Annotated in this window: 54 protein-coding genes and 1 other annotated feature (1 of these 55 only partly in view); of the genes, 34 read left to right on the forward strand and 20 right to left on the reverse strand. The window is 44.1% G+C overall.

Annotation, left to right across the window (positions count from 1 at the left end; translation table 11 throughout):
* Nucleotides 1-67 precede the first annotated feature (67 nt).
* From K7399_RS03100 to K7399_RS03115, 4 genes are read left to right on the forward strand one after another with little or no spacing between them, the layout of a single operon-like run.
* Nucleotides 68-1000 (forward strand): ABC transporter permease, encoded by a 933-nt coding sequence (locus K7399_RS03100; RefSeq protein ID WP_028984009.1) that lies wholly within the window; start codon nt 68-70, stop codon nt 998-1000.
* Nucleotides 1000-2007 (forward strand): oligopeptide ABC transporter permease, encoded by a 1008-nt coding sequence (gene opp3C / locus K7399_RS03105; protein WP_028984010.1) that lies wholly within the window; start codon nt 1000-1002, stop codon nt 2005-2007. The genes K7399_RS03100 and opp3C overlap by 1 nt, the downstream gene beginning before the upstream one ends.
* A gap of 17 nt (nt 2008-2024) precedes the next feature.
* Complete coding sequence (locus K7399_RS03110) at nt 2025-3044, forward strand: ABC transporter ATP-binding protein (RefSeq protein WP_028984011.1); 1020 nt, start codon at nt 2025-2027, stop codon at nt 3042-3044.
* Complete coding sequence (locus K7399_RS03115) at nt 3044-4039, forward strand: ABC transporter ATP-binding protein (protein ID WP_028984012.1); 996 nt, start codon at nt 3044-3046, stop codon at nt 4037-4039. Before K7399_RS03110 ends, K7399_RS03115 begins: the two co-directional genes overlap by 1 nt.
* 31 nt (nt 4040-4070) lie before the next feature.
* On the opposite strand, the gene K7399_RS03120 is transcribed toward K7399_RS03115, so the two are convergent.
* Entirely contained in the window at nt 4071-4232 is a 162-nt protein-coding gene (locus K7399_RS03120; RefSeq protein WP_156031517.1) for a hypothetical protein, read from the reverse strand.
* 309 nt (nt 4233-4541) lie between these two features.
* Between K7399_RS03120 and K7399_RS16120 the strand changes: the two genes are divergently transcribed.
* Together K7399_RS16120 and spxA are read left to right on the forward strand one after the other, a co-directional pair.
* Nucleotides 4542-4667 carry a hypothetical protein gene (locus K7399_RS16120; protein WP_255304688.1) on the forward strand — a complete coding sequence of 42 codons (126 nt, stop codon included), beginning with the start codon at nt 4542-4544 and terminating at the stop codon, nt 4665-4667.
* Between the two features lie 306 nt (nt 4668-4973).
* On the forward strand, nt 4974-5369 hold the full coding sequence (spxA, locus tag K7399_RS03125) for a transcriptional regulator SpxA (RefSeq protein ID WP_010026365.1): 396 nt from the start codon (nt 4974-4976) through the stop codon (nt 5367-5369).
* A gap of 98 nt (nt 5370-5467) precedes the next feature.
* Here the strand turns inward: spxA and K7399_RS03130 are convergent, their stop codons facing one another.
* Nucleotides 5468-6151, reverse strand: a complete 684-nt coding sequence (locus tag K7399_RS03130) for a TerC family protein (protein WP_128166536.1) — start codon at nt 6149-6151, stop codon at nt 5468-5470.
* A gap of 301 nt (nt 6152-6452) precedes the next feature.
* Between K7399_RS03130 and mecA the strand changes: the two genes are divergently transcribed.
* The 3 genes from mecA (at nt 6453) to pepF (ending at nt 10589) form a co-directional block, all read left to right on the forward strand.
* A complete protein-coding gene (gene mecA / locus K7399_RS03135) occupies nt 6453-7154 on the forward strand; it encodes an adaptor protein MecA (protein ID WP_028976104.1) in 702 nt (233 codons plus the stop codon).
* Nucleotides 7155-7474: 320 nt separating this feature from the next.
* Nucleotides 7475-8701, forward strand: coding sequence for a competence protein CoiA (locus K7399_RS03140; protein ID WP_164875483.1), 1227 nt, complete (start codon nt 7475-7477; stop codon nt 8699-8701).
* 76 nt (nt 8702-8777) lie between these two features.
* Nucleotides 8778-10589, forward strand: a complete 1812-nt coding sequence (gene pepF / locus K7399_RS03145; protein ID WP_128166541.1) for an oligoendopeptidase F — start codon at nt 8778-8780, stop codon at nt 10587-10589.
* Nucleotides 10590-10653: 64 nt separating this feature from the next.
* On the opposite strand, the gene K7399_RS03150 is transcribed toward pepF, so the two are convergent.
* From K7399_RS03150 to K7399_RS03165, 4 genes are all read right to left on the reverse strand, one after another.
* Nucleotides 10654-10824, reverse strand: coding sequence for a hypothetical protein (locus K7399_RS03150; RefSeq protein WP_160168690.1), 171 nt, complete (start codon nt 10822-10824; stop codon nt 10654-10656).
* Between the two features lie 69 nt (nt 10825-10893).
* Entirely contained in the window at nt 10894-11259 is a 366-nt protein-coding gene (locus tag K7399_RS03155; RefSeq protein ID WP_028976102.1) for a YhjD family protein, read from the reverse strand.
* Nucleotides 11256-12485 (reverse strand): DNA polymerase IV, encoded by a 1230-nt coding sequence (locus tag K7399_RS03160; RefSeq protein ID WP_028976101.1) that lies wholly within the window; start codon nt 12483-12485, stop codon nt 11256-11258. The genes K7399_RS03155 and K7399_RS03160 overlap by 4 nt, the downstream gene beginning before the upstream one ends.
* 169 nt (nt 12486-12654) lie before the next feature.
* Nucleotides 12655-13560: a DsbA family protein gene (locus K7399_RS03165; protein WP_128166544.1), complete on the reverse strand. Its 906-nt coding sequence runs from the start codon at nt 13558-13560 to the stop codon at nt 12655-12657.
* Nucleotides 13561-13995: 435 nt separating this feature from the next.
* Here K7399_RS03165 and K7399_RS03170 point away from each other — a divergent pair, with 435 nt between their 5' ends.
* Entirely contained in the window at nt 13996-14910 is a 915-nt protein-coding gene (locus tag K7399_RS03170) for a YitT family protein (protein ID WP_223362473.1), read from the forward strand.
* Between the two features lie 145 nt (nt 14911-15055).
* Here the strand turns inward: K7399_RS03170 and K7399_RS03175 are convergent, their stop codons facing one another.
* Nucleotides 15056-15934, reverse strand: coding sequence for a LysR family transcriptional regulator (locus tag K7399_RS03175; RefSeq protein ID WP_028976098.1), 879 nt, complete (start codon nt 15932-15934; stop codon nt 15056-15058).
* Between the two features lie 298 nt (nt 15935-16232).
* Here K7399_RS03175 and K7399_RS03180 point away from each other — a divergent pair, with 298 nt between their 5' ends.
* Nucleotides 16233-17486: an MFS transporter gene (locus K7399_RS03180; RefSeq protein WP_028976097.1), complete on the forward strand. Its 1254-nt coding sequence runs from the start codon at nt 16233-16235 to the stop codon at nt 17484-17486.
* Between the two features lie 174 nt (nt 17487-17660).
* Complete coding sequence (locus tag K7399_RS03185; protein ID WP_128166546.1) at nt 17661-19355, forward strand: M3 family oligoendopeptidase; 1695 nt, start codon at nt 17661-17663, stop codon at nt 19353-19355.
* Nucleotides 19356-19423: 68 nt separating this feature from the next.
* Here the strand turns inward: K7399_RS03185 and K7399_RS03190 are convergent, their stop codons facing one another.
* Genes K7399_RS03190 through K7399_RS03200 form a run of 3 tightly spaced genes read right to left on the reverse strand, consistent with a single transcriptional unit; the run spans nt 19424 to nt 20895 of the window.
* Nucleotides 19424-19591 carry a hypothetical protein gene (locus K7399_RS03190; protein WP_156031521.1) on the reverse strand — a complete coding sequence of 56 codons (168 nt, stop codon included), beginning with the start codon at nt 19589-19591 and terminating at the stop codon, nt 19424-19426.
* Between the two features lie 16 nt (nt 19592-19607).
* Entirely contained in the window at nt 19608-20303 is a 696-nt protein-coding gene (locus K7399_RS16200) for a lytic transglycosylase domain-containing protein (RefSeq protein ID WP_037582028.1), read from the reverse strand.
* Between the two features lie 7 nt (nt 20304-20310).
* Entirely contained in the window at nt 20311-20895 is a 585-nt protein-coding gene (locus tag K7399_RS03200; protein WP_128166548.1) for a CYTH domain-containing protein, read from the reverse strand.
* 163 nt (nt 20896-21058) lie between these two features.
* Between K7399_RS03200 and yjbM the strand changes: the two genes are divergently transcribed.
* From yjbM to K7399_RS03215, 3 genes are read left to right on the forward strand one after another with little or no spacing between them, the layout of a single operon-like run.
* A complete protein-coding gene (yjbM, locus tag K7399_RS03205; protein ID WP_028976092.1) occupies nt 21059-21685 on the forward strand; it encodes a GTP diphosphokinase in 627 nt (208 codons plus the stop codon).
* Nucleotides 21686-21737: 52 nt separating this feature from the next.
* Nucleotides 21738-22577: an NAD kinase gene (locus tag K7399_RS03210; protein WP_051575302.1), complete on the forward strand. Its 840-nt coding sequence runs from the start codon at nt 21738-21740 to the stop codon at nt 22575-22577.
* 22 nt (nt 22578-22599) lie between these two features.
* The gene (locus K7399_RS03215; RefSeq protein ID WP_081791716.1) at nt 22600-23544 is read left to right on the forward strand and encodes an RluA family pseudouridine synthase; all 945 of its coding nucleotides are present in this window, start codon (nt 22600-22602) and stop codon (nt 23542-23544) included.
* Here the strand turns inward: K7399_RS03215 and prpE are convergent.
* Entirely contained in the window at nt 23525-24265 is a 741-nt protein-coding gene (gene prpE, locus K7399_RS03220; protein WP_028976089.1) for a bis(5'-nucleosyl)-tetraphosphatase PrpE, read from the reverse strand. The two genes, K7399_RS03215 and prpE, sit on opposite strands and share 20 nt — an antisense overlap.
* Nucleotides 24266-24421: 156 nt before the next feature.
* Nucleotides 24422-25588 carry an FtsW/RodA/SpoVE family cell cycle protein gene (locus K7399_RS03225; protein WP_028976088.1) on the reverse strand — a complete coding sequence of 389 codons (1167 nt, stop codon included), beginning with the start codon at nt 25586-25588 and terminating at the stop codon, nt 24422-24424.
* Nucleotides 25589-25916: 328 nt separating this feature from the next.
* Here K7399_RS03225 and fabI point away from each other — a divergent pair, with 328 nt between their 5' ends.
* Complete coding sequence (gene fabI, locus K7399_RS03230; protein ID WP_028976086.1) at nt 25917-26693, forward strand: enoyl-ACP reductase FabI; 777 nt, start codon at nt 25917-25919, stop codon at nt 26691-26693.
* A gap of 299 nt (nt 26694-26992) precedes the next feature.
* Here the strand turns inward: fabI and K7399_RS03235 are convergent, their stop codons facing one another.
* Entirely contained in the window at nt 26993-27676 is a 684-nt protein-coding gene (locus K7399_RS03235; protein WP_223362474.1) for a DUF421 domain-containing protein, read from the reverse strand.
* A gap of 322 nt (nt 27677-27998) precedes the next feature.
* Between K7399_RS03235 and K7399_RS03240 the strand changes: the two genes are divergently transcribed.
* Together K7399_RS03240 and K7399_RS03245 are read left to right on the forward strand one after the other, a co-directional pair.
* On the forward strand, nt 27999-28604 hold the full coding sequence (locus tag K7399_RS03240) for a phosphatidylglycerophosphatase A family protein (RefSeq protein ID WP_028976084.1): 606 nt from the start codon (nt 27999-28001) through the stop codon (nt 28602-28604).
* Nucleotides 28605-28665: 61 nt separating this feature from the next.
* Complete coding sequence (locus K7399_RS03245; RefSeq protein WP_223362475.1) at nt 28666-29256, forward strand: RBBP9/YdeN family alpha/beta hydrolase; 591 nt, start codon at nt 28666-28668, stop codon at nt 29254-29256.
* Between the two features lie 59 nt (nt 29257-29315).
* On the opposite strand, the gene K7399_RS03250 is transcribed toward K7399_RS03245, so the two are convergent.
* A complete protein-coding gene (locus K7399_RS03250) occupies nt 29316-29471 on the reverse strand; it encodes a Fur-regulated basic protein FbpA (RefSeq protein ID WP_081788046.1) in 156 nt (51 codons plus the stop codon).
* Nucleotides 29472-29657: 186 nt separating this feature from the next.
* Here K7399_RS03250 and K7399_RS03255 point away from each other — a divergent pair, with 186 nt between their 5' ends.
* The 5 genes from K7399_RS03255 (at nt 29658) to cydC (ending at nt 36715) form a co-directional block, all read left to right on the forward strand.
* Complete coding sequence (locus K7399_RS03255) at nt 29658-29990, forward strand: MerR family transcriptional regulator (protein WP_028976082.1); 333 nt, start codon at nt 29658-29660, stop codon at nt 29988-29990.
* Nucleotides 29991-30766: 776 nt separating this feature from the next.
* On the forward strand, nt 30767-32173 hold the full coding sequence (locus tag K7399_RS03260; RefSeq protein WP_028976081.1) for a cytochrome ubiquinol oxidase subunit I: 1407 nt from the start codon (nt 30767-30769) through the stop codon (nt 32171-32173).
* Nucleotides 32142-33173 (forward strand): cytochrome d ubiquinol oxidase subunit II, encoded by a 1032-nt coding sequence (gene cydB / locus K7399_RS03265; RefSeq protein WP_037562907.1) that lies wholly within the window; start codon nt 32142-32144, stop codon nt 33171-33173. The genes K7399_RS03260 and cydB overlap by 32 nt, the downstream gene beginning before the upstream one ends.
* A gap of 69 nt (nt 33174-33242) precedes the next feature.
* Entirely contained in the window at nt 33243-34967 is a 1725-nt protein-coding gene (cydD, locus tag K7399_RS03270; protein ID WP_028976079.1) for a thiol reductant ABC exporter subunit CydD, read from the forward strand.
* Entirely contained in the window at nt 34967-36715 is a 1749-nt protein-coding gene (gene cydC, locus K7399_RS03275) for a thiol reductant ABC exporter subunit CydC (RefSeq protein WP_028976078.1), read from the forward strand. Before cydD ends, cydC begins: the two co-directional genes overlap by 1 nt.
* A gap of 500 nt (nt 36716-37215) precedes the next feature.
* Here cydC and K7399_RS03280 read toward each other — a convergent pair whose 3' ends face one another.
* Nucleotides 37216-38529 (reverse strand): hemolysin family protein, encoded by a 1314-nt coding sequence (locus tag K7399_RS03280; protein ID WP_037562893.1) that lies wholly within the window; start codon nt 38527-38529, stop codon nt 37216-37218.
* Between the two features lie 301 nt (nt 38530-38830).
* Nucleotides 38831-39016, reverse strand: coding sequence for a YjcZ family sporulation protein (locus K7399_RS03285; protein ID WP_028976076.1), 186 nt, complete (start codon nt 39014-39016; stop codon nt 38831-38833).
* A 151-nt stretch (nt 39017-39167) separates the two neighbouring features.
* Here K7399_RS03285 and K7399_RS03290 point away from each other — a divergent pair, with 151 nt between their 5' ends.
* From K7399_RS03290 to K7399_RS03335, 10 genes are all read left to right on the forward strand, one after another.
* Nucleotides 39168-39800 carry a hypothetical protein gene (locus tag K7399_RS03290; protein WP_028976075.1) on the forward strand — a complete coding sequence of 211 codons (633 nt, stop codon included), beginning with the start codon at nt 39168-39170 and terminating at the stop codon, nt 39798-39800.
* A 126-nt stretch (nt 39801-39926) separates the two neighbouring features.
* Complete coding sequence (locus K7399_RS03295) at nt 39927-40898, forward strand: glycosyltransferase family 2 protein (protein WP_172968959.1); 972 nt, start codon at nt 39927-39929, stop codon at nt 40896-40898.
* A gap of 26 nt (nt 40899-40924) precedes the next feature.
* Nucleotides 40925-41350 carry a GtrA family protein gene (locus tag K7399_RS03300; RefSeq protein WP_081788047.1) on the forward strand — a complete coding sequence of 142 codons (426 nt, stop codon included), beginning with the start codon at nt 40925-40927 and terminating at the stop codon, nt 41348-41350.
* A gap of 179 nt (nt 41351-41529) precedes the next feature.
* Nucleotides 41530-41928, forward strand: coding sequence for a glycerol-3-phosphate cytidylyltransferase (gene tagD / locus K7399_RS03305; protein WP_028976072.1), 399 nt, complete (start codon nt 41530-41532; stop codon nt 41926-41928).
* Entirely contained in the window at nt 41921-43078 is a 1158-nt protein-coding gene (locus K7399_RS03310) for a CDP-glycerol glycerophosphotransferase family protein (RefSeq protein WP_028976071.1), read from the forward strand. Before tagD ends, K7399_RS03310 begins: the two co-directional genes overlap by 8 nt.
* Before the next feature lie 124 nt (nt 43079-43202).
* Nucleotides 43203-45446 carry a CDP-glycerol glycerophosphotransferase family protein gene (locus tag K7399_RS16205; protein WP_276530145.1) on the forward strand — a complete coding sequence of 748 codons (2244 nt, stop codon included), beginning with the start codon at nt 43203-43205 and terminating at the stop codon, nt 45444-45446.
* A gap of 334 nt (nt 45447-45780) precedes the next feature.
* Nucleotides 45781-46224 (forward strand): universal stress protein, encoded by a 444-nt coding sequence (locus tag K7399_RS03320; RefSeq protein WP_223362476.1) that lies wholly within the window; start codon nt 45781-45783, stop codon nt 46222-46224.
* Between the two features lie 197 nt (nt 46225-46421).
* Complete coding sequence (locus K7399_RS03325; RefSeq protein WP_028976069.1) at nt 46422-48626, forward strand: ATP-dependent Clp protease ATP-binding subunit; 2205 nt, start codon at nt 46422-46424, stop codon at nt 48624-48626.
* 131 nt (nt 48627-48757) lie between these two features.
* Nucleotides 48758-48984: a binding site (T-box leader), on the forward strand.
* Between the two features lie 77 nt (nt 48985-49061).
* Nucleotides 49062-50312 (forward strand): tyrosine--tRNA ligase, encoded by a 1251-nt coding sequence (gene tyrS / locus K7399_RS03330; RefSeq protein WP_028976068.1) that lies wholly within the window; start codon nt 49062-49064, stop codon nt 50310-50312.
* 147 nt (nt 50313-50459) lie between these two features.
* Nucleotides 50460-50690, forward strand: a complete 231-nt coding sequence (locus K7399_RS03335) for a YtxH domain-containing protein (protein ID WP_028976067.1) — start codon at nt 50460-50462, stop codon at nt 50688-50690.
* A 102-nt stretch (nt 50691-50792) separates the two neighbouring features.
* Here K7399_RS03335 and K7399_RS03340 read toward each other — a convergent pair whose 3' ends face one another.
* From K7399_RS03340 to K7399_RS03355, 4 genes are all read right to left on the reverse strand, one after another.
* The gene (locus K7399_RS03340) at nt 50793-51488 is read right to left on the reverse strand and encodes a metallophosphoesterase family protein (protein ID WP_028976066.1); all 696 of its coding nucleotides are present in this window, start codon (nt 51486-51488) and stop codon (nt 50793-50795) included.
* Between the two features lie 153 nt (nt 51489-51641).
* Nucleotides 51642-53612 carry a lipoteichoic acid synthase gene (gene ltaS / locus K7399_RS03345; RefSeq protein WP_037562903.1) on the reverse strand — a complete coding sequence of 657 codons (1971 nt, stop codon included), beginning with the start codon at nt 53610-53612 and terminating at the stop codon, nt 51642-51644.
* A 408-nt stretch (nt 53613-54020) separates the two neighbouring features.
* A complete protein-coding gene (locus K7399_RS03350; RefSeq protein ID WP_028976064.1) occupies nt 54021-54527 on the reverse strand; it encodes a hypothetical protein in 507 nt (168 codons plus the stop codon).
* A gap of 303 nt (nt 54528-54830) precedes the next feature.
* Nucleotides 54831-56288 (reverse strand): IS1182 family transposase, encoded by a 1458-nt coding sequence (locus K7399_RS03355; RefSeq protein ID WP_028977206.1) that lies wholly within the window; start codon nt 56286-56288, stop codon nt 54831-54833.
* Nucleotides 56289-57458: 1170 nt separating this feature from the next.
* Here K7399_RS03355 and K7399_RS03360 point away from each other — a divergent pair.
* A protein-coding gene (locus K7399_RS03360; protein ID WP_028977670.1) for a C40 family peptidase crosses the window boundary here: on the forward strand, nt 57459-57671 show its beginning. The gene runs 1083 nt beyond the window's last position; only the first 213 of its 1296 coding nucleotides appear in the window; it begins with the start codon at nt 57459-57461; its stop codon lies off the right edge, out of view.

Below are 57671 nucleotides of genomic sequence, written 5' to 3' on the forward strand. Positions count from 1 at the left end.
ATAAACTATTTAATGACTGACCTAAGGTCATGATCATGATTATATGAAATATAGGAGGTTAAGTTCTGTGGGTCGATATATACTGAAACGGGTTGGCTATATGATTGTCACTTTTTATGTAGTAGTAACCTTGACCTTCCTGTCGATGAAAATGTTACCGGGCACACCGTTTAAGTTTGCCAATCGTCTAACACCTGAACAATTAAACCAATTGAAACATTATTATGGCTTAGATCAGCCTGTTCCAATTCAATATTTACATTACTTGTGGAATTTTATTCACGGTGATCTGGGGGGGTCATTCCAATACGGAATGCAACCGGTCACGGAATTTTTATTTCAAAGATTTCCGGTATCTTTACAATTAGGTTTTGAATCCATGGTATTCGGAACTGTATTGGGAATACTTTTGGGGATTGTTTCAGGAATTAATCGTGGACGTGTTCTTGACTGGGGGACAGTTGTACTCACTGTAGTATTTATATCAATCCCTTCGTTTATTTTTGCTGCGATTTTACAGTACTTCTTTTCAGTTCAGATTCGCATTTTTCCTGTAATCGGATGGAGCGGACCAATGACACATGTATTGCCCGTTATTTCTATTGGTGTTGGCGTTATGGCAACCGTTGCACGATTTATGCGGACAGAGATGGTTGAGGTGTTGAATCAAGATTACATAGTAACGGCGCAAGCAAAAGGATTGAGTACATCTGCTGTTATTTATAAGCATGCAATTCGTAATGCGATGATTCCCATTGTTACCGTTATCGGTCCATTAACTTCGGCAGTCGTGACCGGTTCTTTGGTAATTGAGAACATTTTTGCAATACCTGGAATTGGTTCACAGTTTGTTGACGCAATAGTGACCAATGACTACCCGATGATTATGGGAACAACTGAATTGTATGCTGGGTTATTTATTGGAACCATTCTGATTGTGGATATATTATACGGTATCATTGATCCGAGAATCCGTGTGTCTGGAGGTAAACCATCATGATGGCCAATTCTAACACTGATATTACTAAAGAATCATTTGCTAAAGTGAACTTAGCCGATACTGAGAGTGAGAAAATTACCGGTGAAAGTGTCAGCGCTTGGAAAGATGCGCTTCGACGGTTTGTAACAAATAAGGGCGCTATGGCATCGATGATTATTATTGCCGCTATTGTTCTCTTTGCTATTATTGGACCTCATTTCTTTGGTTACGATATTGATGACCAAGATGTGTCTCGTGCCAATCTTCCACCTAAGATTGGCGCCTTGACATGGATTCCCGCATTTAACGGCTATGAGAATGGTGTAGACATCTATAAAGAAAAAAATGTAACTAAGAACTATTGGTTTGGTACCGACCAATTTGGTCGTGACTTATGGACAAGAACATGGAAAGGAACGCAAATTTCTTTAATTATTGCGCTTATTGCAACACTTGCAGATGTCTTTATTGGTGTTGTTTATGGTGGGGTTTCAGGTTATTTTGGTGGCATGATTGACACCGTGCTGCAACGCATTCTTGAAATCATTGCTGGAATTCCGAATCTCGTCTGGATTATCTTATTGATGTTAATCATGCGGCCAGGCTTGATTACAATAACCATCGCTATTCTTGCGACAAGTTGGCTTTCGATGGCGCGAATTGTTCGTGGAGAAATGCTTAAACTGAAAAATCAAGAGTTTGTTCTAGCTTCACGTACACTTGGAGCAGGGGACGGACGTATAATTTTCAAACACTTGATTCCCAATTCCATTGGGATGATTATCATTAATACCATGTTTTCCGTACCAAATGCGATCTTTTTTGAAGCGTTTCTTAGTTTTATCGGATTAGGTATTCGTCAGCCTCAAGCCTCATTAGGTTCATTGATCAATGATGGGTATCAAATGCTGCAGATTCATCCGTATCAGACACTTTATCCGGGTATTATTATTTCGCTCCTGTTAATTTGCTTTAATATTATGGGAGACGGGCTTCGCGATGCATTTGATCCGAAGCTTCGCCGATAAGTACAGGAGGTGCACTAATGGATCATTTATTGGAAATTAAAGATTTAAATGTTGTCTTTCATATATTTGGCGCGGATGTACAGGCAGTTCGCGGGATTAATTTGCAATTGGACAAAGGAGAAACGCTGGCTATTGTCGGTGAATCCGGGTCCGGTAAGTCCGTAACATCTAAATCGATTATGGGGTTGATTCCGAATCCACCTGGAGAAATTGCAACGGGTGAAATTCTCTTTGAAGGAAACGATCTTGTTCAGTACACGCAGAAACAGATGCAGAAAATTCGTGGCAAAGATATCTCAATGATTTTTCAGGATCCGATGACGGCGCTCAACCCAACGATGAAAATTGGTAAGCAAATCATGGAAGGCCTGATTAAGCATCAGGGCTTATCTAAACATGATGCACGAGAGCGTGCCGTTGAACTGCTGCAGCTGGTCGGAATCCCGAACCCAGAAAAGCGTGTCGATGAATATCCACATCAATTTTCTGGGGGGATGCGGCAGCGTGTGGTGATTGCCATTGCTCTTGCTTGCAATCCAAAAATATTGATTGCCGATGAGCCGACAACCGCGCTGGATGTAACCATCCAAGCCCAAATTCTGGACTTGATGCGCGACTTGCAAGAAAAGACCGGAACGGCAATTATTTTGATCACACACGACTTGGGTGTTGTGGCTAATCTTGCCAAACGTGTCGCTGTTATGTATGGCGGAAAAATTGTAGAAACAGGGACTTTGGATGAAATTTTCTACAATCCGAAGCATCCGTACACATGGGGACTGCTATCCTCTATGCCGAAACTGCATGCAAAAACGGATAAGCTTCTGGCAATTCCGGGGACGCCTCCTGATTTGAGCCATCCGCCGAAGGGCTGTCCTTTTGCGGCCAGATGCCCTTATGCGATGAAGGTATGCATCGATCATATGCCTGAGTACACAGAACTGTCGAAGACACAGAAGGCAGCATGCTGGCTTCTGGATGAACGAGCGCCGAAAGTAGTTCCGCCGTCAACGATTGGTGTAGGAGGGGAAGCATAATGGCTGCAAAGACTGAAAAACTGTTACAAGTAAAGAATCTAAAAAAATATTTTAATGTTTCCCGCAAGGATGTGCTTAAGGCCGTCGATGGCGTGACTTTTGACGTGTATAAAGGCGAGACCTTAGGGCTTGTTGGCGAATCAGGATGCGGAAAATCAACAACCGGCCGAACGATTATTCGGCTCTACGACCCTACGGACGGGGAAGTCATTTTTGACGGTCAGGATATTGGTGGAAAGCTGAACCGCAATGAGAAGAAAAACTTGTCAAAACGGATGCAGATGATCTTTCAGGATCCGTATGCTTCTCTAAATCCGAGAATGATGGTTAAGGATATTATTGCGGAAGGTATCGACATTCACCACTTGGCTAAATCACCGAAAGAACGTATGGATCGTGTCTATAAGATGCTTGAAACGGTTGGGCTGAATCGTGAGCATGCCAACCGTTATCCGCATGAGTTCAGTGGCGGACAGAGACAGCGCATTGGGATTGCACGGGCACTTGCAGTAGATCCGGACTTTATCATTGCCGATGAACCGATCTCAGCACTTGACGTTTCCATTCAAGCTCAAGTTGTCAATTTAATGCAGGAGCTTCAGGAGAAACAGGGTCTGACCTACCTGTTTATTGCTCATGATCTTTCGATGGTGAAGCACATCAGTGATCGCGTTGGGGTCATGTATCTGGGGAACATGGCCGAACTGGCATCCAGTGATGACGTTTATGATCATCCTCTGCATCCTTATACGCAGTCGTTGCTGTCGGCAATCCCGGTTGCTGACCCGGAGATTGAACGGACACGCGAGCGTATTATTCTTGAAGGCGATGTGCCAAGTCCAATTGATCCGCCAAGCGGCTGTCGTTTCAGAACACGTTGTCCATTTGCTATGGATATCTGTGCAAAAGTCAGACCGAAATGGCATGAAGCAGAAAAGAACCACTGGGTGGCCTGCCACCTTCATGATGAAGAAATAAAAACAGAAAAAGTATAAAAAATAATCCTTGCAGGATATTCTGCAAGGATTATTTTTTTCGATAAGTGATGAAAAGATGCACAAAATAGAAAAGAATGTTAAAGAGAAGCAGCACAATAATCATCGGCATCGTTAGCAAGTGAAAAAAATGGTACAGAATGATGGCGATGATCAGAAGCAAAGCGAGAAAGCAGGTAATCCAGCGGGTCATAAAATCAGCTCCATTAAGGTTTGTTTCTGTGAATACTTTCTGCGCGCTTCACATATAGTATAAGAGGATGTCGTGAAGACATTTACCTCAAGGTTCGGTGAAACGGCGATATGTTCCATAACGATGTCCAAGCTTAACATAATCACAGTCGAGTCTCAAGAAGGGGCACTGCTTCTTTGAAATGGGGCATGTCAAAATTTTACCTTGACAACCAAGCGTGTCGGGTTGAGAATAAAGGCAGACAAAGAATACTCTTGTGAGATCCACCGGAGAAGAGATTTGGACGAATGAGTGAGGAGGCGATCATCAGTGAAACCGAAAGACGTCAGACGGAGACGCAAACATTCTATTCGGAAATGGTTGAAAGAGACCTTAGGACAGCTTCAACCGAAGTCGCAAGATGCACCGTCAGCGAACCTGAAATTACCGGCGTAAGGTGAATATGATGCGGGTAAAACCGAATAAACATAGTGATGTGTATTGAGGAGCTTCTTTTTGAGAAGCTCTTTTTGCGTACCTTTGACCTACCGAGAGCAAGTGGGTTTCGCAGCGAAATGAGAATCCGCATTTTTATTGGAAATGATCGTAATATGTCGAATCGTGGTGCAAAATAGCTTGTTTTCTGGTGAAATATGAAATTATTTTCATACAAAAAAGGGTATAAAATTTATAAGAATTATTATATAATAAAAGAAAGCCTTAGTGAATAGAATGCTTCTATTATTCAAAGGAGGGCGAGATATGGTTACATTGTATACATCTCCAAGCTGCACGTCGTGCAGAAAAGCAAAAGCTTGGCTCAGGGAGCATGACATCCCTTTTAAAGAACGGAACATATTCTCCGAACCACTATCGATTGAAGAGATTAAAGATATTTTGCGCATGACTGAAAACGGTACGGACGAGATTATCTCGACACGGTCAAAGGCCTTTCAGGAACTGAATATTCAACTGGAGACAATGTCAATCCAGCAGTTATTTGAATTGATTAAAGAAAATCCTGGATTGTTGCGCCGTCCAATTATGCTTGATGACAAACGGCTGCAGGTTGGCTACAATGACGATGAGATTCGCCGTTTTCTTCCTAGAAGGGTACGTACCTTTCAGTTGCAAGAAGCACAGCGATTGGTTAATTAACATGTGAACGGGATTTTTTTAATTGACATCCGATTCATTGTTTAGAAATAAGAACGGCCGTCCTCGATTGGGCGGTCGTTCTTGTTTCACGACTAATGCTAAGACCTCTTCGCAAATTTCCATGAGGAAAAGAGGTTGTACAGCCATCCGGTCACAAGCAGAGCAGCAATGAGCAGGATTGGAAAGATATGGGTAAGTTGAGGATAGGTTTCAAAAATCCAACGAATTTCCTGTTCATCCATGATCATTTCGGAAGCTGTGTAGCCAAGAATACCGCCGCCGACATAGATGAGAAAAGGAACATGTTCCATAGCGATTAAAATAATTTTGCTTCCCCAGACAATGATTGGAACGGAGAAGATAAGACCGATTGCAATATAGCCGATGTGACCTTTTGATGCACCGGCAATTGCAAGCATGTTATCAAAACCCATGACCATGTCTGCAAGGACGATCGTTCGTACAGCAGCTACCAATGATATCCCTGCGCGAATATTATGTTTTTCTTGTCTATTCGTAATCAGACGGATGGCAATGATGATTAAGAAAAAGCCTCCGACGAGAAGCAGGTAAGGAATATTCAGCAGTGAAACAACGATTGCGGTCAATGCGATACGGATGATCACCGCTATTCCGGTACCTAAAAGAATCGCTTCATTGCGCTTTTTTTCTTCGAGCCTGCGGCATGCTAAAGCGATGACAACCGCATTGTCTCCGCCTAGAATAATATCGATGAAAATGATTTTTAAGATAAAAAGCAGCGTATCAAGATCAAAAGACATGCGTGATGAGCTCCTTTCCTCTGTCTCCGTTCAATTTATGCGGACTTGTCCTGAATCATTCCGTCAACGCTTGTTTTAAACAATTTTTGTCATTTGCTGCATAATTAGATTAAGCAATCAATAGAATGAAGCAATTAATCGAAACAGTGCTTGTTGATGGGGCAAGTGCGGAATCGTTTAAATACGGATTATTTTTATTTCCATGACGGCCGTTTTATCATACAATAGAGGTACAGGATACATGTTGTCCTATCGGCAGTTGTCACTCCCATACCTATTGATAAAGAAGGGAGAGATCGCAGTGAAAATCGAACGGATTAATGAAAATACGCTGAAGTTCTATATCAGTTATTTGGATATTGAGGATCTTGGCTTTGATCGCGAGGAGATATGGTATAACCGTGATCGAAGTGAAGAACTCTTTTGGCAAATGATGGATGAAGCACACACTCAAGAATCTTTTTCACTTGAAGGTCCGCTTTGGATTCAGGTTCAAGCCTTGGAAAAGGGTATGGAAATTATTGTGACTCGTGCACAGATTTCAAAAGATGGATCCAACCTTCAATTGCCGCTATCAGATGATAAACATCTGGACATACCAATTAACGACCATGACGACGATCAGGGTTCAAATCGGGCCAAGGCGTCTGAAAACAAGAATGAGGAGCTTGATCATTCAGAAGATGATTCTTTTCAGGATGATCAGCCGATTTCATTTATAATCGGATTTGCCGATTTTGAGAATTTGATCGCCTTGAGCCATGCTTTTCCGGCTCACGAGGCGATGGATACCGCACTTTATGCATACAAGAACAGCTACTATTTAAACGTTACTTTTGATGATTGTCTGTCTGATGAAGATCAGGATAATGATTTAAGCAAGATGCTGGAGTATGGGCTTGACACGAATCTTACACCGTATGTACTCGATGAGTATGGAAATGAAATCATTAAGACAGAAGCACTGCAAACCATTAAACAGCACTTTCCTCTACTTAAATAATCGTTTTCCTGTGAAAAACGAGCCTGCCGATCATCGGCAGGCTTTTTTTCACAGAATAAAAAAGTATACGGGTTCTGCCCCGTCTTCAACCTCATAGACCCGTGTCTTGACCGAGAATCAAAGCGGAGGTACTCTGGCGCCCGCGGCAGGCGAGTAACCGAAGCGATGATTCAGCACCGAAAAGACACGAACTCATCACATCCTGTGAAAGTACGTCCTGTGCCCAATGCGGAAGTGCAGCGTGAGGCAAGCAGATTCTGCAGGAAAGCAGGAGTTTAGCCTGTGCGTGCAGAATAAATAACATGAAAAGAGGTGATTTTTTGCTCATCGCGTCAACCGTCGATGCGCAGCGTATTTCGCTGGCTGAGAGGGCAGGGTCGCGCGAAGAATTAACGCAGTTGCGCAATCAGTCGTTCCGTTGCCCGATCTGTCATGCTCCCGTATTGCTCAAAGCCGGCGAGAAGCGGCGCTGGCATTTTGCACATCGTCCGCATCATACGTGTCTCGTAGAGAATGAACCTGAGACAGAGGCGCATTTAGCCGGCAAATATGATCTGTTTCATTGGAGCCGTTCCGCCGGAAGAGCGCCCCGTTTGGAATACTATTTACCCGAACTGCACCAGAGGCCGGATGTGTATCTGCCCGGGATCGAACCGACAGCGCTTGAGTATCAGTGCAGCGCGATACCGGAAAAACGATTAGCAGAACGGTCAATTGGTTATCTTCAAAGACATATAACCCCGATTTGGATTATTGGTACGCATCATTACAGCTACAAACGAAACATGATTCGCCTCTCCGGTTTCGTTTCGATGGCGATTCGCCGATCTAGAGCTGCTTCATCACAACATCCGTTTTCTTCACCCTATTTTATCTGGTTTTATAATGCTTCGACAAAATGTTTTCTTCTAGCTTCCTGCCTGACTCCATTGTCAAAAACTTATTTTATTTCCCAGCAAAGTTACTGTATACTGTCTGAATGCAAGCCCTATCAATTGCTTGCCCCTCATCTCGATTTTGCACCCGAACCATTTATACGACTTTGGCTTACCATGAAGAAAAGAAAAAGACTTGCACGTCCTTTGCGTATGACTCGTGAAGAATATCTTTTGCGCAGTCAAGTCTATCAATTTCGTCAGCAGTTTGCTTGGTTCCCGAGTTATGTCGGCTTGCCGCATCATTCATTCATGTATTTTCTAAATCCTCCCTTGCTTTGGCAGATGTGGCTGGTTCTTTTGCTCGGCCGAATCCAACCCGGCGATTGGTTCACGCCCGAAAGGATGCTTGCAGAAGCAAGCCGAAGAGGGGTTGCCGATTTATTTGCGCTTCGCCCGCTTCCACTGTGTCCCATTAAAACAGCAGGGCAGCTGATTGCTGTCTATTTGACACAATTGGTACGTTTGCATGTTGCTGAACAGAGTGGCACATCTTATCGTATGTTTCCATATCCAGTGCAAGAAACAACGTTCACTGAATGTCTTGAACAGGATCGACAAACGCTGGTACAGTTAGAAACGGCACTGCTTCATGATCCGATCAAAGAATAAGCAAATTTTTGCGCAAATGTTCAAAAAGAAGTAGGATATAATTATTGGTAAATACATGAAATATGGAGGTGCCGCAATGGCTGAAGGGAAAACGACTGCACTCCCAAAACGAGAGGATATACCGGTTGAAGAAACCTGGGATTTGGAAGCGATCTATCCAAGCGTTGCTGCTTGGGAGCATGCTTTTGAAAAAGTGAAAGACCTGATCGCAGAAGCCGAACAGTTTAAGGGGAAAATCGGCGAGTCCGCCGATTCCTTATATGCATTATTGAAAAAGCAAGATGAAGTTACCGAATTGTTGTACAAGGTTTATGTGTATGCACATATGAAAAATGATGAAAACACGGCAAATGCAACGTTCCAGGCCCTTCATGATCGGGCGAGCAGTCTTGCTGCAGTTGCTGGCAGCAAGCTGGCATTTATCGTTCCTGAAATTCTGGCAATTGATCCTGAACGGCTGAACCAATTCGTTGAAGGGAACACCTCCTTGCAGCTCTATCGCCATGCACTGGACGAAATCATCAGAACCCGTCCTCATGTGCTTGACAGTGAAAAAGAAGCACTGCTGGCTGCTGCTGAAGAGGTTACCGATGCGTCATCGACTACGTTTGGGATGCTGAATAATGCGGACTTAAAGTTTCCGACGATCAAGGGCGAGGCCGGACAGGATGTTGAAATTACACATGGCCGCTACGGCACACTGATGGAAAGCGAGAACAGACAGGTCCGCAAAGCTACGTTTGAAGGCGTCTATAAAACGTACGGTGCATTTAAAAATACACTCGCTTCCACTTTGAGCGGACAAATCAAACGCGATACGTTCTATGCTAATGCGCGCAAGTATGGATCGGCACGTGAAGCTGCTTTGTTCCGAAATGATATTCCTGAAGCAGTGTATGATAACTTGATTAAAACGATTCATGAACATTTGCCATTGATGTACCGCTATGTAGCACTGCGTAAGAAAGCATTGCAAGTGGATGAGCTGCATATGTATGATCTTTATGCGCCGCTGGTGCCGAATGCAAAAATCAAGGTCACCTATGATGAGGCAAAAGAAGTCGTGCTCAAAGCGCTTGCACCGCTTGGTGAAGACTATTTGGATAGCATTCGAGATGGATTTAAGAAACGCTGGATCGATGTCCGTGAAACGCAAAACAAGCGGAGCGGCGGCTATTCAGGCGGAAGCTACGGCACGATGCCGTACATCTTGCTGAACTGGCAGGATAACATCGACAGTATGTTCACGCTGGCTCATGAACTTGGCCACTCGATGCACAGTTACTATTCACGCACCAGCCAACCTTATCCGTACTCTGATTACTCGATCTTTGTTGCAGAAGTAGCTTCCACCTGCAATGAAGCATTGTTAAATCATTATTTGCTCAATCACACCGATGATAAGAAAAGAAAACTGTATTTGCTCAACAATCAGTTGGAAGGCTTCAAAGGCACGGTCTTCAGGCAGACCATGTTTGCCGAATTCGAACACATCATTCATGAAAAAGTTCGTGCAGGCGAAGCATTGACGGCGGATCTTTTGACTGAAACCTACTACAATTTGAATAAAACTTATTTTGGACCGGATATCGTTGTTGATCCGCAAATTGGTCTGGAATGGGCACGAATCCCGCATTTCTACTACAACTATTATGTTTACCAATATGCAACGGGGTTCAGCGCTGCCTCAGCACTGTCTGCGCAAATTCTTCAGGAAGGGACACCGGCTGTTGAACGCTACAAGAACTACCTCAAATCGGGAAGTTCGGAATCGCCGATTGAAATTCTTAAAAAAGCAGGCGTAAATATGGCTGAACCGAAACCGGTGCAGCAGGCAATGGATGTATTTGCGAATGTTCTTGATGAAACGGAACGCTTGCTTTTCTGAAACCCGAAAAATGGACTAAGAGGGCGTCTCAAAAGTCAGAACTTGACTTTTGAGACGCCCTCTTTTAGCGGCTGCGCTTCTGATTCCACGTGAGCATGCGAACAATCAAAAAAATAAGGGTAAAGAAAAGGATTCCGGACAAGAACAGGGATTCTAAATGCAGCAATCCAAGCAGAAAATAACCAAAGCAAAGGACCGCCATTACAAACAACAGACAGAGCATAACCAATTTCATCGGGTTCAACCTCCGCAGCTTGTTTAAAACAAGCCTATGACAGCTTATGCGAAAACATGCAGCGGGGGCTTAAGGACGAAGGTAACTGCGTACACGCTCATAGATCCAATCCATTGCTACACTTTTTTGATAGACCAATTCAAATAAACGCCCGCGTGCATATACCTCATAGCAGAACCAGTCGTGACGAATCATCTGCATCTGCTGGTCAAAAAGTTCTTGTTTATTTTTTATCAGATCTGCTCTGACCTGTTCCGTCATATCGTCAAGAACTTCTAAATAAAGGTGCTTAAATTTGGTATCCGAAGCTGCAAGTGCTTTGCGGTCATGGACGAAAGCTCTTTTAATCAGCGGCAGAAGCATGTATTCAGCAGCAATACGGGTTTCATCTTTGCTCATTTCCGATGCGGGAAGAGATACATCATGATCGTTCATCTGAAGTGGCCTCCAATTTTACCTGCACGTACACGAAGCTGACTGGCTGGCAGAAGGGATGCTCCTCGAAAGAGTGCTGTTCTGCCATACTTGCAGTGAATACGGTCCACTGCAGCGCTCAGCCTCGCTTTTTCTTCAATCCGTGCAAACAGATCCAATTGAAACGTTTCCGTACTTTTTTGAAGATCACTGAGCGTTACGGCCGCGGCGCGAATGGGCTGGCGGTTCCAACTTTCGTTGAAAAGACGATGAACCGCATGGTAAATGTCCAAACCAAAATTTGTTGCATAAGGCAATGTGATTTGGCGATGAAAGCCATTGTGCTGCTCAAAGGGACCGGACACACCTATAGAGACAACACTTCCCATATACCTTTCTGAGCGGGCACGAGCCGCCACTTCTTCGCTTAATTCAAGAAGAATGACACGAATCGCTTGTTGATCAGTGTAGTCGTAGGGAAGTGTTAGGTGATGTCCGATTGCTTTTTGGTCGATAAATGTATTTGGCGAGACTGGAGATGCGTCCAATCCATGAGCGGTTTGCCAGAGCAGTTCCCCGTTCACGCCCCAGCGTTTGCGCAGCAGGTCGACCGGAAAACGGGCGAGATGGCCGATTTTGCGAATGCCCATCCCGATGAAGTGCTGTTCCATTCGCTGCCCAACCCCAAAAAGTGCACCGATCGGCAGCGCCCATAATTTTTTTTCCATATTCCTTTTATTTAATAGAGAAATGCCCGTTTGATTCTTTTTGCTGAAATGGTCGCATGCCATTTTTGCCAGTGCCTTATTTGGTCCGATTCCAATTCGTACGTAGATCCCGAAACGCCGCTGCATGTCTTGTTGGATTTTTTGAGCAAGGGTCAGCGGATCACCAAAAAGGTTCAGACTTGAAGTCACATCCATAAACTGTTCATCGATCGAGTAAGGTTCAACCAAATGGGTATAGTGTTGGAGAAAGCGGGTCACCGCGGCAGACATGTTAATATAGTGCTGCATGCGCGGCAGACGGACGATGGCCTGTGGGCATTTGTTCAATGCCTGTCCAAGCGGTTCGGCGGTCAGCACACCGAATTGCTTGGCGATGGGGCAGGCAGCAAGCACAATGCCGCTGCGCTGCTTTGGATCGCCCGCAACAATTAAAGGTTTGCTCCTAAATCCCGGAAAGTCCATCTTTTCAACAGAAGCATAGAACGTCTGCATATCGATCAGAAAAATTGTATGATCCATCTGCACCACCTCCATTCATTAACTATGGATTTATTATACACGAACAAGCGTTCCTTTAATACTGGAAATAAAAACATATGTTCTGTATAATGAGATAAGTGGTTTGAAAGACAAGAAAAAACCCTGCTGTCCAAGCGGAAGCAGGGCGATCTGTTTCGATATGCAGCTTTTAGTTCGCACGAGTAAGATAGGACCAGTACTGTCCGGTTTTTAACATAATCGGCTCGATAACTTGTTGCAGCTGCAGTTTGTGCAATTCCTTTAATGCCTCGTCTTCGGATAGGTCATAGATAACGGCAACTTCCTGAGTGGTTAGGAAAAATTGCTGTTTAAAGTAATCTTTGAGCGGAATATTCGAGGCGGGAATCGGCCGCTCGTTTAATAATTCGCTAAGAATCTGTACATAGACTGAGTAAGGATAATGACCGTTCACTTTAATGGCTTCTGAATCATTACATGGTGTTGAACAGACCAGAGTCGGCAATTCGGTAATGGACAGTTCATTGGCTAATTTACGGTCGCACTGAAATGCTTTGATCGGCCGGCAGGAGTGAAAGTCATTTGAGAATTCCTGTACATTTAATCCGGCGAGACGAGCGACCTTGAGAAGCTCGTCAAATTGATTTAAGCCTTGTTTTCTCAAAAAGATTTGTTCACGCACTCGCTTTAGGAACATTTGACCTGCCGCGCGCCCTTGAAATTCGGCAGCCTTAATAGCATAGGCAATCGAATAAAGAGAGGGAGGGTTTTCAAGCCATACGTCGCTGTCGCAGCACATACCGGTCAGACGCGCATATTTGTCCCATTCCTCAGCAATTTTCTTGGCTTGGTGAAATCGGCAGCAATTTGCCGTATCATGATTAGTTGTCAGTAAGATACGAAAGTCAATATACTTATGATATTGAAGAAGAAATTTTTTGAGCAAAGGTTCAAATCCCCAGCACTCCGGACAAAGCGGATCGATAAACATCAGAATCTCGACGCGTTGAAAAGACCGCTTTTTACCCTTTTTTAGTGAACATGACTCGTTGCCCAGTGCTCCCTCACATGTCATTCCTTCATTAAAGTGTGTCATGAAATCCCCACCTCTCGAAGAAATTTTAAATAAACGGGGTCAAAAAAAGACGCTGGATTCAAATAAGCTTTGCCAATAGTCGAAGTGATCTCTCTCATTATAGCGTGATTCATTATTGCTAAATTCAGCCTTCCTTTATGATATTCTCGTCAACTTAATTCATTGACTCAGACAAAACACGTGTGAAAAAAGCACTGTTTAAGCTTTATCTATTGTAACAAGTTCCGATCGTGAAGGGCAACTCAGGGGTTTTCTCATCACTTGTGTTCACTTTGAATCCATGGCTGAATCATTCGTTTAGTGTGACAAATAAAATAATTAGGAAAATGTTTCCCAAGCTTGAATCCAATACTCATGGTGTTATAATGTGAGACCCGGGGAATTAAGGGAGATCAATAATAAGTGAATCATATCAAATGAAGAAGGAAGAACAAGATGCTACCTGGCTTTACATTTGGAGAACTAATAAAAAAATTAGTGATTGCAGTTTGTGCTGCTTTTTTGTGTGCATTGAGCATGAATTTATTTCTTGTTCCAGCCCATGTTTATGCGGCAGGTATCAATGGTGCAGCCCAGCTGATTTCCGATATTTTGCTTGACAGCGCGCATATTCATCTTTCCATTGGGCTGCTGGTCTTGATCTTGAATTTGCCGATTGCCCTTCTAGGATGGTTCAAGGTAGGGAAGAGCTTTACGTTGTTTAGTTTCATTACCGTCGTCTTAACATCGTTTTTCCTGACCGTTTTGCCGCTACACCCACTGTCTTCAGACTTGCTGCTCAATTCTATTTTTGGCGGCATGATTTCCGCGATTGGAGTGGGGGTGGCACTGAAATATGGGATTTCGACCGGTGGGCTGGATATCATCGCGATCTATTTGACGCGGCGCAATCGCAATGCCTCTTCAGGAAAATATTTTCTGATCTTAAACGGTATCATTATTGTGATTGCGGGTGCGGTCTATGAGTGGCAATATGCTCTGTATACATTAATTTCACGCTTTGTAAACAGCTATGTGATCGATATGATTCACACGAAGTATCAAAAGTTGACGGTGATGACGGTTACCAACGAGTGGAAGCGTCTGACTAAGGCGATACAAGACCAATTTGATCGCGGCATAACGGTGATTCCTTCATACGGCGGATTTACCGGATCTAAGAAGACCACTTTGATGATCGTCATCAGCCATTACGAACTCTACAAGATCGAACGCCTGATTAAAGCCATTGATCCCAATGCCTTCACAAATATTTTGGAGACAAACAAGATCATCGGTACCTTTCACACAGAAGAGCAGCAGCGAGCGGTTCAAGCGATGAAACACGGCGAGCACACGCAAAAAGCGTAAAAAACATTAGGATATCAGGATTATGAACATTTCCAGAAACTATTTCATTCATCAGCAGTAAAATAAGCAAGCTGCTGTTATTATGGATTTTTGATACGACAACCAAAAAGCGCTTCTTGGCATTTACTGGCCAAGAAGCGCTTTTTTATTTTCGATAATGCGTAAAGACAAAACGTTTAAAGTGAGCAGCGGCGGGTGACAGCGGGCGATCTTCATACCAGGAAAGCCCAATTTGACGCGAACAGCTGGGCCAGCGAACATGGATCTTGGCCACTTTGCTATGGTCGATATCCTTTAGATCCGGCATCAGAGCGGCACCGAGTCCTGCGGCGACCAGTCCCGCCAGTGTGGTCACTTCTTCACCTTCAAATGTGATGTTCGGTGTGAAGTTTGCTTTGCGACAGAGTTTGTCCGCAATTTTGCGCAGCTCAAAGCCTTCTTTTAAGGCAATCATCGGCTCCGATTGAATTTCATCTAGGGTAATCGATTCCCGGCGCGCGAGCGGATGCGATGCAGAGACCATCAGAAACAATTCTTCATCCCATAATTTTTCCCATTGAATATGCGGGTCTTCATAGGAGTGATGAACAAGACAGAGATCAATTTCTCCTGCCTGAAGCTGCTTCAGCAACGAGACGTTGTTATTTTGATAGAGTTTAATTTTGATGTTTGCATGCTCTTTTTGAAATGTGCGGAGGATATTAGGGATCATATTGACACCCAGCGTGTGAAGAAAACCAAGGGATACCTCGCCGTACTCAGGATCGAGCAGCGATTGTATTTCTTTTTTTGTATCATCGATTTCTTTGAGGATTCGGTTTACATGCTTTAAAAGCACTTTGCCGTACTGATTTAAAATAATGCTTCTTCCCTGTCTTTCGAAAAGAGGGATGCCAAGTTCTTCTTCCAGCCGGGCAATTGACCGGCTTAATGCAGGTTGTGAGATTGACAGATCTTCCGCCGCTTGCGTCATATGTTGCAGCTGAGCGACCTTTTGAAAATATTCAATCTGTTGCCACTCCATGAATGATCACTCCTAGAATATAGGAAAATAGTATCGGAACAGGATAATGTTCCTGCTTGTTTCAGGCCCTAAGTAAACCGTCACAAAATTGACGGTTTTTATATTATAAGGTGTACCCTATATAGTACCATAGTTGCAGCGGAAAATCGCATATATCTTGCCGAGAAAAACAATTTTTGGCATGTCACTCATTAACACGTTCTGTGCATCAATACGATTTACAGAATTTATTAGACAATGAATCGATATTGTCATAGTATGAATGTTACAAACAGAAACAGAAAGGATGTCGTTTTACATGGATTTTATATCGCCTGAAAGTAAAGCCTTTAAAAAGACATTAGTGGCTTTATTTTTGGGAAGCTTTATTATGTTTGCCGATCTTTATTGTACGCAACCGGTTATTGCTGTTATTGCCGCGCAATTTAACGTTCCACCGGCTGCAGCAAGTTTGTCTTTGTCTGCTGCAACCGGTGCACTGGCGATCTTCCTATTATTTGTCTCGTTTACTTCAGGGATGTATGATCGAAAGCAAGTTATGATTCTTGCTCTTGTGTCGTCTGCATTTCTTTCAATTACCGTTGGCTTTATTCAGAACTTGCCGCTTTTAATTGCGGTTCGCTTTGTTCAGGGCGCGCTGCTTGCAGGCTATCCGTCCATTGCGATGGCTTATATAAACGAAGAATTTGACAAGAAGGTACTCGGCTATGTGATTGGCATTTATGTCAGCGGCAACAGTCTGGGCGGATTAGCCGGACGTTTGATTGTCGGCTCACTCAGTGATGCTTTTTCTTGGAATACGGCCATCGCTCTATTAGGCTTACTCAACTTAGTCATGTGCGGGCTGTTCATGATCCTGCTCCCAAAATCAAAACACTTTGATTCAAGACGCGGATCGATGAAACGAACAACGGCAGGATTTCTTGAAAATATTGAGTCACCGGCTCTGGTTTTCTTATACTTAATAGGCTTTATTCTGATGGGCAGTTTCGTAACGATTTACAATTATTTCGGTATTCCGCTTTTGGAGCCGCCCTATAATTTAAGCCAGACATTGATTGGGTTTATTTTTGTTATCTTTCTTGTTGGAACATTCAGCTCCACTTGGATGGGACGATTGTCCGATCATACGAGCCGTTCCGGGGTGATTGGTCTCTGTCTGATCATGATGATCGGTGGGCTGGTGATCACAATGTCGTCGCTCTTGGCTGTTAAAATTTTCGGATTAGCGATGTTTACGTTTGGCTTCTTTGGTGGCCATTCGGTGGCTAGCAGCTGGGTCGGCATCCTGGCGAATCGACGTGAGAAGGCGCAATCTTCTTCATTGTATCTGCTGTTCTATTATGTCGGCTCCAGCGTGGTTGGATCTGTTGGCGGCTTGTTCCTTGAATGGTATGGATGGACGGGCTTGGTTATTGCAATAGCGCTGTTATGTACCATCGGGATGACGCTTTGCTATTTTGTACGGAGAATGGTATTGAATGGAGCATGTCACCGCTATCGCCGGCACCATCACAATCACCATCACAGCATTGCAAGTCAGCATATCTGACTACTCTAGTCTTGAAGACGCAAAACCGGTGCTGCACCGATCAACACGGGCAGGTACCGGTTTTTTTGCGTAAATGGTGGCGTTGCGTCTGAAACTTGGCGCTGCTCATTTTTCTTTATATAATAGTTAAGCTATGGAAAGAAGAGAAGGAATGGAAAAAGGGGTGTTTTTGCAGTGACGGTGTTTGAAGATTATAAGTATGAGCGCCCGGATGTCGCAAAATATGAAGGGGCATTCGGTAAAGCTTTTGATGCGTTTGAGCACGCTGCAAACTTAGATGATGCGATTTGTGCGGCTCAAGCGATCAATCGTATGCGCAAGCATTTGGATACCATGTTCCAGCTTGTTGGAATTCGGCATACCATCGATACGGAGGATCCTTTTTATAAAAAGGAAAATGACTTTGCTGATGAAACCATGCCGATTTTTGAAGGAAAGACGACCGCGTTCTATAGACTGCTGCTTGACTCGCCATTTCGCGCAGAGTTGGAGAAAAAATGGGGAAAACAGCTTTTTGCACTTGCCGAAGCACAGCTTAAAAGTTTTTCCCCTGAAGTAATTCCGCTTATGCAGCAGGAAAATAAGTGGACCTCCAAGTACACCAAGCTGATTGCCGCTGCGAAGATTCCATTTAAGGGCGAGGAACGGACGCTGGCTCAGCTTACGCCTTTCCAACAATCTGCCGATCGGAAAGAAAGAAAAGCGGCACTTGAAGCTTATTTCGGTTATTTTGCCGAACATGAACAAGCGTTTGATGAGATCTATGATCAGTTGGTGAAGATTCGGACGGAGATTGCCCGGAAGCTTGGCTTTTCCAACTATGCTGATCTGAGTTACTACAGAATGGCGCGGATCGGTTATGACCGCGAGATGGTCAAGAATTATCGCGAACAGATTCGCAAATACGTTGTGCCGGCGGCAAGTAAGCTTTATGAGCGGCAGCGCAAACGGATTGGTACGGATCAATTATACTATTACGATGTTCCGTATCAATTCACCACAGGAAATGCTGCTCCAAAGGGAAATTCAGAGTGGATCATTGAAAATGGAAAGAGGATGTACGCGGAACTTTCGCCGGAGACAGGAACGTTTTACCAATTCATGCTAGATCATCATCTGATGGATCTGCTGGCAACTCAAGGAAAAGCGGGCGGCGGCTATTGCGAATATATTTTTGACTATAACTCACCATTTATTTTTTCAAACTTTAACGGTACAGCCGGGGATATTGACGTGCTGACTCATGAAGCCGGGCATGCATTTCAGGTCTATACGACACGCACAGAGATTCCGGAGTATCGCTGGCCGACATTTGAAGGGGCCGAAATTCATTCGATGAGTATGGAATTCTTTACCTGGCCGTGGATGGATCTGTTCTTCAAAGAGGATGCAAATAAAAGGAGATTCTCACATTTAAGCGATGCACTTCTGTTCCTTCCTTATGGGGTGAGTGTTGATGAATTCCAGCATGTTGTTTACGAGCATCCGGAAATGACCCCGGCTGAGCGGAAACAAGCTTGGAAGGCGATTGAGAAAAAATATTTGCCGGATCGTGACTATGACGGGATTGAATTCTTGGAAAAGGGCGGTTTCTGGCAGCGCCAAGGTCATATTTATGAATCGCCATTCTATTACATTGACTACACTTTGGCCCAAGTCTGTGCGTTTGAATTTTGGAAGAAATCACAGGAAGATTATGATGCGGCATGGAAGGACTATTTAAACCTGTGCAAGCAGGGCGGAAGCAAGTCTTTCTTGGAGCTCGTGAAGACGGCCGGATTGGAGTCGCCGTTCAAAGCGGGCTGCGTTGCGTCGGTTATCGCGTCTGTGACGGATTGGCTCGATCAAGTCGACGACAGCAGCTATTAAAAGAATATCTTTAAAGAAAATCCCCTCAAATCCATTGGATTCGAGGGTGTTTTCTAGCAATAAGACAATCAGAAAAGTCCTTGAAGACCCCACATGATAATTGCAACAATAGGAATCAATGCCCAAATGGTATTCGAAGCAAAGCGCGGTCTTTGCTTCGCTTCATTTAATTCATGAAGTTCCTTTTCAACGGCAGACAGCTTGGCTTCAATTGCTTTCAGTCTTTCATCATCCATGATTGGATACCGCCCTTCATACATAGGTTTGTTGAACCTTGCTCAGTACTTTGCTGACATAAGCCTGAGTTTCAGGAAATGGAGGGATACCGCCATACTTTTGTACCGCGCCTGAACCGGCATTATAGGCAGCGAGCGCTAAGCGGTTATCTCCGTTGTAGCGCTTAATTAATTGACTCAGATAACGAGTGCCGGCTTCGATGTTTTGTGCAGGGTCATAAGGGTTTGTGACCCCTAAATCAGCTGCTGTACTAGGCATCAGCTGCATCAGGCCCATTGCCCCAGATGAACTGGTTGCACTTGGATTTCCACCGGATTCCGTATCAATGACTGAGCGGATCAGCGGTGCGGGCACGGAATATTTTGTGCTCATTTCTTGGATGATCATGTCATAACCTGAATCTGATTTTTTTGAGGAATCCGTGATGTTCAGCGCCGGTAGGGTGTCGGCTAATTGTTGCCACAGCATCTGATCCGAATTTGTACTTGAAATGGACGAAGCAGATGAAGCGCGTTCGGAGGGGATGGACCGCCCCGAACCGCTGGTTGAATAGGAATCGTTCATCATCATTGCGAGCAGCGAACCGAATAACTGCGTAGCATCATGATCCGTACTGGAAAAAGGTGATTGCTGATCGGATGATTGATTTTGAATTCCGGAACAGAGTGATAAGGACAACAGTTGTGCCATTATACTTGGATTGACGGTCATTATTCTCTCAGCTCCTTCTGGCTTTAATGGCTTGATTCAGACGCATCATTTTGCTTTGCGAGGGCCTGCGCGGAATCGCAAAGGTGTGCAGCAAAGTATTAAAAACAGCTGGTCCGGATTGTGCATCCGCAGCTTCAAATTCTAATTCATAATCACTGTGGTCAAAGTAGACGCTGTGATCGAGAAAAAGTTCTCCGGAATGATAGGGGAACTGGCAGCGTTTTGTCGTCAGTTCGCCGATAAGAACAAGCTGATCGACATCGACGCCAATTTTAGTCATGGCCTGTTCAATTTCTCCTGACGGGACAATCCCTAACTGAATCATTGAACGGCTTTCTTCGTCGCTCAGCTGCTGGTGTGTCTCAAGAATCACTCCGCTATGAGGTTGCTTTAGGGTAAAGTCATGTGTGCCGCTGCTTTCACGGATACGCAGCACCGTTTTCTTATTTTTCAAGGCGGAAGTCGGTGTATCAAAATAGTAATTTATTTGTTTAAAGAAGGATGGTTCGTCTTTTTTAAATGCTGTGCAGAGTTTGGCAAATTCCTCAGCCGTTAGCATATTTTTATATTCAATTTCTAATTCGTGACTCATCGCGTTATTTCCCGCCTTCAAATCGATCACATAAATTCGTAACTTCTTCTAAATTATGACATAATGGGGGGGAAGAAACAACTGAGAGCTGCTCATTTTCGGGCGGAGAGCGCAACATTTGAACGTACGTTGTTCTTGTTTTGGACGAGATGGAGTGATCGAAATGGAGTGGGATATTTTTCTGGCGCCTTACAAACAGGCAGTTGATGAACTCAAAGTGAAACTACGCGGTTACCGTGAATTATATGAAGTAACCTCAGAAAATACGCCGATCGAATTTGTCACCGGTCGTGTGAAACCAATACCAAGTATCATTGAAAAAGCCCGGCGTAAGGGGATTCCCTTGACGCAACTCAACACGCAGATGCAGGATTTAGCGGGCATTCGTGTGATGTGTCAATTTGTAGACGACATTCGCCGTGTGGTTGAACTGATCCGAAGCCGCACCGATCTTATCGTTGTGGAAGAACGTGATTATATTAGCGAAAAGAAAAAGAGTGGCTACCGCTCCTACCATGTAGTCGTTCAGTATCCGGTTCAGACGGTAAGCGGAGAGAAGAAAATTCTTGTTGAAATTCAGGTACGCACGCTGGCGATGAATTTCTGGGCAACAATTGAGCACTCATTGAATTATAAATATAATGGCAAGATTCCGACGGATGTGAAAAAAAGATTGCTGCGAGCGGCTGAAGCTGCTTTTCGACTTGATGAAGAAATGTCGCAGATTCGCGATGAAATTCAGGTGGCTCAGTTGCGCTTTAATCAGAAAAATAGCGAACAGGAGTCGTGAATCATGGATGAAGAGGCTTCCGAACTAAGCAATAGGAAGGAGTTCATAGAAAATGAGTGATTCAGCGCTTCATATAAGAAATATTCCCGCAGGAAGTTTAAAAAAGTTTGCGATTGAATACAAAGACGATCCATTATCATCTGAATTACATAGGCAAATACTGGATCAACTAAAAGCAAAGCAAATGATTTATGATGAGAATGAACCGGATTTAGTGATTTCAATCGGCGGCGATGGGACACTTCTGCATGCGTTTCACACCTACACGCATCGTTTGAACACGACTGCTTTTGTAGGCGTACATACCGGGCATTTAGGTTTCTATGCAGACTGGACATCGGGAGAAGTGGACGAATTGGTTGAAGCGATCATTGGAAAGCGCTTTGACTTGGTGGAATATCCGCTGCTGCATATTGGTGTGCATTATAGCAGCAACGTGAAACCGGACGATTTGCTGGCGCTCAATGAATGCACGGTACGCAGCGCTTCCGGCTTGCTCGTTGCGGACGTTTTGATCAAAGGCGAGAAGTTTGAAAGCTTCCGGGGAGACGGGTTGTGTTTTTCAACACCGACCGGATCAACCGCATATAACAAAGGATTGTCCGGAGCGCTGGTTCATCCTTCTTTGCCTTCAATTCAGCTGACCGAAATCGCATCCATTAATAATCGTGTTTTTCGTACGGTGGGTTCACCGCTAATCTTGCCGCAGCACCATCACTGTCAGGTTATGCCGGTTGCTGATCGAGCGTTTACCCTTTCCGTCGATCATTTGTCTCGTGTGCATGAGGATGTGAAAAAAATTGAATTCGGTGTAGCGGAAGAAAAGATTCGCTTTGCGCGTTTCCGTCCGTTCCCGTTCTGGCGGCGCGTTCGCGACTCGTTTATTGGTTAAACTATATAGAATAAGGACGTGAATGAGGAACCTTGTTCCGGTTGTCATGGAAAAGTGTTTTATGATTGAGAAGATCATGAGTGCTTCAGAACACGGCATGATCATGCGTGACTATTTAAAAAAAGAAATCCGTATTTCAAGGCGCGCCCTATCGGCGATTAAATACAAAGGCGGTAAACTGCTTGTGGATGGACAAGAACGTTCCGTGCGTCATGTCCTTCAGGAAGGCGAAAAATTGCAAATTATTTTTCCTCCAGAGACGCCTAGCGCGTTTCTAGCAGAAAATGAGTTACCGCTTGATCTTGTTTATGAAGACGATGTTGTGCTGATTGTCAATAAACCGGCGGGTATCCCGGTGATACCCTCACAACTGTATCCGTCGGGAACTTTAGCAAATGGGTTGCTTTATTATTTTCATGCGCAGCATTTGGCGTCAACGGTTCATATCATCAATCGGCTGGACCGCAATACGTCAGGCTTGATGCTGGTTGCGAAAAATCGTTTCAGTCATGAACGGTTTTTTAAAATGCAGAAAAAAAGAGACATTCATCGCAGATATCTTGCCTGCGTGCAAGGGACGATCGATCAAGATCAGGGCGTGATTGACGCGCCAATCGGTCGGAAAGAAGGGAGCGCGATTGAGCGATGTGTTGATTGGCGCGAAGGGCGACGAGCGATCACACATTACAAAGTGTTGCAGCGATCTGCGGATTGGACACTAGTTGCTGTCCGTCTGCAGACTGGCCGGACCCATCAGATTCGCGTGCATTTTGCTTCAATTGGCCATCCGTTGCTGGGCGACGACTTGTATGGTGGGCCGTTGACGCTGATCAACCGCCAGGCGCTGCACAGTTTTGAAGTATCGTTTATGCATCCATTTACAGGTGAGCGGATGCATGTGCACCAGCAATGCCCGGAGGATATGCTGCGTCTGATGCATGAGCCGGTCAATCTGGAAAAGATCTAAACCGCTCAGGAATGCGCGGCATCGCTGAGTCTACGGAGACTAGCTCCATTTCCGGATAGCGCAGGGCACTTAATTGGCCGCCAAAGACGCATCCGCTGTCTAGATTAACCGTCTTATTTTTCCAGCGTGGACGGACGACGGGCGTATGGCCATAAGCAATCAGCGCTTTACCGTGGTAATTGACCGCCCAGTCGCGACGTTCAGGAAGCCCATCAGCATCCGTTTTTCCGGTTACGTCGCCATAGAGCGCAAAACTTTTGATTTTCTTGTTTATCGGTTTAAAGAGATCCTGCTGCCTGATGCCGGCATGGCAGACCACCAAGCGCTGCTGATCAAGATACAAGATCAGCGGCGCTTTCTGGTACAATTTCTGAAATTGTTCTGCTATTCTTTTGTACGATTGTGTGTCCAACTGTTCCAACTCATGAACCGTTGTTTCAAGCCCATGGGCAATTTGAACGCGGCGGCCAATGAAGTAGCGATAAAGTTTATCGCAATGATTGCCGGGCACATACAAAGCAAGCTCATGATTAACCAATTCAATGACGGTCCGGATCATTTGCAGAGAATCCGGACCGCGGTCGGCAATATCACCGACAAAAACCAGCTTTCGCTGATCGGGATGAATGGGCAGATGCTGCGTCCACTGATAGCCGAGCTTCTCTGTGAGACGAACAAACTCCCGATAACAGCCATGAACATCACCAATGACGTCGTACATATCCCTCATCCTCCGTATCGAGCCTTCTCACCTATTTTCTCCAATTGCGCCCGCTTCATAAGTTTGATTTCTGTATCAGAAAAAGCGGAAGTTCCCTTCAGCAAGTTCAAAGCCATGTACTTGCTTTCTTTATAAAAAACAGCCGCGCGCGGCTGTTTAGGAGAACATAAATTTTTGCGTTTGAAGGCGGATGCTTTGCACTAAACCGATACAGATCATACTGGAGAGCAGTGAACTTCCCCCATAGCTGAGAAAAGGAAGTGTGATCCCGGTGACCGGCATCACTTGAATCGTCATTCCAATGTTTTCAAAAACTTGAAACATGATCATGCCAATGATGCCTGTACAGATATAGCTGCCAAATGGATCATGGGTTTCAGCTCCGGCTTTGATCACACGCGAAATTAATAGAAAGAACAGCAAGATAACGGTGACTGCACCGACAAACCCAAAGCCGCCGCCAATGACAGCGAAAATAAAGTCATTGTACGATTCCGGAAGCGATATCGCCGAATTAAATTGATGATTGAAAAATTCTCCTGATCCAATTGATCGGATCGACTGAAGGAGCTGATAGCCTTGTTCAGAGGAATAACGCTCTGGATCCTGCCATGCCAAAAAACGGTCTTTTTGGTGCGATTTAAGAAAAATATTAATGATCTGTGGAAAATGAAACCAGCTGATCGCGAAAAAAGCAAGACCTGCCGTCAATGTTATCAGAATTGAAACAATTAATTTCCAATTAATGCCACTGACGATTGTCATTGAAAGAATAATGCTGAACATGACTAAAGCTGTTCCAAGATCAGGCTGAATAAACACGAGAAAAAAAGGCGGTAATGAAACCAGCGCAATTTTACCGAGCAGCAGCAGGTCTTCTCGTAAACCACGGATGGAATAAACTTCATTATGCTTGTCAATGGTTGTCGCAATCGAGACAATCATAAATAGTTTCATGAACTCAGAGGGCTGAAGCTGTCCGATCCCAGGCAGCGCATACCAGCTCGTTGCTCCATGCGATTTATCGACCATAGGAACGGGCAATCCGAGTTGCGCAAAGGTGAGGCCGATGAGCAGAAACATGCCGATTCCATAAAAGATCCAGTGCATGCGTTTCAAACGTTCATAGTCAAAGAACATAATTGCTACAGCAATCATAGTACTGAAAACATACCAGATCACCTGACGATACGCCAATCCGACAGCGGGAGCACCTGATTTCAACGGCGCCATGGAGATGGAAATATAGCTGATGCAAGCAAGCAAGAATACAATAAAAAACAGTGTGTAGTCTATTTTAGCTAGAGAATCTCGATTTAACATGAACTTAATCCTTCTTCTTTATAATAGATCTCAAATATGTACTTAGCCATTGGTTGGTAATCCTTAATCATGATAGCGTAAAGCGGGTAAAAAAGAAACAAAATGGTGAATTGAAGTCATTAAGGGTTCATGATTGCTAATTAAAAACATTCGTCGTTGTTCGCGATTTTGTATCCGATAACGAAGAAAATTCCGCGGATTTTTTTATGATCGCAAATCAGCCGTTGCGCCGCTTGCCTTAACACGATGATCGACTGTGAAAGGGACGCGCGCGCCGCTTTCATGATATAATAACGTTTGGACTGAAGTGATACAGGGAGGTTTTGCAATGGAATTAACACTTAAAGGGCGTACCTATGTTGTGATGGGCGTTGCGAATAAACGAAGCATAGCATGGGGCATTGCGCAAGCGCTGGATCGTGCCGGAGCGCGTCTGATTTTTACGTACAATAATGAACGGTTCCGCGAACCCGTCGAAAAGCTGGCGGCAACACTTGATGGCAAGGACAGCCTTTTTTATCCATGCGATGTAACCATTGATGAAGAGATTCAAGCAACTTTTGCAAAGATTAAAGAGGATGTTGGCGTAATTCACGGTTTAGCGCACTGCATTGCCTTTGCCAAGAAGGAAGAACTTGACGGCGATTACATGAATACGACGCGTGACGGCTTCCTGCTCGCGCAAAATGTCAGTGCCTATTCGCTGACTGCCGTACTTAAAGAAGCAAAAGGGCTGATGACTGAAGGCGGCAGTGTCGTGACAATGACTTATCTCGGTGGGGAACGTGTCGTTAGAAATTATAACGTCATGGGCGTTGCCAAGGCGAGCCTGGATGCGAGCGTAAAATATTTGGCGAACGATCTTGGTAAGGACAACATTCGTGTGAACGGTATTTCTGCCGGACCGATCCGTACGCTTTCTGCAAAGGGTATCTCAGATTTCAATGGTGTACTTAAAGTGATTGAAGAAAAAGCACCGCTTCGCCGCTCAATTAGCCCTGAAGATGTTGGTAATACGGCATTGTTCCTATTCAGTGATTTGTCTAAGAATATTACAGGCGAAACGCTTCATGTTGATGCCGGATTCAACATTATCAGCATCTGACTTTTCAAGAGAAAAAAGAACTGTCTTCCTTCGAAAGAAGGACAGGCAGTTTTTTCACAGGTAAAGAAAGTTTAGCATTTTGCCCTGTCTTCAAACCAATAGACCCGTGTCTTGGCAAGAATCAAAGCGGAGGTACTCTGGCGCCTGCGGGAACAGCGAGCCAAGGAAGACTCCGCAGCCTGCGGAAGTAAGGACGGGGCGCTTTTTGCCCGGTTTTTCTCATCTCAGAAAAGATGTCAAGAAACATGCAAGTGCTGCATAAACTGAATGCTATCCGTAAAGTTTCGATCAGTAAAAAGCTAGTTGCTCATCTTTTGGATGAATAGCCCGTCATCATCGCGCCACTCGGCGAACATTACTTGATTTGCCTCTGAAACCGCGTAGTTTTTCAGTTCATGCATGAGCCAAGACTTTGTTTTGCCAAGCGTGTCTAAATTTTTTTCAATGATGACCCCATCGCTGATGAGCGTTACGGGAAGGCAAACGTTCTTTGCTTTCAGTGAAAAATCGCTTCGGACGGTTGGCTCGTTATCGGATTTACGAATAACGGATACCTTGCCGTTCGGCTCAAGAACCGCATACTCAATTTCACGAAGAGAAAAAATGCTGCGGTCGCGCAGCAGCATTTGCAAATGGTTCATATCGACACGATTTTTCTTCATCACTTGGCGATCAATACGGCCTTTTTTTATGATGAGAGATGGCTGACTTTCGAAGAAACGGCGTGTCTTATTGAACTTTAATGTGATCAGGTCAATGCTATAAATAACGATCCCCCAAAACAGTATGGCATAGATCACCTTGAAGACATGTGTATTCGGATCATAGATCGCATCGCTCACAAAATCACCGACGACAATCATGGAGATGAAGTCAAAGGGGGTTGATTCGGACATCGAGGCTCGGCCCATCATCTTAGTGAGCAGAAGCAGCGCGAATAGGCCGACAGTGAGTTCCACAGAGATTGAGATAAGTTCATGCATGATACGGCCACCTTTTCTAAATCATCATAAATCTAGTTTGAGAGCAAATCATCTAATTTATGCGCCTATAAGAATGTGTTCATTGGAATTTCTTGATTCGATACGAGCCATTGGACTAGAATAGCGGTACAGGTCTTTGCGTGCATCACAAAGTCAGCTGTCGATACACAGGGCAAAGAATTTGTGCTTTGCGCAACCATAGTCGTCATTTTTTAAATGAGGTTTGCATAAAATGAGGGGAGGAGAACTGCACGCTGCAACTTATTGATTGCTCGATGCAGGTTCAAATTCCTGTGACGAGCTGCTCGGAAGGAGAAAATAGATGGAAGATCAATCATTTTCAAAAAGCATGACGTATGCTCCGGGACTTCCGGAGGGTGCAACTTTTTACTCAGCGCATAAAAAAAGAGTCACCTCTGAGGCGGTCGAACGTGCAGCCGAAAAAGCTTTAGCTGAACGAGGCGTGCAAATCGACGATATCGCCGAGATTGTATTTGATCTGCAGAAACCGTTTATGTCCGGATTAACAAAGGCACTCTGCGTGGAGAATGTTAAGGCAGTGCTTGCAAAGCGCGAACTGCAGCATGCGATCTTGGTCGGCATCGAACTTGATCGTTTTGCTGAGAAGAAAATGTTATCCGAACCGCTGCAATCGCTGGTTGATCAAGATGAAGGATTGTTCGGAGTCGATGAAACGATTGCTTTGGGAGCTGTTTCAAGTTTTGGAAGTATCGCGGCGACTACCTTTGGCTATTTGGATAAAGTCAAGCCGAAGATTATCGGAAAAGTGGATTTGGCTAAAGGTGGGCGGGTCAACACATTTCTCGATGATTTAATTGCGAGTATTGCTGCGGACGCATCAAGCCGTCTCGCACATCGCGTTAGGGATGATGAAGAGAAAAGAGCTGCTCAATCTCATAGAAAATAAGCGGATCCGGATCACCCGGATCCGTTTATTGTTGTATAATGAAAAAAGGTGCATTTATGAAATGGATTTAGTAATTGAGGTGCATGTGATGAATTATCTTGTGCTGCATGGGCTTGGTGGAAGCAAGGGCGGGCATTGGCAAGAATGGCTGACGGAATCCTTAAAAAGAAAAGGGAAGAAGGTCTGGTTTCCTCAATTTTCGGATTGGGATCGACCGCTCAAAAACGTATGGCTCAATCAGCTGAACCGAACGCTTGAGCAGATACCTGACGAACCGTTAACGGTCGTCGCGCACAGCTTAGGGTGCATCCTGTGGATTCACTATGCTGCGCAGCGTCTTTCACGACGCATTGATCGTGTGATTATGGTTTGTCCGCCTTCTCCCTATCATAAAAAAGCAGAAATTCAAGATTTTTTTCCGCTGCCGGAAGCGAAACAATCGCTTGCAGCGGCTGCTAAGAAAAGCCTGTTTGTATTGTCTACCAACGATCCCTTTCTGCCACAAGCGGATATGGGTCACTTTTTGACTTACTGCTTACCCTGTTTTATTATTCCTGAACAAGGGCATATCAACCTTGATTCCGGTTATGGTCCATGGCCGTGGATGCTTAAGCTTTGCCTTGAGGATCAAATGGACTGGAAAAATAGTTGAGAAAGAAGGGTATCTCAGGTCATGATCGACTTATGAGATACCCTTCCCTTTTCAGCACGTTATGGCTGCAGGATCTTCTTATATAGCGTTTTAAGTTCATTAAAGGACAGCTGATAAAGCTGACGATTCTTTGTTTTATAAACCCCTTCGTTCAACAGCTTAATGATGAGGGCGTTCTTTTCTTTCTCGTTATTTTGTGTGAGTGTCTCCGTCATTGCACACACCTCTTCATGTCTGCATTAATCCTATAAATAGTTTAGCGCGTTTTCATTTTTTCGTCCAATAGTTCGTTATAAAATCTTACATAGTTATTGAACTGTAACGATTGTAGATGTAATATTATCTTACACACAATTGCGTGATTTTTGAAAACATTTCAACGAAAGTGGAGGGGTGAACTAGTGGCGACGCATTCTCAGAAAGATGCTTATCTCTATAAAAAGGTGATTACGATTGGAACCGTTTGCGAGCTGACAGGACTGAGTGAACGGCAGATCCGTTATTATGAAAAAAGAAAACTGATTTTTCCAGAACGAACGGAACGCGGGAATCGCAAATATTCTTTTGCAGATGTTGAAGCGCTCATGGATATCGCCAATAAGATGGAGGATGGTATGCAGACCTCCGAGCTGCGTAAAGAGATGCAGCGAAAAGAGGATAAGCGGTATGATACGAAGCTTAGGGAGCGGATGATTCGCGGCCAGCTTAATGCCTATTTTAATAAGAGAGATTAATCGAACCAAGCAGACCGGCAGAAGTGCCGGCTTTTTTTATAGGGAAAGAAAGTATAAGATTTTGCCCCATCTTCAAATCAATAGCTCCGTGTCTTGACTATGAATCAAAGCGGAGGTACTCTGGCGCCTGCGGGATCGCGCTTGGTTGATGCGGGCCAACGAGACCCCGCAGATTCCTGTCTGTTTGAGGAGGCTCGTGGTGCGCCCGCGGCAAGCGAGTAACCGAAGCGACGATTCAGCACCGAAAAGACACGAATCCATCACGCATGGCTGGAGATAAAGGACCAAGCACAACTTGGTTTTTCTCATAGGGAAAGCACTGATATGGTTTTGAACGTACTGTGCTACTTAGGATTGAAGTGTCGTTTAAGCTCAAGTTCGATGAATCAAAGCTGCATGGAAGACGAATTTGATTATGAACGAGGCATCGGGTATGTTTCACATTCAGCATAAGAAAAATTGTTTTAAAACAGTTTCACATTGATTTTAATTTTTTTCTGATTGTCAAAAAAACAAGAAATATTTTTTCTCTTGTCAAATACATATTGTTCATACGCGAACAATGTCACAATTTGGATAAAAATACGTCACGATATGTTCACAAAATTGTCATGAGCGACAGGGTGAATGGTGCCAAAGAAGTTGTAAAGTAGGTAGTGGATTGTGACATCTGTTACACTTTTAATCCGATCGGTCGGATCATTTTAGATGATTGCTGCTTTTAGAGATAAAAGGTACCCCTACCTAAGGGTACCCACTTGAAAAGAGGAGAGAGCATGTTTGATGTATTGAGTTTAGCGAGATTTCAGTACGCGGCAACGACGATTTTTCACTTTTTTTTCGTACCGCTCTCAATTGGTCTTGTACTTATCATTTCAATTATGGAGACCATGTATGTCGTTAAGAAAAATGAAATCTACAAGAAAATGGCTCAATTTTGGGGGAAGTTCTTTTTAATTAACTTTGCAATCGGTGTTGTTACCGGTATTCTGCAGGAATTCCAATTCGGTATGAACTGGTCGGAATATTCACGGTTCATGGGGGACGTTTTCGGAGCTCCGCTTGCTATTGAGGCATTGCTCGCATTTTTCATGGAATCGACATTCATCGGTATTTGGCTGTTTGGATGGGATCGATTGTCCAAGGGTGCACATTTAGCCTGCATTTGGCTGGTGACGGCCGGAACGACCTTATCCGCATTATGGATTTTGACCGCGAATTCGTTTATGCAGCATCCCGTTGGTTTTCAAATCAATAATGGCAGAGCAGAAATGAACGACTTTTTGGCGCTTTTAACCAATCCACAGTTATGGGTGGAATTCCCACATACGATTTTCGGCTCCTTTGCAACCGGAGGGTTTGTGGTTGCCGGAATCAGTGCAATTGCCTTGCTTAAAAAAAGGCAAGTATCCTTTTATTTGAAATCATTTAAGCTGGCGATCATCGTTGGCGTTATTTCCAGTCTGGCGATCGCTTTTTCCGGGCATGCTCAGGCACAATATCTGGTTCAAACGCAGCCAATGAAGATGGCTGCTGCTGAAGGGCTTTGGAAAGATAGTGGAAGTCCCGCTGCATGGACAGTTATTGCTTCCATAGACACGAAAAACCATAAGAACAATCAGGAAATGAAAATTCCTTATCTGCTTGACTTCTTGTCTTACGGAACGTTCAGCGGCAACGTAGAAGGCATGGAGACGCTGCAGAAAGAGTATGTTGCGAAGTACGGTAAGGGGGATTATATTCCGCCGGTTAAGACAACGTTCTGGAGCTTCCGTGTCATGAGTGGTTTCGGTGGCCTGCTTTGTGTAATCGGTCTTGTCGGTGTCTTCCTCCTTTGGAAAAAGAAATTACAAGACAGCAAGTGGTTCTTGAGAATCATGGTCGCGTCGATTGCTTTTCCATTCATTGGGAGCACGTCCGGATGGCTGATGACCGAAATTGGCCGGCAGCCGTGGACAGTTTTTGGATTTATGCAAACGGCGGCCAGTGTATCACCAAATGTTACGGCAGGACAATTGCTCTTCTCGATCATAGCGTTCATCACAATGTATTCTGTTCTTGCAGCAGTAATGATCTACCTTTTTGTGCGCACCTTTAAAGAAGGTCCATCGCTAAATGCTAAACAGGATGTTTCATCGAATGATCCATTTGATGGGGAGGCGTATCACGTTGTTACTGAATGAATTGTGGTTTTTATTGATCGCTGTTTTGTTCATCGGATTCTTTTTTCTTGAAGGATACGATTTTGGCGTTGGCATGGCCACGCGTTTTGTCGCGCGAAATGAAACGGAACGGAGAATGTTGATCAACACGATCGGCCCATTCTGGGATGCGAATGAGGTTTGGATGATTACCGCAGGCGGTGCAATGTTTGCGGCATTTCCAAATTGGTATGCGACGTTATTCAGCGGTTTCTATGTACCGCTTGTTTTCCTGCTGTTGCTCTTGATCGCACGCGGGACGGCTTTCGAATATAGAGCAAAAGTAGACCATCCGAAATGGTCAGGTACTTGGGATTGGGCAATATTCATTGCCAGTCTGTTATGCCCGTTCCTATGGGGTGTCGTTTTCTCAACCCTTGTGTATGGACTTCCGATTGATAAAAATATGAACATGCATGCGACGTTTGCAAGCATTGTTCACCCGTATTCCGTACTCGGCGGCATCCTCATCACACTGCTTTGTCTCTACCATGGACTCGTGTTCCTCTGCCTGAGAACGACAGACGAACTTCAACAGCGTGCACGCGCGCTGGCCAAAAAAGTATTCTGGATTTTGGCGGTTGCAGCGCTCGCATTTATTAGTGTGACGTACTTTGTTACGGATTTGTTTGCGAAACGCGGCGCATTCCTTTATCCAATCTATGCGCTTGACGTCATTGTCCTGATTCTGTCTGCTGTCTTCTTGAGTAAAAAGCGTGACGGCTGGGCATTTGGTATGAATGCCGGCGTCATTTTGCTAACCGTCGCTTCGTTGTTTGTCGGGTTGTTCCCTAGATTGATGATTAGCAGTGTTACACCTGCGTATAATCTAACCGTATATAACTCAGCGTCTGGATCTTATTCACTAACCGTAATGACCATCGTTGCCATTACCTTGCTGCCTTTTGTTCTGGGGTATTCTATTTGGAGCTATTACGTTTTCAGAAAAAGAGTGACCAAGGATCATCATCTAGAATATTAAGTTCAGAAAGAAAGGATGTGTACGCTTGGCGCTCATGACAACCTGTCGGAGTCTTTGCCAAGCTTATCTATGGATCGGGAATTGTTGTCTTACAAAGGTGCCAAGCCTCTGTTTGCAGTCACTGCGCTGCTTACCGTCATTCAGGGTGTTTGTATCATAGGTCAAGCTGCACTCCTAGGCCGGATTGTATCCGGTCTTTTTTCTGGAGGACAGATTGCGAGCGTCCGCTCCGATCTGCTCCTTTTTTTCGTTGTTTTGCTGTTGCGTTATTTTACCGTTTTGGTCATCAAACAAGCATGCTATCGTTTTGCAGAGCGAACAAGCGCGAATTTGAGAAAAAAGTTCTTAAAGCAGCTCTTTGCATCCGGACCGGAACTTGCCCGTAAGGAGGGGACCGGTTCGCTGGTGGCGCTTGCTTTGGAAGGGGTTGCGCAGACACGCAGCTACCTCGAACTCTTTATTCCAAAAATGGCGGCAAATGGAGTGATCCCGTTACTCATTCTTGGCTTTGTCTTTTGGAAAGATCGCATGAGCGGGATCATTTTGCTGCTGACCATGCCAGTACTGATTATTTTTATGATTCTCTTAGGGCTTGCTGCACAAAAGCGAATGGATGATCGTTGGGCATCGTATCGCGTGCTCTCCAATCACTTTATTGATTCGCTGAGAGGTTTACCGACACTCTATTATTTGGGGATCAGCAAACGTCATAAAAAAACAATTGAACGTGTCAGTGACAAATATCGAAGTATGACCATGGGTACATTGCGTCTTGCTTTTCTGTCATCCTTTGCATTGGACTTTTTCACCATGCTGTCCATTGCGTTTGTAGCGGTTGCCCTTGGCATTCGTTTGATTGACGGCCACATTTTGTTAGAGCCGGCACTGATTGTCCTCATTCTGTCACCGGAATATTTTCTACCGGTGCGCGAGCTTGGTCAGGACTACCACGCGACCCTCGATGGTAAAGAGGCAGCACGTCGATTAAATGCATACGCAGCGTCAAAAGGATCCAATGAAGTGACGCAGCAGTCGGTACAAAACAAAATGAAATGGAATGAGCAGGCCTGCGTTGTGCTTAACGGTTGCGATGCAGTGCATGAAGGGGCGCATAAAAAGGCGCTTGAGGGCATTTCTGTTTCCTTTTCGGGGTTTGAGAAGGTTGGCATCATTGGCGCGAGTGGAGCAGGCAAATCAACCTTCATTGATCTGGTGGGCGGGTTTATTGAACCCAATTCTGGTTCGATAAAAATCAATGAGATACCCGGACGGTTTACATCGGACCAATGGCGCAACCAGGTCACCTATATTCCGCAGCATCCGTATTTATTCAGTACCTCGCTGCGCGGCAATATCGCATTTTATAAACCAGAGGCATCGGATCAGGAAATTCTTCGTGCGGTTCGTGCAGCCGGATTAGAAGACTTGATTCGCCGTTTGCCTAATGGTATTGATGAGCGAATCGGAAGTGGCGGAAGACCGCTTAGCGGCGGTCAGGAGCAACGGGTTGCGCTTGCACGTGCCTTCCTTTGTGAACGTCCGATCCTGCTGTTGGATGAACCAACCGCGCATCTGGATATTGAAACAGAGTATGAATTGAAACAGCCGATGCTGCGTTTATTTGAGCATAAATTAGTGCTGCTGGCAACCCACCGGCTTCACTGGATGGAGCAGATGGATCGGATTGTGGTTGTTCGCGACGGGCGGATTGTTGAAACCGGGACTCCAGACGAGCTTATAAAGAAAAACGGTGTCTATCATGCGATGGTTCGCGCTCAATTGGGGGGGATTTAATGAATGAATGGCTGACTCCATCATTGAAAAAGCATTGGCGCGGTTTATTGCTTGCAGCTGTGCTAAGTCTCTTTGCCCTGCTTTGTGCAGCAGGATTGCTTTTTACCTCAGGGTATTTGATTTCGAAAGCAGCACTGCGTCCGGAGAATATTTTAATGATCTATGTACCGATTGTCGCCGTTCGCACTTTTGGAACGTTTCGCGCTGTTTTTAATTATGCTGGAAGACTTGCCAGTCATAACACGATTTTAAAAATTCTTTCTGAAATGCGTGCCCATCTCTATGAAAAATTGGAGCCGTCCGCACTTTATATCCGCTCTAAATACAAGACAGGGAAAATCCTGAGCGCTTTATCTGATGATATTGAACACTTGCAGGATCTGTTTCTGCGCACGATACTTCCTTGCTGCTGCGGACTGATCATCTATGCTGCTTGGATCGCCGTGCTTGGCTTTTTCGACTTAAGGTTTGCCTGCGTTATGGTGCTCTATCTGATGCTTCTCGTTGTCGCATTTCCTCTTGTTTCACTGATTCGGATGCGGCACCATTATCAGAGAATAGCCAGAAGCAGGCATGAGCTGTATGAACAACTTACCGATGCGGTGCTTGGTGCTGCGGATTGGATGATGTCGGGACGGCAAAACCAGTTTCTACGTCACTATGAGCAGCTTGAAAACGAAACAAGACAAGAGGAGCGTGCGGTTAGTTCTTTCAGAAAGAGACGTGATTTTATCGCTCAAGTGTTGATTGGGATCTGCGTTATTGGTCTGGTTGTCTGGTCCGGAAACATGTCCCATACAGGTGCGTTACAGCCGACATTAATTGCCGCATTTGCCTTAGTCATCTTTTCCGTTGCTGAAGCGTTTGTGCCGCTCTCTGAGGCTGTCGAACGTGTTCCTCAGTATGAACGTGCGCTTGCACGTCTGAAAGAGATCGAAGCACCAGCGCAACATGAATCACATCGATCCTGCACCAGCCAAGCATTGCCGAAGGGTCCATTGACGATTGATGTGAGCCATGTTTCATTTCGCTATACTCCGAACAGCGATTGGGCCGTGCACGACGTATCGCTGCATCTTAAGCCTGGTGCAAAGTTGGCACTTATTGGGCGAAGCGGTGCTGGAAAATCCACATTGGCACATTTGATTTACGGTAATCTGAAGCCGGATGCAGGCGAGGTAACCTTGAATGGCTTGTCAACCCAATTGCTTGGGTCCAATCGATCACGCCAGTTTTCAGTGCTCAGCCAAAATCCGCATCTCTTTGATACATCCGTACTGAATAATCTAACGCTCGGTAGTCCGGAGGCAACGTTTGATGAGGCTGTGGCGGCGGCAAAAGAAGTGGGGTTGCATCAATTAATTGAACAGCTTCCGAACGGTTATCATACACAAATGCACGAGGCCGGCGCGATTTTCTCTGGCGGAGAGCAGGAACGCGTCGCTCTGGCACGAACCTTATTGCGGGATACGCCGGTTGTTATTTTGGACGAACCAACTGTGGGACTCGACCCGATAACTGAACGAGCACTGCTGCAAAAGATTTTTGACACGTTAGAGGGCAAAACACTGATTTGGGTGACCCATCATCTGATTGGTGCAGAACAAATGGATCATATTTTATTCATGGAGCATGGCAGGGCAATGATGCAAGGAACCCACGAGCAGCTGCTTCAGAACTCGAGCCGATACAGCAAACTCTATGCGCTTGATGTCCCTGTGAGACTACGGAAGTCGATTATCGAATGAACAAGTCATAGGGAAAGCGGTTGTTCGTAAAGGATCAACCAAGGATAATGAAATGAGAAAAACCGGGCAAAAGCGCCCGGTCCTTACTTCCGCAGGATGCGGTGGCTTTCGCGTTGCATACAGGACGTACTTTCACAGGATGTGATGACTTTCGCGTTGCATACAGGACGTATGCGCACTTAGCGAAAGTTCCTTTAGGAAAGTTTCTTTAGGAAAGTTTCTTCATACATGTGTGATGGACTCGTGTCTTATCCGTGCTGAATCACCGCTCCGATTGCTCGCTTGCCGCGGGCGCACCGCAAGCCTCCTCAGACAGGCAAGACTCTGCGGGGTCTCGCTGACACGCTGGTCCCGCAGGCGCCAGAGCATCTGCGCTTTGATTCTTGGCCAAAACATTGGTCTATTGGTTTGAAGACGGGGTAAAATCACATACTTTCTTTACCCGTGATAAAAGAGGGGATCCAAACGTTGATTTTGGATCCCCTCTTTGATTATTGCAATTATTGGTTTTTTGCGATGTGTTTCTGTCGGGTTATCATGATTTTGCGAATTTGATGAGCTTCCATTTCTCGCACTTCGAAAGTAGCTTGACCATAATGAAACGTTGATCCCACTTTTACATTGGGTATTTCCGCCATGATCCAACCGCCGATTGTATCAATGCCTTCTTCCTCTATGGCGGTTTTGAACAGTTGATTGACGTGAGCAATCAAAAGCTTTCCGTCTACAAGTGTCTTTTCAGCATCAATGCTTTGAATCATCGGTTCTTCCCCATCATCATATTCATCACGAATTTCTCCGACAATTTCTTCCACGATATCTTCAATGGTCACTAAGCCGGAGGTACCTCCGTACTCATCGGTAAGAATTGCCATATGGATGCTTTCTTTCTGCATTCGCTCGAGCAGCATACGAATCGGTGTTGTTTCGAGCACAGATAGAATCGGGCGTATATAGTGAATCATTGGCTTCAGATCCTTATTCAGGACATCGGTGAACATGTCTTTAATATTGATCATACCGACGACATGGTCCTTATCTTCTTCAACAACTGGAAATCGTGTATACTTCTCATCATGCAAGGTCTGAAGCCACTGTTCCAAATGATCTTCTTTATACATACATACAATTTCAGTTCGGGGAACCATGATTTCACGCGCTGTTCGGTCGTCAAAATCAAAAATACGCGTCATATAGCGCATTTCGCCTTGGCTGATTTCACCGCTCTTAAAGCTGTCGGCTAATGTCAGACGCAATTCGCCCTCAGTCAGTGCACTGTCATGCTGATCTTCCGGTCTTATGCCGAATAAACGGATGACACCATTCGAAAGTGTGTTGAGCAGCCAAACGAACGGAAACAAAAGCCGATGCGCCCAAATGAGCGGATAGGCAATCGCCAATGTTATTTGTTCTGCTTTTTGAATCGCAATTCCTTTTGGTGCCAATTCACCAAGTACAACGCTTGAAAATGTAATGAGGATAAATCCGGTTAAAACGGAAAGGGTGTGTACAAGCGTATCGTTTAATCCGAATAACGCAAATATCGGATTGAACAAGCGAGCAACTGCGGGTTCGCCGATCCAGCCCAAAACGAGTGCAGTCACTGAAATACCTAACTGGGTTGTTGAGAGGTATGCGTTTAAGTCATCAACAATTTTTTTCGATGCGGCGGCGCGTTTGTTTCCGAGTTTAATCAATTCATTTAATCGAGTGGTCCTAATTTTAACAATTGCAAATTCAGCAGCTACAAAGAAAGCTGTCAATAAAATTAAAAGGACGACAATGATCAGGCCGATTGTACTATTCAAATGCATCCTGAGCCGTTGTTGCCAACGCTCAGGTGTCACCTCCAATTATGCAAACGTGCTTCATAAATTTAATTATACACAAAAGCGGCGGGTAATTGCACGAGGAAAAGACGAAGAAGTTTTGCCCTTTAGCTGTTTGCCTTAGGCCGTCCAGGTCTCGTTGGCACGCTGTTCTCACTGGCGCCAGAGCATCTCCGCTTTGATTCTCGGTCAAGATACGGATTTATTGGTGCAGACGGAGCAAATCTTATCCTGCAAGAAAAAAACCTTGGCGGTTAGTCCGCCAAGGTTTTTTGATGCCTCTTAATCAGCAAACAAATGCAGCACCAACGATAATCAACAGGATGAACAGTACGACGATCAGCGCAAAACCGCTGCCGCAGGAAGCACCACCTACTGGATAAGTTGGGTAGCCGCCGCCACAGCCGCAGCCTTCGCCAGCTCCGCCGTACGGAGCATTAGACGGATATCCGCCGAAACCAAAGTTGCCCATTCAAATCACTCCTTTATCACGAGATACCATATACTATGTAACCCCGGTACATTTGGCGATCATTAAAACGCCCAATCTTGCGGCGAGGCTTGACAAGCGCACAAGAATCACCCACCCTTGTGTTAGAACTTGCAACTTGGAGGAACGATTAATGGGAAAAATGGACGAACAAATTATTGTTGTAAAACGATTGCTATTATTTGATGAAGCGGGCAATGACCTGACGTTTCAAGGAACGGAACAAGATCGAAAAGCAGTTGCCGCTTTAAGTAAGAGAATGGCTGAACATTACCGAGTCATGCGCCGAGGCGATGCGGAAGAAAATCCGCAATTTAAACAGCCGATTCCTTACGCGGTGCTTAAAAAGGGTGATCACTACTTTACTTATAGAAGGCTTGGCGGAGGCGGCGAGCAGCGACTGCATGGGAAACTCTCCATCGGTGTCGGTGGACATATGAACAGGGTTGAGTCTGCTGCGGACTTCGAGCAAGTGCTGAAGCGAAATCTGGATCGGGAAATGAATGAAGAACTGCTTGTACAGAACGCAGAGCCTGCTGAATATCGCACGATTGGATTAATTAATGATGATCAGACCGAGGTCGGAAAAGTACATATTGGCGTGCTTGTAGCGATTTCACTGCCGGATGACGCTGAAGTCACGGTTCGTGAGAAGGATAAACTAGAAGGCAGCTGGAAAACGCTTCAGGAGCTTAGTGATCCATCTATTCTGGAACGAATGGAGAGCTGGTCCGGCTTTGCGATTAAAACATTACAAAAACAATGAGCACCTAGTTGTGAAAAGAATTTCATTTTGCCGTATTCCTAGAGCAGCAACGGTATACTATCAATTGATTCTAGGAGAAAAAGGAATCACTGTTAGAAAGGGTACTCATTAGAAGGAATGGAGCAGATGGTGACAATGAATGAAGAAACGCTGCTTAGCATCGTTGTTCCCTGCTACAACGAAGAAGCGGTTCTTCCAGAGACTTTTAAAAAATTAAGTGAACAGCTTCGCGATTTAAAGATCAGTGGTAAAATCGATCAGTCAAGCTTTATTGTGTTTGTTGATGACGGCAGTACGGATCGGACCTGGGCGCTTATCCGTGAAAAAGCGGAAACCGATGCATGTATTCAAGGCGTGAAGCTGAGCCGAAATTTTGGACATCAGCACGCACTGATTGCAGGCATGGAAACGGTCAGCAACCAAGCCGATTGTGTCATCACAATTGATGCAGATTTGCAAGATGACGTTCGAGCAATTCATGCGTTGATTGACAAGTATCATGAAGGATTTGACGTTGTTTACGGCGTAAGAAAAAGCCGTGATCAAGACAGTTTTTTCAAAAGAAACTCGGCTTTAGTCTTTTATAAACTAATGGCCAAGATGGGCGTAAAGCTGGTTCCAAATCATGCGGATTTCCGATTGCTCAGCAGAAGAGCCGTGCAGGCGTTTAAACGCTATCAGGAAGAGAACGTTTTTATTCGCGGGATCATTCCGCTGCTTGGCTTTAAATCAGCCAAGGTTTATTATGATCGCCGCAAAAGGTATGCGGGAACATCGAAATATCCACTGAAAAAAATGCTCGCTTTTGCCGCTGACGGGATCACTTCTTTCAGTATTGTTCCAATTCAATTAGTCATGAATATCGGATTCTTCTTTGTATTGATCGGCACAGGAATCGCTGCTTACGCATTGATCAACTGGCTGCTTGGCCACACGATCAGCGGATGGACGTCTCTGATTCTGTCGATATGGCTGATTGGCGGTATGCAATTAATTGCCATTGGCGTTATTGGCGAATACATTGGAAAAATTTTTACGGAAACAAAAAAGCGTCCGAGGTATACTATAGAAATCACGACATGGAACAAGAACAAATAACTTGATGACAAGGGAATGCGGCGATTGTGGGCAGTAAATCGGAACAGTACAAGCGGGATGAAATGCGTACGAATCATTCGAACTGGCGCTGGCTAAAGCAGGCGATTCTGTTTGGTTTCGTCGGGGTAAGCAATACAGCGGTGGACTTTATTGTTTTTTACTTACTGACGCATTTTGTATTGATCGACTATGTGATCGCGCAAATCGTTTCGTATGGAGCCGGAATGCTGAACAGCTATCTATGGAATTCAAAGGTAACCTTTGCCGAATCAATGCATTCGCGAGTCAGAGCAATAAAATTTGTAGTGTTAAATGCGGCTGTATTAGGGATTACCTTAGCAGCAATGCATAGCATGCTGTTTTTGCCCTTGTACTTGAATAAAGTCATCAGCACGCTGATCGGACTCAGTGTTAATTTTATTTTAAGTAAACGATGGGTATTCAAATCTTGATGCCGCAGGCACATTGACATTTAGCAGCGCAAAATGTAGAATGCATGTATTCGTATGTGTATGAAAAAAGTTGCAGCAGAAGTGCCTTGTTTCTGCGGGTCAGAATGCTTTTTAGCGGTTTAATACATGCCGTTGATCATGATTTTGTACACGATGGTATTAAGGAGAGCGTATGAAAAATGAGAAAAGTATTAACGTATGGAACTTTTGATTTGCTGCATTACGGGCATATAAATTTACTGAGACGTGCTAAGAAATTAGGCGATTATTTGATTGTTGGCCTGTCCACGGATGAATTTAACGCAATAAAGCATAAAGAAGCCTATCATAGCTATGAGAACCGTAAATTAATTCTTGAGGCGATTCGTTATGTTGACGAGGTCATTCCGGAAAAGGATTGGAATCAAAAGATTTCGGATGTCCAGCATAATGATGTTGATGTTTTTGTAATGGGTGATGACTGGAAAGGAAAGTTTGACTTTCTGAAGGATTACTGTGAAGTCGTTTATTTACCGCGTACGGTGGGCATATCAACGACAAAGATTAAACATGATTTGTTTACGATCAACAATGAGTAAGGAATTACTGATCGACGGGTACCTTTTTCTTTTTAAGGTACTTTTTAATGTATGTAAATTTTTTCCATTAAAGAAAAAAGTGGTTTTTGTCTGCTCCTATACAGATAATAGTCAATTTGTTTATGATGAGTTGACGAGAAGAGAAGAAAAAACAGAGGTGGTCTTTCTTTGCCGTGGAAAAGCCGCATGCGACCATTTTGCTGAAACAGGGGAAAGGGTCGTCCCGATTGAAACAATGCGCGTGGGTGCTATGGTACGCTCGGCATATCATTTGGCAACTGCAAAAGTCATTGTCATTGATAACTACTTCGGTTTTCTTGCCGCTGCGGCATTTAAAAAGACCGTCGTCTGCATCCAACTTTGGCACGCATGCGGGGCTTTTAAAACCTTTGGTCTGGAAGACCATTCTGTTGCATTGAGAACAGCGAGAGCTCGAAAGCGCTTTTTAAACGTATATCGGCATTTCGATAAGATTGTGGTTGGTTCCGATGCGATGCAAGAAATTTTCAAGCAATCATTCGGTTTAGACGAGTCCCATTTTATTCACTTGGGTATTCCACGGACCGATCTTTTTTTTGACTTAAACCGGGAAAAACAAGCTGAAAAATCTTTGCATTGGCTAAGCAGCGGAAAAAAACTTCTTTTATACGCACCAACATTTCGTGATCCTCCGATGCATCAACTCGCTTTAAATCTGGCGGTCATGAAAAAGGAGTTGGCAAGCGACTATGTGTTGATTCTGCGTCTGCATCCTTTGGAGCAAAAGGAAGTTGATCGCAATATTTTTCGTGATCCATTTATTATTGACGGATCGAAGTGGGAGGATGTTAATGAGTTGTTGCTTGTTACGGACCTGCTTATCACGGATTATTCATCAATCCCTTTTGAATTTGCGCTGTTAAAGCGCCCGATGATTTTTTTCCCTTATGATTTGCATCACTATGAAAAAAGCAGAGGATTGAGGGAAAACTATACAGAGATGGTTCCGGGACCAATCGCATCATCAACGCAAGAATTAGTTCAAATGATCAAGAAACAGCGCTTTGATGCACAAAAAACGGCACAATTCTCAGCATACTGGAATCAGTATTCAAAGGGGCAGTCAAGTAGGCTTGTCGTTGATTATCTTTTCGATTGTTTAAGCAAATAAACAACAGCATGCAAAAATGAAGCAAATAGGGATAGGGGAAACGGTTTATGGGTTCTTCCATGACTGGAGAGACATCGGAAGCAAAAGACTATAGATTCTACAACAACCAGGAGGAACAGGGGAAATGATCAGTGAGCAAGCTGAAAAACAAATTAAAAAGATGATGAAGCCGATGATTACGCATTTTGGTGCCAGTCCGAATGAGTGGACGCTCACGATTCGCTTCGACCCAATGGCTAATGAGAAGTACATAAAACGCATGGAGGTACGTCTCTGTGATCGTTTTGGCGATGAGTCCTTCAGCGCCCCTATTCGTTCTGTGGAAAGGGATGAAAATGATTATTGGTCTGCTCAAGCTGTTTTGGCATTGGAACCCATACAGCAATCGCTTTTCGAAAGGGACTATTGGGATTTCTTTATTCGAGTCTCTATCGATCAATCGCTCTTAGAGCAGGTATATGCTGAACTGGATGAAGTCGATGCTGATGCGGCAGCAAATGTTCATGAATCAGCTCCGGATGAGACGGTTGCATTAGACATTCGTTTACGGGCAGCAGGTCAAAGGCAATCTTTAGATGTTTTCAGCATTTATAATGAAGAGAACGATCAAATGCTGATTCCCTATTACACGAATCGTAAACGCCTGTCGCTACGTGTTGATGAGGTTCATGTCATGTCGCGTATCGATCGTGTTGCAATTAGTAGAAACTTCATGCTTACTTTGGAAGGACATGTTGTCTTTCCTTTTTCCGATGTGCTTTCACGGCCGGACATTCAAAAAAAAATATTGCTTGTTGATGCAGATGAAAAAATTATCGCTGAATGGCGTGCTGAAAATGTTGAACGTCCTGATTTGACTGAAGAGGCAAAATCACTTGGAAGAAATTATGATTGGGCCGGTTTTTCGATCGTCCTTGATCTAAAGCCGATTGCAACGCAATTTGCTGATGTGGAAGCACCGACTTCGCTTTACTTCCGCATGGAGCTTACGCATAAAAAAAACGGTATGCTGTTTACTGAACACCCGGTTCGTATTCTCGCGCGTCGCAAAGTAATTACCGGGCGGCATATTATAAAGTTGAATGGACTTAAAAAGAGTTTAATTGTGAAACGCAATCGTAATCACAGCCTTGTATTCCAAATTGCTCCTTACATGATACGTGATGCTGTGAAAAGAAAAGTACGTCGGAGCGTCGGCCGAATTCGAAAAAGCAAAGCGTTTATTGCTGTTTATCATCGACTGTTCCAAACGCTCTCTCACCTCCCCCAAAAAAAGAATCTGGTCATGTTCGAGAGTTTCTTCGGTCGACAATACAGCTGCAATCCGAGGGCTATTTATGAATACATGCGGGATCATTGTCCGGAATACCAGTTGGTCTGGATCGCAAACGCGAATTACATCGATCTGTTTGAACAGTATCAGCTTCCTTATGTTAAACGATTCTCGCTAAAATGGCTCATGCTTATGACGCGAGCAAATTATTGGGTAACCAATGTGCGTTTGCCTCTTTGGATGTCGAAACCAAAAGATACGATCTATCTGCAGACCTGGCATGGCACGCCGCTCAAACGACTGGCTTTGGATATGGAAGAAGTACATATGCCGGGGATAAATACAGAAAAGTACAAACGTGATTTTCTTGCAGAGACGGCCCGCTGGAATTATCTGATTTCCCCGAATGCCTATTCATCGGAAATCTTTGCTCGTGCATTCGGTTTTGAGAACGAAATGATTGAATCGGGTTATCCAAGAAATGATTTTCTCTATCAAAGTAACGATAAAGGGACTATCGATGCGATTAAGGATCGTATTGGTTTGCCAAAGGATAAAAAAGTTATTCTCTACGCGCCGACTTGGAGGGATAATCAATTTTACGGTAAAGGGCGTTATCGTTTTGAACTTGCTCTTGACTTGCAGCGTATGCGGGAGTCGCTTGGCGAAGACTATGTACTGATCATGCGCATGCATTATTTGATAGCCGATCATCTGGACTTGTCTGAATTCAAAGGCTTTGCTTATGATTTCTCGCATCACGAAGATATCCGCGAGCTCTATTTGATTTCGGATCTGCTCATTACCGATTATTCATCGGTATTCTTTGATTACGCAAATTTGAAACGGCCGATGCTCTTTTTCACTTACGATATTGAAGACTATCGCGATCATCTGCGTGGTTTCTATTTTGATTTTGAAAAGAAGGCGCCGGGACCTCTTGTGTTGACGACAGACGAATTGATTCAGGCCGTTAAGAAAATCGCTGAATCTGGATTTGCGGTATCGGACCATTTCGATGAATTTTATCAAAAGTTCTGTTTGTTGGAAAGTGGTCATTCCGCGGAAAAGGTTGTTAAACGTGTTTTTAAATGAATGCGGATTGGTAAGGAAATCGATCAAAAATGTGATTTGTTTATAAGGGTCTCGTACAACGACAGCATGCAGTTCTGAAGCAACTTTATCGTGCAGACTGTTTAGGTTGATGTAGGAACAAAGCATAAGTAAGTGTAGGGTGTTTCAACGTCCAAAACGGACGGTTGAAATGCCCTATTATCATTTATTCTGCTGCTCATTTTATCCGCTGTTTGATAATGTGAAAAAATTGTCATTATTGAAAGCTTTTTAATGGAAAATGCGCTTACATTTTTCGTGTTTGTGGTATATGATAAATAGAGAGAGATGATAAAGAAGCATGGGAAGGTTGGCGATGAGAATGTATAAGATTCTGGTTCCTGTTGATGGTTCGGATCCCGCAATGCGGGCAGTTGACGAAGCGTTGGCCATCGCTTCAGGAAAGAAAGAGGCCGAGATTACGCTGCTCTATGTGAGCCCGTCTCCAGTCTATTTTCCATTTTATTCGATGGTTGGTCCTTCGCTGGACGCAGATGTTAAAGAAGTGGAAGAACGTGAAGGCAATCAGATGCTTGATGATATTATCGCGAAAGCTGTTGCACCAAAATCAGTAACTTTACGCAAAAAGCACCTTTATGGAATTGCTGCACAGGAAATATGCGACTATGCGAGTGATACAAAGAAAAACATGATTGTAATGGGGCATCGAGGCATGGGTGCATTTGGACAGGTCATGCTTGGAAGTGTCAGCAATAAAGTGCTGCAATTGGCAAGCTGTCCGGTACTTATTGTGAAATAAACCATTTATTAGAAATGAATAGATGCATGAAAATCGTGATGAATGAAAACCTTTATGAAGCAAACACTTTATAAAGGTTTTTTTTACTTTATACTTGAAAGTCAAATAAGGTCAGACTATAATAGAGGCATAAGGTCAAATAAGGTCAAATCAAAAAAGTGTTTGGCCGCTAATCAAACTGAAGGAGGTTTGATCTCATGCTATGCGATGAATGCAAGTTAAACCAAGCAGTGATTGAAATGAATGTGATGATTAATGGCCAACAAAGACATCTCCATCTTTGTGAGGAGTGCTATGCGAAAATGAAAAATAATTTCGGTATGCCGTCATTTTTTCAAGGCGGAGCTTCCCCATTCGATGATTTGTTTCGCAGTTTAATTCAGCCGTCCATGGCGTCCGGTGAAAATAAAGCCCAAGAAAATGGAATGAATTTTGATGGATTGCACGGCAATAATCAACATCCAGGCGGCAGATCCGGCGGTCGTAACGGACTTCTTGATCAAATCGGTAGAAATTTGACGGAAGCGGCCCGACAAGGAAAGATTGATCCGGTTATTGGCCGAGAACGTGAAGTTCAACTCGTGATCGAAACGTTGAACCGAAGAAATAAAAACAATCCGGTATTGATTGGTGAACCTGGTGTCGGCAAAACGGCAATTGCTGAAGGACTCGCTTTGAAAATCGTCGAAGGAAAGGTTCCGGCAAAACTGGCTAATAAGGAAATTTACCTTATTGACGTGTCGTCCTTAGTGGCAGGGACAGGTATAAGAGGCCAATTTGAACAGCGGATGAAACAATTGATGGCAGAACTGGAAAAGCGAAAAAATTGTATTGTATTCATTGATGAAGTTCACCTTCTCGTCGGCACCGGTTCTGCTGAGGGAAGCTCAATGGATGCCGGGAATATTTTGAAACCGGCCCTTGCGCGTGGCGAACTGCAAATTATTGGTGCAACCACGTTAAATGAATACCGTAAAATTGAAAAAGACGCAGCACTTGAACGGCGTTTCCAACCGATCGTGGTTAATGAACCGACTCAGGAACAAGCCATTCAAATCCTGAAAGGTATTCAATCGAAATATGAGAACTATCATCATGTACACTATACCGATGATGCGATAAAGGCATGTGTCACATTATCTGCAAGATATATTCAAGATCGCTTCCTTCCGGATAAAGCAATTGATCTGATGGATGAGTCCGGATCGAAGGTCAACTTGAATCTGACGCCTGTAGACACTGAGAGTGTTAAGACGAAAATTGCTGAAATCGTCAAGGCAAAAGAGGATGCGACAAAGCAGGAACAATTCGAGACAGCTGCCCGCCTGCGTGACCAGGAGCATGCGTACAAAAAACAACTGGAACAATTAGAAAAGATCAAGGCCAACGGCGCAGAATTGCCGGTTACTGGTAACGGCTCAGTCGTTGATGTTGAATTAATTCAGCAGATTGTTGAACAACGCACTGGGATACCGGTGCGCAAATTGCAGGCTGATGAGCAAAACAAGATGCGTAACTTGGCGGAACAGCTGAATGCAAAAGTAATCGGTCAGAAAGAGGCCGTCGAGAAAGTCTCTCGGGCGATTCGCCGTAACCGGACCGGATTCCGCAAATCGACACGGCCAATCGGATCCTTCCTGTTCGTCGGACCAACGGGCGTCGGAAAAACCGAATTGGCGAAGACACTTGCTGAAGAAATGTTCGGTGAACGCGATGCGATGATCCGTATTGATATGAGCGAGTACATGGAGAAACATTCGGTATCGCGTTTGATCGGTGCACCTCCGGGCTATGTCGGCCATGACGAAGCAGGTCAACTCACCGAAAAAATTCGCCGCAAACCGTACAGCATTATTCTGCTCGATGAGATTGAAAAAGCGCATCCTGATGTGATGCACATCTTCCTACAGATCTTGGATGATGGTCGCTTAACCGACAGTCAAGGCAGAACAGTAAGTTTCAAAGATACGGTTATTATCATGACCAGCAATGCAGGAATTAAGAATAGATCCGCATCCGTTGGTTTCGGCGCATCGAGTGATCGTGAAGACTTGATTAAGCAGCTCGAAGATTATTTCCAACCGGAATTTTTAAACCGTCTGGATGGAATTATCAAATTCAACGCGCTGAAGAGAGATGATCTGCTCGAGATCGTTGATTTGATGCTGAGCGACATCCGCAAAGCCGCCTTAGAACAAGGCATCACACTTGAAGTTACTGACGCTGCTAAGAAGAAACTTGCAGATTTAGGCTTTAGTCCTGAATTTGGTGCACGACCTTTGCGCCGTGTCTTAGAGGAAAAGGTTGAGGATCAGATTTCCGACCTGCTTCTCGACCACGGTGAAGCAAAGAAAATGACGGTTGACGAAGTAGAAGGTAAGATTAACGTTACAGCTGAATGATAACGTTTGAACGGAAAATCGTGTGAACCAAGTGTCACACGATTTTCTTACATATCAGTGCATTGTTAGCCTCTTCTTTCATTTGTTTGACAGAAGTAGTGAAACGTGGCAAAATGAAATACACAATAGAGCAATAAACGATGAAGGGAATCAGTAACCGGTCGAAAGGACTTGTGCAGAGAGCAGGCGGTTGGTGCAAGCCTAGCAGTCCCCGACGGTGAATTACCTCCCAGAGTTTCTTCTGCGAACGATACGATCGAGTAGTGGAAGACGGCCACAACCGTTATGAGTCAATTAAGTGATTGTTTGATAGATGAACAGTCATCGAGGATGGTACCGTGCGATCAGCACTCCTTATTTTTAGGAGTGCTTTTTATTTTTCCTGTTTAAAACAGGGATTTCCAGTCAAACTATTGATGAAAGGGTGTTTCCTTTATGGATATCATTGATGATTTAAAATACAGGGGTTTGATCAACCAAGTTTCAGATGAAGAAGCACTGCGTGAAGCGCTGAAAAAGCCAATGACTTTTTACTGCGGGTTTGATCCGACCGCCAATAGTCTGCATGCAGGAAATTTGCTGGTTATTGTCATTATGATGCGTCTGCAGAAGGCGGGACATCATCCAATTGCACTGGTAGGCGGCGGAACGGGGATGATCGGCGACCCAAGCGGGCGTTCAACGGAGCGACAGCTAAATACAAAAGAGGTCGTGCAATCTTATGCAGACAGCCTAAAGAAACAGCTGGATCATTTTCTCCACTTTAATGAAGGTAACGCAACCTTCGCGAATAATGCCGAGTGGTTAAATGAGCTTTCAACCATTGAATTTCTACGTGATGTCGGCAAATATTTTACACTTAACTACATGCTCTCCAAAGACTCCGTGCAAACGAGACTTGAATCCGGCATTTCATTTACCGAGTTTTCCTACATGCTGCTTCAATCATTTGATTACCTGAATCTTTATGAGAAGAAGGGCTGTCGCATGCAGATCGGCGGCAGCGATCAGTGGGGAAATATTACCGCTGGATTGGAATTGATTCGCAAACGCGGACATGAGGAACATGCGTTTGCAATGACCTTCCCGCTGATTACAAAGAGCGACGGCACGAAATTTGGAAAGTCGATGGGTGGAGCGATTTGGCTTGATCCTGAACGAACAACGCCTTACGAATGGTATCAATTCTGGATTAACGCTTCGGACGATGATGTCGTTAACTTTTTAAAATACTTTACCTTCCTTACTAAGGATGAAATCGAAACCCTCGCAAAAGAAGTTGCAGAGCATCCAGAGGAACGTAAAGCGCAAAAGACACTTGCACGCGAAATGACGATCCTGGTTCATGGTGAAGAAGCATTGAAGCAAGCAGAGCATATTTCACAGGCTTTATTCAGCGGGAAGGTGGCACAGCTCAGCGGGGCGGAAATTAAGCAAGGATTTAAGGATGTACCAACGTATCAAGCACCGCGTAATGAGCCGGTCAAACTTCTCGACTTGCTGGTGGAAGCAGGGGTTACGTCATCAAAACGTCAGGCACGTGAGGATATTACAAACGGTGCGATTTATATCAACGGAGTACGTCGAACCGACCTGCAGGATGTCCTGACCGAAGAGGATCGAGTCGACAACACGTACATTATTGTTCGTCGCGGCAAGAAAAAATACACACTGATTCAATTTTAAATGCAAGCCTCGTGCATAAATTCTACACGAATCGCACAAAATTGTATCGAAAAAGGAGCGATAACCACTGCTGAGTGGTATACTTCTATTAGTTGAAACAATTTAAGAGATTTGAATCTATGTTCGGCGACAAGGAGGACGTTTTCAATGAGTAACAAAGAAAAATGTTCATGCAGCGGGGCAAGTATCAAGGAAATGTTGGTTGGCGGAATGATCGGCGGTGCAATCGGGGCATCGATTGCTTTGCTTTTTGCACCAAAATCAGGCGCGGAAGTCCGTAAAGATCTTTCCGTAAAAGAATGGGTTGACTGCAGTGTTGATAAAGTGAAACAGACGGCTTCCAATCTGTTGAATAAGGACAATGAACCGTACAGTTGAGTTCAAATCTTAGCCATTTAAAAAGCTCTTCGCACAGATGTAATCTGCGCGAAGAGCTTTTTATGTACAAGAAGATGCATTTGATTGGGTGCCCCATCCTAATTATCCGACATGCTCCGTTGTTTTCGCCGGAAGTGTCAGACAGTTGAGCTGTCCGCCGAAGACGCAACCACCATCAATACCGATAATATTATTCTTGCCAAAGTAAACATCATATGAATCATGTGATTCATGTAAATTCACGGTCGGAGTATGTCCAAAGATGATTGTTTTGTCACCATGGTAGCCTTTAAAGAAGAGTTCACGAATCCATAAAAACGTGTCCTCAGATGTTTCACTGATTGGTTTCTCGGGATCTACTCCTGCATGGACAAAGAAATAGTGCTCGGTCTCAGCGTATATATTCAACTGTTGAATCCAATCCAAGTCCGATTGAAGCTCATCCGGCAGCGTTAGCGTTCCTTCTTGAATGCCTCGGTAAACGCTACCGATCGTTATGCCGTAACTTGCCAACGTCTGAGCACCGCCGTTAACCGCCCAATGGGATACAGCCTGTAGATTTCTACCGATCAAGGCTTTTTCCATCATACTTTCATGATTGCCTTTTAGCGCAATTGCTCCTTGCTTTTCCAGCGCTCGAGCCTTTTTAATCACCGCTTTTGGATTCGTTCCACGGTCGACATAGTCGCCCAGCAAGAAGAGAAGATCCTCCTCCATTGAATAATCAACTTTCTCAAGCAGTGCGTTGAATGCATCGATTTGACCGTGCATATCGCTCATAACAAGCAAGCGTTTGATTGTCTGCAAACCGATAACCTCACTTTCTATAACTATCATAGACAAGTTTTAGTCTATTATGCAACTATTGATAGAATGCTGTTGCTTTTCGATTGTAACGGAAAACCCCCGAAGCTTGGCTTAAGCTTCGAGGGTTGGTCGTGATTTTTCGATTTATTTATCTTCAGAATCATTGTTCTTGGCATCAATACCTGCATCATTCGTATCCGGCTGGATTTTTTGATCCGTATTGTAATTGATCTTCGATACATCTGGAGCAACGAAGCCCTTCGGTGTATAGAAACGGAGAAGATCACCATAGATGACTTTGTCCGAATAATCCAGCATTTTTTTTGCTTGCGTCTCATAAGGCTTTCCAACCGAAGGGTCAACTTTTGTACCGGTTGCATTGTCGTAAACGCTGCCGCCGACGATTGAATACTTATTGGTGATTACATCACCATTTCGAAATGGAACGATCTGTTGATGCTGTTTGGAAAACAGGTCGGTGCCGAATTGAACGTAATTTTTTGTGTTAATACCAAGCAGACTCATTAATGTCGGTCGGACGTCGACATCGCCTCCGTAGGTAGCAACCGTTCCACCGGCAACTTTAGGAATATGAATAAAAAGCGGTACACGCTGAAGCTGGGCGTTATCAAAAGGCGTAATTTGCTCTTTATTCAATACTTTAGCCATCGCCTCATTGTGATTCTCGGACAGACCATAGTGATCGCCATACATAATAACAATTGATTTGTCAAACAACCCTGCTTCTTTTAAATCATTAAAGAATTGTTCGACCGCTTGATCCATATAGTTTGCCGATTGAAAATAGTTGTCAACAACTTTGTCACCGAAGTCCCCAGGTTTGAAGGTTGTATCTTCGGGATCCATACCAAACGGGAAATGATTCGATAACAAAATCAATTTACTGTAAAAAGGTTGTTTTAAGTTTTTCAAATACGGCATCGTTTCTTGAAGAAACGGCTTATCTTTCATACCGTAATTCTTGGTGTTTTCCGAACTCATGTCGTAATACTTTGAATCAAAGAATCGCTCGTATCCAAGTGCTTTATACATCTGGTCACGATTCCAGAATGATTTCACATTACCGTGAAACGCTGCGGTTTCATACCCGTGCTGATCCATTATTGCCGGAGCAGCCTGATATGCATTCGTTCCTTTCATTTGAAAGACAGGTCCCTGGGAAAGCGGAAATAGTGAATTTTCCATCATAAATTCAGCATCGGATGTTTTTCCTGAGCCGGTTTGGTGGAAGAAGTTTTTGAAATAGGTCGTATTGTCGGCACCTGTCGTTAGCTTGTTCAAGAAAGGCGTAACTTCTGTTCCATCAGGCATTTTGTAATTAATGATGAAGCTTTGCAGGGATTCAAGGGAGATGTATATGACATTCATTCCCTTGCCTTTTGCATAATAGTCTGGATTCGGTGCTGCAAAATTCGATTTTGCAAAGTTTTGAATATCATTCATATCGCTGCTGTCAGCCATTGCCCTCTGAGCGTTTGAACGTGCATTTTGAATCGTATCGTAAATGGCAAAATTGTAGGCACCCAGATATTTCACGATATAGTTTCGGTCAAACGTTCTGCTGAGCAGTTCAGGACGATCGGTTTCGGCAAGGCTTAGGTTAACAATGAAAATCATGATCGCAGATACGAACACGGTAAAAATAGCACGAACATGCCAGCGCTCCATACAAGGCCGTGCGACTTTTAAAACAACTAACAAGAGAAGTATTAATGTATCTGTAAAGAAAAAGAAATCAAACGGACTCATCAGTGAGAGAATACTGCCGCCAAGATCACCGGCATTCCCTGTAGACTGAGTCATCGTTGAAAAAGTGATGAAATCGTTAAAGAAACGGTAGTAAACCACATTGGCGAAGAGCCAAAATGAAAGAATGAAATTAATAAAAATGAGCAGCCACTGCTGCAGACGGCCTTTAAAAATAATGGCAATACCTAGAAAGAGCAATGCTGAACTTAGCGGATTAATAAAAAGCAGGAATTGCTGCATCTTATCGGTTACGCCAAGGCTGAACTGAGTCAAATAGACAAAATAGGTTTTCAGCCAAAATAAAAAGACCGTGAGCAAGAAAAGCGCATATTTTTTCGATAACATACGTTGACTCACAGTTAGCAAATGCCTCACGTTTGTTCAACCTCCTAAGATTACATGAAAAGTGATCACATAGGGTAGTCTTGTCAAGTAATGAGTATTTAATCAATTATAATATGATTATATGGAAATTATTGATCCTCTGTTAAAAATGTGTAAAAAAAAGGACACTTCAAGCCTTAGATAATTTTATATCTTTTTGTGTAAAAGTCAAGAATCAGAAAGGTTTGCTGCGGGATGCGTGCAAAAAAGCGCGATTTGTGTTGAATGATCACTTAATCTAATATATAGGAAGAAAAAAATACGCATTCAAACGGAACGCAAAAAATGCACAAGGAAACAGCCCTTCGTGCATGACATGGAAGTTCATGGATTTGTCGCATTCGCGTTCGTCAAGAAAGGGAATCCTTTTCAGCGTGCGCTGCGCAATCGCTTCAATTTTTGCTCGTTTTTTTCAACATTTTTCAACAGAGAAGGATATCTCAAGAGAAGCATACTATAACGACCGAAAAGAAATCCTGCAATAAAGATGAAGTAAACAATGAAGCTGGACGATCCATTTAATGATGGGGTCAATGCGAGATAGTGGATGGAGATAAACTTAAGTATGGATCGGATCGGGATCGAAAGAAACCAAACGAATACAGACATTAACGATCTTGCTAAATACCATGCGCCATCACGGTTCAACAACGGCGTGTAGCGTCCTTGAATTAAACCAAGGATAAAAGAGAAACCTAGAGTAGTTATCATCATGCACCAATCGATAAGCGGTAACGGATGCATTGTGGACAGCGACAAACCGGCACATAAAAGCAAAGCCAAAGGTTGGCGGTAAAGCTTTGCTGTCAAAGGTTTTTCTCTTAATTGATTGAAGAAAACTGCGGCAATCAACAGTGTCCCCACAATGAAAAACATAAAACCCACCTCCACGCACGGTGTCTACGCGATAAATGTATGTCTTAAATGAATTGTCCTATTCCTTAGACCATGCAAAAGTTCTTTTTTTCAGGAAAAGAAAGTATAAGATTTTGCCCCATCTTCAAACCAATAGACCCGTGTCTTGACTATGAATCAAAGCGGAGGTACGAGACGCCTGCGGGAACCGCGTGAGGCCGCTGAAAAACTGTCGATTTTTTGATCTGAGAATTCTGGTTGGCGCAAAAAAGGACCACTTTTCGTCTGCGTTTTGACAAAAAGTGGTCCTTTTTCCCTTCTTTTTTATCTTTTTTCGTTGAGGATCTTCAGAATCCGCTTGAGATTGACTGCGAAGATCGTGGTCGCTCCCTGAATCTCCATTCCAAACAGACCCGCAGATGATGCTGTATCATACCCGTGTCTGTTTTTTAACTCACTGTTCTTCGCTTCTATTTTATAACGCGTTTTTGCCAGTGATTTAAATTGTTCCGTATTTTGAAATGCTTTCTGTTCTTTATGTTCTGTGGATTTAATCGTAACGTAATAAGACTTCGTTTTTGATCCTTCCTGATAACACCCCTCACGCATGGAACATACTTGGCATTTCGTTACATCGAACATATATCTTACACGCGGATTGACCTTTTTCGTTCCTTGTCTTCCATCGTATTTCTTTTTAAAAGCCATATGCCCTGCCGGGCAGACAAACATACCCGCATCTTTATTAAACTCAAATGCTTTTTTGCGCGTGCCTTGTGATACCACGGGGTGTAATTTTGAAACCAAAGCTATATGATTTGTTTTTGTATAGGTAATATTATCTTTTTCTGAGTAAGCCGTATCGCCAATGACCGTATCAATGGTCATCCCTGACTCCTTACTTTTTTCGATTAAAGGCTCCAGATAGTTTCCATCGCTCTTTTCGCCTGTCGTAATGACGGCCGCTGTAATAATACGTTCATCGCTCATCGCCAGATGTGTTTTATAACCAAAAAAAGAAGAATCTTTTGTTTTATGTCCGATCCGAGCATCGGGATCATTCGAAGGGTTCATATGTTCCTTAAAATCTTCGACACTCTCTTTGAGGACATTTAACTTTTCTTTAACCGCAGGCAGCGCGGTGATTTGCGGTTCGGTTTCAAGGGTGGAAATGAGTTGATGACAGTAATCTAATTCCTCGTTGATTTCGTTAGATGTATTCTTTTCTGGAAATTTTGGTTTCATGGATGCATCCAATTGATAGACGGCTTTGCGAACATTTTTAGATTTCTCTCGTAGAAATTCGATCGGTGATTTTTGGTTATAACGCGCTTTTGTATGGGTGGCATCAACAATAAGCGTTTTACTTTTAATAATTCCTTTTTCAAGCGCAATCTCAACGGTTTTCCCAATAAGCAGATCTAACAATTTAACGTCCTGAAGACGTTGCCTACGAAAATGCGTTAACGAACTTGAATCAATGACGTCCTCCTCAGGGGCCATGTTGAGGAAATATTTAAACGACAGGTCATATTTAGAACGCTCGACTAAATCGTTATCTGATAAATCATGAATCGTCTTTAATAATAAATATTTGAACATTCGAATTGGAGAGATCGCTTTACGCCCATTATCAAGACAATATTTTGTTTTCAATTCATCATAAATGAATGAAAAGTCCACGAGTTCATTGATTTGACGAAGCATATTATCTTTTGGGACAACAAGATCGTAGAGTGCTGCATAAGGGCTAAGGTTGAGTGTTTCTTGATTTGAGAGCATTGAGTTACCACCTATATACGTTGATAGCTCCATTATAAAGGAAAAGGGCCGTTGAATGTTTGATGAATCAAACATTCAACGGCCCAATGAATAGGTTGGACTTTTTCAGTGGCCTCAACCGCGTGCCAGCGAGACCCCGCAGATTTCTGTTTGTCTGAGGAGGCTCGCGGTGCGCCCGCGGCAAGCGAGTAACCGAAGCGGCGATTCAGCACCGAAAAGACAGGAGACCATCATACATGTATGAAGAAACTTTCCTAAAGGAACTTTCCTAAAGGAACTTTCGCTAAGTGCGCATACGTCCTGTATGCAACGCGAAAGTCATCACATCCTGTGAAAGTACGTCCTGTATGCAACGCGAAAGCCACCGCATCCTGCGGAAGTAAGGACCGGGCGTATTTTGCCCGGTTTTTCTTACAGGATAAGAAAGTATATGATTTTGACCTGTCTTCAAACCAATAGCCCAGTGTCTTGGCCGAGAAACAAAGCGGAGGTGCGAGACGCCTGCGGGAACAGCGTGCCAGCGAGACCCCGCAGATACCTCTACCTGTCTGAGGAGGCTCGCGGTGCGCCCGCGGCAAGCGAGTAACCGAAGCGGCGATTCAGCACCGAAAAGACACTAGTCCATCACACATGGTTGGAGATTAAGGACCGGGCGTATTTTGCCCGGTTTTTCTTACAGGTAAAGAAAGTTTATGATTTTGCTTTGGTGTAGAACGATAAGCGGCAATTTCATCAATAAGAGTTAGCTCGAGACACGAAAGCGCGAGACGCCTGCGGGAACAGCGAGCCAAGGAAGACCCCGCAGATCAATTGCGTGTCCGAGGAGGCTTCCGGATCGCCCGCGGCAAGCGAGCAGCTGGAGTGTCGTTTGTGCACAAGGTGATGAACAAAGCCCGAATGGAAGGCGGAAGTAAGGACCGGGCGTATTTTGCCCGGTTTTTCTTATATATACAGGGAAGTCAAACGCTTTTCTCTGAAAAAAGAACGATTTCGGGATAAATCGTTCTTATATTACAATTGTGTTTCATTACGACATATAAGCTTAATATCTGTTCGGAATATGACGGTGCTATAATAAAAAAGTCGATAGAACAGATGAAATGAAACAATAATGAACAACAGAAAATAGAACAAAGAGATCTATTGTTTTGGGGAGGAACTAGGCCGATCATGAAAATGGACAAGAAGAAAGCGACCGTGACACTGGCACTGACGTTCGGACTGACATACTCTACTTTAGCACCAAATGTTACATATGCAGCACCAAATCTTGCAGAAATTAATAGTAAAACTGCGGCACAGCAATCATTGAAAGCGCAGTTGACGAAGCAGCAGAAGAAGATTCAAAACGAATTGGATGCAATGAATAAGAAGCAATTGAAC

The sequence above is a fragment of the Sporolactobacillus terrae genome (assembly GCF_019930545.1).
In the GTDB taxonomy this organism is placed as follows: domain Bacteria; phylum Bacillota; class Bacilli; order Bacillales; family Sporolactobacillaceae; genus Sporolactobacillus; species Sporolactobacillus terrae.

Bases quoted from the DNA above. Each gene is read 5' to 3' on its own strand.
- K7399_RS03295 (WP_172968959.1), top strand. From the start codon at position 39,927: ATGGTGACAATGAATGAAGAAACGCTGCTTAGCATCGTTGTTCCCTGC.
- yjbM (WP_028976092.1), top strand. From the start codon at position 21,059: ATGGAGTGGGATATTTTTCTGGCGCCTTACAAACAGGCAGTTGATGAA.
- K7399_RS03115 (WP_028984012.1), top strand. From the start codon at position 3,044: ATGGCTGCAAAGACTGAAAAACTGTTACAAGTAAAGAATCTAAAAAAA.
- K7399_RS03320 (WP_223362476.1), top strand. From the start codon at position 45,781: ATGAGAATGTATAAGATTCTGGTTCCTGTTGATGGTTCGGATCCCGCA.
- K7399_RS03225 (WP_028976088.1), bottom strand. From the start codon at position 25,588: ATGTTAAATCGAGATTCTCTAGCTAAAATAGACTACACACTGTTTTTT.
- K7399_RS03155 (WP_028976102.1), bottom strand. From the start codon at position 11,259: ATGAACGATCATGATGTATCTCTTCCCGCATCGGAAATGAGCAAAGAT.
- K7399_RS03325 (WP_028976069.1), top strand. From the start codon at position 46,422: ATGCTATGCGATGAATGCAAGTTAAACCAAGCAGTGATTGAAATGAAT.
- K7399_RS03120 (WP_156031517.1), bottom strand. From the start codon at position 4,232: ATGACCCGCTGGATTACCTGCTTTCTCGCTTTGCTTCTGATCATCGCC.
- K7399_RS03310 (WP_028976071.1), top strand. From the start codon at position 41,921: ATGAGTAAGGAATTACTGATCGACGGGTACCTTTTTCTTTTTAAGGTA.
- K7399_RS03260 (WP_028976081.1), top strand. From the start codon at position 30,767: ATGTTTGATGTATTGAGTTTAGCGAGATTTCAGTACGCGGCAACGACG.
- K7399_RS03170 (WP_223362473.1), top strand. From the start codon at position 13,996: ATGCTACCTGGCTTTACATTTGGAGAACTAATAAAAAAATTAGTGATT.
- pepF (WP_128166541.1), top strand. From the start codon at position 8,778: ATGGCTGAAGGGAAAACGACTGCACTCCCAAAACGAGAGGATATACCG.
- K7399_RS03280 (WP_037562893.1), bottom strand. From the start codon at position 38,529: ATGCATTTGAATAGTACAATCGGCCTGATCATTGTCGTCCTTTTAATT.
- prpE (WP_028976089.1), bottom strand. From the start codon at position 24,265: ATGTACGACGTCATTGGTGATGTTCATGGCTGTTATCGGGAGTTTGTT.
- K7399_RS03200 (WP_128166548.1), bottom strand. From the start codon at position 20,895: ATGAGTCACGAATTAGAAATTGAATATAAAAATATGCTAACGGCTGAG.
- K7399_RS03245 (WP_223362475.1), top strand. From the start codon at position 28,666: ATGGATTTAGTAATTGAGGTGCATGTGATGAATTATCTTGTGCTGCAT.
- K7399_RS03210 (WP_051575302.1), top strand. From the start codon at position 21,738: ATGAGTGATTCAGCGCTTCATATAAGAAATATTCCCGCAGGAAGTTTA.
- K7399_RS03160 (WP_028976101.1), bottom strand. From the start codon at position 12,485: ATGGATCATACAATTTTTCTGATCGATATGCAGACGTTCTATGCTTCT.
- K7399_RS03355 (WP_028977206.1), bottom strand. From the start codon at position 56,288: ATGCTCTCAAATCAAGAAACACTCAACCTTAGCCCTTATGCAGCACTC.
- K7399_RS16205 (WP_276530145.1), top strand. From the start codon at position 43,203: ATGATCAGTGAGCAAGCTGAAAAACAAATTAAAAAGATGATGAAGCCG.
- cydB (WP_037562907.1), top strand. From the start codon at position 32,142: ATGGGGAGGCGTATCACGTTGTTACTGAATGAATTGTGGTTTTTATTG.
- cydD (WP_028976079.1), top strand. From the start codon at position 33,243: ATGGATCGGGAATTGTTGTCTTACAAAGGTGCCAAGCCTCTGTTTGCA.
- opp3C (WP_028984010.1), top strand. From the start codon at position 1,000: ATGGCCAATTCTAACACTGATATTACTAAAGAATCATTTGCTAAAGTG.
- K7399_RS03165 (WP_128166544.1), bottom strand. From the start codon at position 13,560: ATGACACACTTTAATGAAGGAATGACATGTGAGGGAGCACTGGGCAAC.
- fabI (WP_028976086.1), top strand. From the start codon at position 25,917: ATGGAATTAACACTTAAAGGGCGTACCTATGTTGTGATGGGCGTTGCG.
- K7399_RS03335 (WP_028976067.1), top strand. From the start codon at position 50,460: ATGAGTAACAAAGAAAAATGTTCATGCAGCGGGGCAAGTATCAAGGAA.
- K7399_RS16200 (WP_037582028.1), bottom strand. From the start codon at position 20,303: ATGACCGTCAATCCAAGTATAATGGCACAACTGTTGTCCTTATCACTC.
- tyrS (WP_028976068.1), top strand. From the start codon at position 49,062: ATGGATATCATTGATGATTTAAAATACAGGGGTTTGATCAACCAAGTT.
- K7399_RS03285 (WP_028976076.1), bottom strand. From the start codon at position 39,016: ATGGGCAACTTTGGTTTCGGCGGATATCCGTCTAATGCTCCGTACGGC.
- K7399_RS03235 (WP_223362474.1), bottom strand. From the start codon at position 27,676: ATGCATGAACTTATCTCAATCTCTGTGGAACTCACTGTCGGCCTATTC.
- K7399_RS03150 (WP_160168690.1), bottom strand. From the start codon at position 10,824: ATGAAATTGGTTATGCTCTGTCTGTTGTTTGTAATGGCGGTCCTTTGC.
- K7399_RS03180 (WP_028976097.1), top strand. From the start codon at position 16,233: ATGGATTTTATATCGCCTGAAAGTAAAGCCTTTAAAAAGACATTAGTG.
- ltaS (WP_037562903.1), bottom strand. From the start codon at position 53,612: ATGTTATCGAAAAAATATGCGCTTTTCTTGCTCACGGTCTTTTTATTT.
- K7399_RS03350 (WP_028976064.1), bottom strand. From the start codon at position 54,527: ATGTTTTTCATTGTGGGGACACTGTTGATTGCCGCAGTTTTCTTCAAT.
- K7399_RS03250 (WP_081788046.1), bottom strand. From the start codon at position 29,471: ATGACGGAGACACTCACACAAAATAACGAGAAAGAAAAGAACGCCCTC.
- spxA (WP_010026365.1), top strand. From the start codon at position 4,974: ATGGTTACATTGTATACATCTCCAAGCTGCACGTCGTGCAGAAAAGCA.
- K7399_RS03130 (WP_128166536.1), bottom strand. From the start codon at position 6,151: ATGTCTTTTGATCTTGATACGCTGCTTTTTATCTTAAAAATCATTTTC.
- K7399_RS03175 (WP_028976098.1), bottom strand. From the start codon at position 15,934: ATGGAGTGGCAACAGATTGAATATTTTCAAAAGGTCGCTCAGCTGCAA.
- tagD (WP_028976072.1), top strand. From the start codon at position 41,530: ATGAGAAAAGTATTAACGTATGGAACTTTTGATTTGCTGCATTACGGG.
- K7399_RS03290 (WP_028976075.1), top strand. From the start codon at position 39,168: ATGGGAAAAATGGACGAACAAATTATTGTTGTAAAACGATTGCTATTA.
- K7399_RS03215 (WP_081791716.1), top strand. From the start codon at position 22,600: ATGAGGAACCTTGTTCCGGTTGTCATGGAAAAGTGTTTTATGATTGAG.
- K7399_RS03190 (WP_156031521.1), bottom strand. From the start codon at position 19,591: ATGGATGATGAAAGACTGAAAGCAATTGAAGCCAAGCTGTCTGCCGTT.
- K7399_RS03110 (WP_028984011.1), top strand. From the start codon at position 2,025: ATGGATCATTTATTGGAAATTAAAGATTTAAATGTTGTCTTTCATATA.
- K7399_RS03240 (WP_028976084.1), top strand. From the start codon at position 27,999: ATGGAAGATCAATCATTTTCAAAAAGCATGACGTATGCTCCGGGACTT.
- cydC (WP_028976078.1), top strand. From the start codon at position 34,967: ATGAATGAATGGCTGACTCCATCATTGAAAAAGCATTGGCGCGGTTTA.